Consider the following 57,671-nt stretch of genomic DNA (forward strand, 5'->3'; position numbering starts at 1 on the left):
TTTTCCTAAACTATCGTGACGATCGACATGGCTGGCTAGTTCACTTTTAGCGTCATTAAGATGCATACCTCGTAAGTATTTAAAACCAACTATTTTATCAAATTCAGCAAACGTATCGGCGCAAGCTTCTTTAGTGCGTAAATCATACCCGGCAGCAAAAGCATGGCAAGTATCAATACATACTCCGACTCGGGTTTTATCTTCCACTTGTTCGATGATTTGCGCTAAATGTTCAAATTTATAACCCAAGTTTGATCCTTGACCAGCAGTATTTTCTATAACTGCCACCACATTTTGGGTTTTTTCCAAGGTAATGTTTATTGATTGTGCTATGCGCGCTAAACATTCATCCACCGAAATTTTACGCAAGTCACTACCTGGATGGAAATTTAATAAGGTTAAACCTAATTGTTCACAACGCTGCATTTCATCTAAAAAAGCTGCACGAGATTTATCTAACTGATCCTGTTCGGGGTGCCCTAAATTTATTAAATAACTATCATGTGGCAAAATCTGTTTACTCTGATAACCATATTTTTTACAATTTTCATGAAATTGATCAATGGTTTTTGATTCTAATGGTTTCGCATGCCATTGACGTTGATTTTTGGTAAACAACGCAAATGCTGTTGCATTAATTTGATGAGCATTAATTGGCGCATTATCTACGCCTCCAGAAGCACTTACATGAGCACCAATATATTTCATGCTGAAACAACTCCCTTAAATGATATTTATAAAGTTCGTTAATTTTAAACAAAATGGTTTAATTAAAATTATTTTAGCAAAAGTCTTTGCGTCAAATGTCTATTACAGTAATTGCTTGATGAATAATTAGGTTATTTATTCAACCTAATTATTATGATGATTGTTGTATGGATTATTCTTAATTAGAATTAACAAATTCAATCACTAATCAGGATTCATGATTTCTTTGTAATTGATCACGTAGATTAGGTGGTAGCCCTTTAATCACTAATGTATCTGTTTGCGGATCCCATTTTATACGTTCACCAAGTAAATCAGCATCAAAATTGATTGTTATGCCTCCCCCACTACCGGAAAACTTTTTTAATTGCCGTAGAGTAGAGCGATCAACCGGAAACTCATCATCTAAGTCATAATCTTGACTAGCAATAAACGTACTAAAATTATTATCAACAGATGCAGGTAACTCTTTAGCTAAATTTGACAATTTAATCTCTTCGCCGGCTTCAAGTTGGCCTTTACAATAACCATAAACCTGTTCACGTACAGCTTTCTTCTCTTGTTTGTCAAGTTCTATCACTTGACAATAATCATCAACTGCTTTAACAAGTGTCTTGTTTTGATTCTTAGTATTTAACCCCTCACTAGCCCCTAAATAATCCATAAAGAAATCTGACACTTTTCGACCAACTCGCCCTTTAAGAAAAGTTAAATATCGTTTTGAATCAGGTTCTGTTTGCCATTCGGTAATATCAATTCGGGCAATGATGTCAGCATGATCAATATCTAGATATTGGGTTTGATTGATCTCAAGTTGTTCATTGACTAACATACTATGACAACTATTTAATACCGCAATCAATAAATACTCAACCGCTAAATAACGATAGAGGCAAAACACTACCGTACCCCCTTCAGCAAATGGATATTTTGCCAATTCATTGCGCAATTGTTTCACTGAATGTTGACTAAAATTGAGGAAATCTTGATTACCACATTGCAACTCTTTCACTGAAGTTTCAAATAAACTATTTTCATTAAATAGCCCGTAGGCTTTAGATTTATTGTTATAAACTCGATTAATGTCGGCGATCAAATCATTCACAACTTGATGATTTTCAAGCATTGAATCACGTAATACCACATCAATTTCGCTTTCGCTTTTACGAATCAATTGATGTAAAACAATTTTTTCAATCTGTAAGCTCATTTACTCACCTTTATGCTTTAGCAGAAAATTGCTCGATATTGTAACAGAATTTATTAAAAAATAAGTATTATCAAAAATAATGTCTGATAAAATATTACTAAATAAAAAGATAATAAATTAATTTTTCTATTTTTTATAACTATTAATGGAAACTTTATCCATGTTTGAAGATTTTTATTATCGCTAAATCTTCATTAAATCGCAAAAAGACATTTTTATGACCACTAACTATCGTGACTTTACTGACAAAAAAATCAGTGCCCTTTTTTGGCAATATGCTCTTCCTGCCATTGTCGGCACCAGTGTGAATACCTTATATAATATTATTGATGGTATATTTATTGGCCACTTCATTGGTCGAGAGGCCTTAAGTGCTGCTGGTTTAATCCTACCCATTATGAATATTGCTACTGGAATCGGATTGTTAGTTGGTGTCGGTTCGGTTAGTCGTATTTCTATTCTTTTGGGAAAAAAAGAACATGACAAAGCAGAACAATTAGCGGGGACTTCGTTTGTTTTAACTTTGATATTAAGTGGCATCACTTTGTTTTTGTTACTCTTATTTATTGATCCGATGTTATATTTCGTTGGTGCCAGTGAAATCACTCATTTATATGCTAAACAGTTTTTAACTGTTTTCCTGCCAGGGAGTTTATTTTTAACATTAACATTTAACTTCAATAATATGATGCGAGCATGCGGCTATCCACTTAAAGCGATGGTGACCATGTTCATAAGTGTCATTGCTAATATAATATTAGCGCCTATTTTTATTTTATTGTTTGATTGGGGCATGTATGGTGTGGCTATTGCCACGACATTATCAATGATTATCAGTTTTGTCTTTGTTATGCAACACTTTACTAATAAGTACAGTGATATACGCTTACGTTGGCACAATCTTCGTCTAAACTGGGAGTCAGTAAAAAGTATTTTATCTATTGGAATGTCGCCGTTTGCTATGCAAATTTCCACATCTGCGGTTGTTATATTTATTAATTGGCAACTTAATCATTATGCACCAATAAGCCATATCAATAGTGATGATGCTATTGCTGCTTACGCTAATGCCAATCGTTTAATTACATTGATTATTATGATTGTTATTGGTGTCAACCAAGGCATGCAACCAATTGTAGGCTATAATTTTGGGTGTAAAAATCTCCTGCGCGTTAAACAAACGTTCTTCTATGCCGTTAAAGTTGCTACCATAATAACCAGTATCGGTTTCTTACTTGGCTTTTTTACTCCGCATCTTTTAGTTAGTGCATTTAGCTCTGATGACGATATAATTGAATTGTCTGCCATAGCACTGCGTTTTGTCACACTTGCTTATGCATTTGTAGGTTTTCAAATGGTTACCACTAGTTTCTTTCAATGTATTGGCATGGCTAAAATTTCGATTATATTAAGTTTATCTCGACAAGTTTTAATATTGTTGCCAATTTTATATACGTTACCGCTATTTTTTGGTCTAGATGGTGTTTGGGCTGCCTCGCCGTTATCCGATTTTTTATCTACTGCACTAGCTTATATTGCTATTTATTGGTTCTTCAAATCAATCAATAAGCGACATGGGTTGAATATCAATAAAACTTAGTATTTAATGATTAAATTGTACCCGATTAAGTTGTTCAATCAGCAAATAAAGCGATTGCTGTAATTCAGCCATAAATTGATGATAATTAAATTGTTTATGGCTAATTGCATCTAATTGCGACTCCCAATGCGCGGTCATATCTGGAACTGTCATTTTAGTCGGTAACATATCTATTAGTCGACGCCCAATTTCAGTTGCACGAATCGTTTTACCTTGACGTATTAAAAATTGGCGTTTAAACAGCAATTCAATGATTCCGGCACGAGTAGCTTCAGTTCCTAAACCATCGGTTTCACGGAGAATTTTTTTGATATTTGGATCACTAACATAACGTGAAATACCCGTCATGGCAGATAATAACGTTGCATCATTGAACGGCTTAGGTGGCGTAGTTTCTTTATTGATTAATTCCGCATCATGACACCAAGCCTGATCGCCTTTTTTCACCAATTTAGTTAATAATGGTTCTGAATCCTGAATATTTTGATTATTAGCACTACGAAACAGCTGTTTCCAGCCCTCAGCTAACATTTGATTAGCTTTAGCAACAAACTTTCCTTTAGCTATTTCAACATCAATTTGTAGTTCAGCATAACGATAATTTGAATAAAATTGAGCTAAATACTGTGTTGCAATCGTAATGTAAACAGCTTGTTCATTAGCGGTTAATTTTGTGAAATCAACGGTTCTTAAAGTTGGAATAATTGCATGATGTGCTTCAACTTTTTTATCGTTCCATGCTTTGGTTCGTATAGTTACATCAACATGCTCAATAGCATCAACTAAGGTTTGGCAATTATGGCCAATAGCTGCGATGACGCCACTAATTTGATTGATATGTTCTTCCGGTAAAAATCGGCAATCAGAACGGGGATAGGTAATTAATTTATGTTTTTCATATAATGATTGGCAAATATCTAGAACCTCTTGCGCACTCAAATTATTTTTCTTAGCCATTTCAATTTGTAAAGCCGATAAATTAAATGGCAATGGTGGGGCAAGTTCCTTTTTCTTGTTACTGACATTCAAAATATTAGCCGACTGATTTTTAATTCGTTGGCAAACATTTTCTGCCAAAGCTTTTACTAATACTCTGCCCTCATCATCTTGATATGGTGCACACGATTCACTAGGTTGCCATTTAGCTTTAAACGTTTCTTTATGTGTCGTTTCAATGATGGCATAAACTTCATAAAATGGTTTACTGACAAAATTCTCAATTTCTAAGTCGCGTTTGACCACCAAACCTAATACGGGTGTTTGTACCCGTCCAATTGATAAAACACCTTTATACCCTCGATTTTGCCCTTTAATCGTGCATAATCGACTCATATTGATCCCATATAACCAATCAGCCCGGGCTCTAGCTAAAGCTGAAGTGGATAACGGTACAAAATCCTGATTATTACGTAAATTTTTTAGCGATTTTTCAACGGCAGAAGCATTAAGATCACTTATTAAACATCGCTTAATCGAACGGCGTTTTTCTACGGCAATTTGACAATAATTTAATACTTCATCAATTAATAGCTGCCCTTCACGATCAGGGTCTCCCGCGTGGACAATTTCGGTGGCATTAGTAATTAATTGAGTTAAAACAGTAAATTGTTTATGGGTGCTCGATTTCGGTAATAATAACCAATTATCAGGAATAATAGGTAAATCACTAATTTGCCATTTTTTATAGCGTGGATCATAATTATCGGGTGCTGCTTGCTCAAGTAAATGACCAATACACCAACTCACAATATCGCCATTTGCGGCGCGAATGAAACCATCTCCCCTTTGGTGAGGCTTGGGCAAAACATCTGCAATAGCTCTAGCTAAACTAGGTTTTTCGGCGATAAATAAACGATAAGATTCATTAGATTGCATCATAATTAGTATTAGTTACAAATTCCAAACGATATATGCACTATAGGGTTGATTTAAAAGAAACCCTAACTCGATAGCAAGCTTTAAAGACGGTTTATTGTGTGCATCCCAGTTAGGTGATATTTGACGATTCAGGCAGGCCAAAATTAACTTTGCCGAACTAATCAAAGCAAGTCCTTTTCGCCTTTCTTCAACTATAGTATCGACTTCAATGTCGATACTATTATTATAAGCTAAATAAGATGATGCACCAGAAACAATAACATTATCTTTTAAAATAATAAATCCCAATCCAGATTTTTCAAAATCTAAATATGAACTGAAGTTTTTACACAAGTCTTTAGCCCATTCGAGATTGATAATTTGCTGATAATCCTTTTCTTCAATAGCTTTTAATTGATAGTTTTTAGGTAATTTTGAAATAATTAATTGTAGTTTGTGAATATCAAAAACTTTAGGAGTATAGAAACTATAACGTGTAATTTTCTCATAATTGTTACGATATACATTTTCAATCAAATTTTGCCAGATATCATCAATAGGGACCAGAATTGCATAATTATCACTATATACTTTGGGAATATAGTAAAGCATATCCGGATTCGGCTTACCGGCTAAAAAAAAGAAGCAACCTGTATTAATTACTACTGTTGCCGGTCGCAATAAATTATCAGCATAAGCAAAACCAATATTTCCTTCAAAATAAGCTTGAATAATTGTTTGAGTTGTACTTTGAAATAACGGTTCAATATCTTTCTTATTAATTATTTTATCAAAATACATCAATATATTACCTTTTACATATTAAAGCTTAATTTTTTACCACCACTTTTTTAGCTTAAGCCATATAGCTGAAACTATACAAATCACAATCAATAGAATTATTAAACCAATAAACGACCATTCTTTTTCACTGAAAGGAATACCGGCCAAATTAACACCAAGCAAGCTAGTGATAAAAGTAATTGGAGTAAAAATAATGGTAAATAACGACATTAAATAAATACGTTTATTGGTTGATTCCGCCAAAAAACTATTAATTTGTTCCATGATGGATGCTAAACGCAATAAACAGCTATCAATGTCCGATACGTAATGACTTTGCTGATTAGAAATATCGTGTAATCGTTGACGATCATTATCATCAATCCAGGATATTCTTTCAGTGGCGATTTTAACAAATATATCGCGTTGTGGCGAGAGAAGTCGACGTAATACAATTAATTGTTTGCGTACTCGCCCTATTTCTTTGTGAGAAAATACGCGCTGATTCAAAACCAAATCTTCAAGTTTAATAATTTTATTATGCACTCCATCAAATGACAAATTTACCTGATCACTGATCAGTTCTGATACCTGGATTAACCAGTCTGCAACATCAACGGGTCCAATACCTTGTTCTAAATTTTCTTTTAATTTTGATATTGCATCTATCTGCTGATGGCGAGTAGAAATAATCAAATTATCGGTGATATAGAATCGAAATGTGACAATTGGATCAGGTAATTCATTAGGTGTATAGTTGACTCCTCGCATAACAACTAGAATTCCTGTATCAAACCGCGTTTCTTTGGATATTTGATTGGGTTTGATTAATTCGTCTTTGACTAAATCAGGTATTAAATTGGTTGTTTTAATCCAATCAATAGTTTCGGGTTTAGCAAAGTCTAAATGAATCCAGCAAGGTTGTTGTATGGTTGCTTCACCTTGATGATCTAATGGAAAAGCTTTGCCTTTACCATCCAATTGGCAACTATAAACTGGATTAGCTGATAACAAAAGCGAATTTTGAATAGGTAAAACTTTCACTTTTTTATCAATATAATGACTAAAATCCCCATTTTGATTAACATCTTGTGTCATATCATTACCCTACTAAATTTTGTCGTTTTAACGCAGCCTTTTCACTGTATTAAAACGCTTTGCCACATTTTACTTACGTAAAAACTCACTTTTGACGAATATTATTAAGATAGCAAACAAAAATCAGTTCGCCAATCACAATCTAAATAAACATATCTTATTGATATAATTATTGTTTTATTAAATTCCATAACCAAACTCTTAATTATAATCGTTTTGCTTGAGCTTGAGATATTAAAACAGGATAGAATTGGAAAAAGTGTGTTTCGAGTTGGGAATAATTTTGGTGAATATCAACGACAGTATCACGAATTAAAAAAAGTTTTGGCCGGCGATTTGCCATACCATTAAGTACTTTGCTAATAAAATCTAAATTAGCATAATTCATTAGCCATTCACCTTGCCATACATGTTGCATAAACTGCTGGCAATCTTGACTGAATAATTGAATTTGATGGTTAATTTCATTTTTCATTCGTTGATTAAAAATAACTAAATCACAATCGGGATTAAAGTGATGCCAATGCTTTGCTAAAAAATGATCCCATACGATGTCTAATGTTATGGGAGCAACACGTTGATGAGTAGGCTGGAATAAATTTCTGGCTTGTTTAACCTCCGTCATTTGATCAACTAACTTATCTAAACGACGATGTAACATTATGCCATCAGCAATCACTTGAGGAAATTGTTGATAAGGATCGCCTTTCACAAAATCGGCAGCAACGTTACCAATAATTGAGCTATTAGCTAAAGTTGCAAGATGAAGATGTGCCAATATATTCATATTTTAAATCAAGCTTCCTTAATTTTTAAACGTTATCAATTTCGATGTTTAAATTGGCCTTCAGCAAAACCGATTCGCCAATAGCTGATAAGATGAATTGCATCTTTTGATAAATGTGTAAAACAATCACATAGATTATGACGTAATTGTTGTGCCAATGCTGCTTCCATCCCCCCCCAAATAATTATATCCTCATCATGATGAATAGCTAATTGAGTGATCGCTTGTGATAACTTGCTTTCCGCACCTTGCTTAACTAACCATGTCACCTGTTTTGATGATGATAACTGCATTGGCTGTATATCTGACTCATTTTTCACTTCAATTATAGCTAACATACGTTGGCTGGATGGTGCTTGTTCTAAGCTATAACAGATCGCAGGCATAGCAGCGATATCACCGAGCAAAATAAATACCTTCCGCTCATCAAAATTCGTTTTCGCTCCTAGCCCAATCAGACCAATTACATCGCCTTCCTTAGCAGATTGAGCCCAAGTTGTCGCTAAACCTTGCTCATGTACTACAAAATTGACAGTAATCAGCTGATTAATCGGATCATAATGACGAATGCTATACGTTCTTGCTTTTTCCAGTATCCCAGCTTGTAAAATCACCTTATTTTCATCGTTTACACTCGGAAAACATAAATCACCATTAGAATCTGGAAATAATAACTTAAGATGCGGACCAAGCCATAAAGGATCGAGGGTAAAGGCTTTTGCTGATTTAAAGATTATCTCAATAATATTTGATGAAAGGCGTTTTGTGTTTATCACGGTTAATAAACCATTCAAAATAACTCGTTTATGCGTTGATTCTTTATTTTTCATATGACAACACTCCTTTAATTAACATGAATGTTTACTAGTTTTGAGCTAATAATTATTTACCTGATAGTAAACGCGTCCATAATCTAACCATTACCTTATCAATTTTTATTGATTGTTCTTTAACAATAAATAACCGATTAATTACCTCATCCGTGGGATATACAGAAGGGTTATTTTTCACCTCTGGATCTAAATAATCCATGGCATCAATGTTAGCACTAGGATAATAGATGGTATTAGTAATATTTGCCATAACTTGAGGTTCTAATAAGTAATTCAGAAAAGTATAAGCAGCTTCTACATTTTTGGCGTCTTTGGGGATTGCCCACACATCAAATGAAATAATCGCACCTTCTTTAGGCACTGTATATCCAATTTCTATACCATTTTTAGCTAATTTAGCCGCATTTGCCGCTTGCATCATATCCCCCGACCAACCGATAGCAACACAAATATCACCACCTGATAAATCACTAATATATCTTGAATTATGAAAGTAGGTTACATCGTTACGTAAGGTAGCTAAGAATTTTGTTGCTTGCTCGTAGTCTTGGGGATTTTGGCTATTGGGATCTTTACCTAAATAGTTAAGCACAGTTGGAAATATTTCACTTGGGGTGTCTAAAAAAGCAACACCACATTGCTTTAATTTAGCTAAATTATCTGTTTTAAATACCAAGTCCCAGCTATCTAAGGGCGCATCATCACCTAATATCTGCTTAATTTTTGCAATATTGTATCCGATCCCAGTTGATTGCCAAATGTAGGGAATTGAATATTCGTTACCTGGATCATGAATAGCCATCATTTGTAAAAATTTTTTATCCAAATGCTGATAATTAGGTAGTTTTTGTTTATCTAATTTTAAATAAAGTCCAATATGCCGTTGCCGAGCAAGAAAGTTATCTGACGGTACAACTAAATCAAAACCCGTCTTGCCTGCCATCAATTTACCATCCAATACTTCGTTGGAATCATAAACATCATAAGTAACGTTAATACCAAATTGCTGCTCAAAATTCGCTATAGTGTCAGGGGCAATAAAATCAGACCAATTGTAGATATGTAAATCTTTTGCGCTAGCAGAAGTGGAAAACAAGAAAAAAAAGAGAAAAACTACGCTATATTGAATTAGCAAATTCAAACAGTGAAAAAATTTGCTTAACATTTTTTACTTCTATCCTCCGTGAACAACCATGCAAAGAAATAAGGTTAAGTATTTAAAAATTTTTAATGATCAATAGCATAGCGATTAATTAATTCAATTACTACAACTATGTTGCTAATTTAAAAAATAGTTAAAAAAACAACTTTTTTAAGATGTTTTAACCAAAAAATAAAATTTCAGCACTGCCAAAATAACAGGTATTTTTACATCATATAATCAAATATGCAAAATCGTGATTAATATCTTTTATATATTGCTGAATATATATTCAGCAAATAATCATCTATTATTGACTAAAATATGACTAAGATCACACATTCAAATCTTCACCTTTTAACTGGTAAAATTATAACATTATGATATATGATAAATAGATAATTGAAATATAACTATAAATTATAATGAAAATTCATAAAATTTTAAATAATAATGTGATTGTAACGCTTGGTAACAAAGGTCAGGAAAGGATTATCACTGGTAGAGGTATTGGTTTCAAAAAAAAAGAAGGTGATTTAGTTGATCAAGCATTAATCGAAAAGCAGTTTTCATTAATCAATAAAGAAATCATTCCCCGCTTTACCGAATTATTGTCGGAAATTCCGCTTGAAGTCATTACCGTCAGCGAAATTATAATTAATCGCGCCAAAACTGAATTAAATCAAAAATTACAAGAAAGTATCTATATAACATTAACCGATCATATCCATTTTGCAATTGAAAGACATAAACAAGGCTTTAACATACCCAATGGATTTTTGTGGGAAATTAAAAAACTTTATGCAAACGAATTTAAAATTGGTGAATTTGCATTAGATGTAATTAAACAACGGCTTAATATTCAACTTCCTGAAGATGAGGCTGGTTTTATTACGTTTCACATCATTAATGCTCAACTCAATGATACCATGTCAAACATCGTTGCCATGACAAAAATCATCCGCGAAATATTAAATATCGTTAAATACTATTTTAAATTTGAATATGATGAAGAAAGTTTAACTTATCAAAGATTTATTACCCACTTGAAGTTTTTTTCACACCGCATTTTAAATGATAATTTCACCACTACCCATGATCCGGCATTATGGGATATGATTAAACAAAACTATCAACAAGCGTATTTATGTACTAAACGCATCGACCTACATTTGATCAATCAATACGGTCATGCGTTAACCGAAGATGAAAGCTTATATCTAACAATTCATATTGAGCGTTTACGTAACGAATTACAGAACATTGCGCAAACAGCTTAAAATGAGAAGCTGATCACAAAAGTTATTTTAAATAAAAGATCTACTTTTCAGTAAAGTAAAAAAAATGCTAGTCTAACCACAAAATATTGGATTGTTACTGTTTATTAAAACGGGCAAAACCTAAATCTCGCCATTTCAGGTGAGGTTTAGGTTTTTTTTTGCTTAGAAAATAGGATTAATTATGAAAAATCAAGCGCTCGCTGAATTAATTATTCAGCATGTAGGTGGGAAAGACAATGTCATTAGTTTGGTGCATTGTGCAACTCGCTTAAGATTTGTTTTGAAAGATGACGCTAAGGCCGATGAAGACAATTTGAAAAAACAAATTGGCATTATTACCGTGGTTAAAAGTGGCGGACAATTTCAAGTGGTCATCGGTAATCATGTTGCCGATGTCTATAGTGATATCATGCAACTGGCAAATTTTAATGACAAAAACACGCCAGATACCCCATCGGGGAAAAAAATTGGTATTTTTTCCAGACTGATTGATTTGGTTTCTGGCATTTTTATCCCTACATTAGCCATCATCGTAGCTGGTGGGATTCTTAAAGGGATAATTGAATTTTTAGTAGTCATTAGTGTGATTCAACCGAACACGCCAACTTTCAATTTCTTATTTGCAATTGCTGATGCACCATTTTATTATCTACCAATAATTTTAGGTTTCTCCGCAGTGAAAAAATTCGGCGGTAATCCCTATGTTGGTTTGGCTTTAGGTGGCGCACTGGTTCATCCTGTTATTGGTGGTATGATGAAGGGTGCATTATCATTTAACACTGAATTTTTCTCTATTCCGATCAATCTGATTCCTTATGCTTCATCAGTGTTCCCTATTATTTTAGCCAGTTGGTTTTATTGTTTATTAGAGAGAAATTTTAATAAAGTTCTACATGATTCCTTTAAAAAATTCATATCTCCTCTTTTGGGTATTTTAATCACCGTCCCTTTAACATTTGCGGTTATCGGACCAGTTGTCTCGTTTATCTGCGATCACGTCGCTACAGGTATTATCTATGTATATCATCTCAATCCTATTGTCGCATCGATGATTTTAGCCGCCGCATGGCAAGTAATGGTTATATTTGGTATTCATTGGGGATTAGTGCCTTTTATCATGAATAATATTACACTTTATCAACAAGATTTTATGTTACCGATCTTGTTTCCTGCGGTATTTGCCCAAGTTGGGGCGGTATTGGCTGTTATGCTACGCAGTAAAGACAAGCAATTTAAGGCATTAGCGAATTCTTCGGTACTATCTGGGATCTTTGGTGTAACTGAACCAGCCATTTATGGTGTCAACTTACCGCTAAAACGACCATTTATCATTGGCTGTTTATCAGCAACAATTGGTGGAGCCATTGTCGGTTATTATCATTCCGTCATTTATTCATTTAGTTTCATCAGTATATTTGCATTCTTACAATTAATTCCACGAGAAGGAATTGATCAAAGATTCTATGCCGTGGTTATTGGTTCAATTGCCTCATTCAGTTTATCGGCAATTGTCACTTATTGCTTTGGTATTGCAAAAGATAAAGTGCAAATGATTAGTGGTGAAAAAGATGTTTCACAAAAATCAGCAAATGATATCACCCTTTTTAGTCCAATGACCGGTAAACTTATCCCGTTGAATCAAGTGAGTGATCAAACCTTTGCCAGCGAATTAATGGGCAAAGGAGCAGCAATCATACCAGCGATTGGACAAGCTGTCGCACCTGCAGATGGTGAAATTGTATCGCTATTTAGAACCAAACATGCCATTGGTATTCTAACTGATTCAGGTGTGGAAATATTGATCCACATTGGTATAGATACCGTAAAATTAGATGGTCAATTTTTTGAAGCACATGTGCAGATGGGGAGTAAAGTTAAACAAGGTGATTTGTTAGTCAGTTTTGATATTGATGCAATTGAACAAGCCGGTTTTGAAATAACGACCCCTGTGATTGTGACAAATAGCGATAATTATCAAGCAGTCCAATGTATTTTTAACCAAGACGATATTAAAAGTGGTGATGCATTGTTAGCATTAACAAAAAATAAGGAGTAAAACATGTCAATCAAATTCCCACAAAATTTCCTTTGGGGAGGAGCTATTGCCGCCAATCAAGTTGAAGGGGCTTATCGTGAAGATGGTAAGGGTTTATCTACATCTGACTGTACACCAAATGGATTATTTGGTGAAATCATTAACCGTAATGAAACCGAAATCACTAGCATCAAAGATCGCGCAATCGATTTTTATCACCGATACCCTGAAGATATTGCTCTCTTTGCTGAAATGGGATTCACCTGTTTACGGATTTCCATTGCTTGGACACGAATTTTTCCCAATGGTGATGAAGAACAACCTAATGAAAAAGGGTTAGCATTTTATGACAAGTTATTTGATGAAATGGCGAAGTACAACATCAGCCCGTTAGTGACACTGTCACATTATGAAATGCCTTATCATCTCGTTACCCAATACGGCGGTTGGGGCAATCGTAAAGTTATTGATTTTTTTACCCGTTACGCCAAAACGGTATTTGAACGTTACAAAGATAAAGTCAAATATTGGTTAACATTTAATGAAATTAATATGTCATTACACGAACCCTTTACCGGCGTTGGTTTGGCTAGAAACAGTACTAAAGAACAAATTTATCAAGCAATCCATCATCAATTAGTTGCCAGTGGACGAGCGGTTAAATTATGTCATCAAATTATTCCTGATGCAAAAATTGGTAATATGCTACTTGGTGCGGTGGCTTACCCATTATCACCAAAACCAGCTGATGTTTGGGCAACACATCAAGAAAATCATGGCTGGTTATTCTTTGGCGATGTGCAGACACGAGGCTATTATCCAACGTATATGCGTCGCTATTTCAAAGAAAATCATATTAATCTTCATATTACCGATCAAGACCGCGAGGATCTTAAAGCTACCATCGACTTTGTTTCCTTTAGCTACTATATGAGTTGTTGTGGGACATCCGATAATTCGTTACGTAAAAAAGGTAATATTTTAGATATGGTACCTAATCCACACTTAAAAGCATCTGAATGGGGATGGCAAATAGACCCAACAGGTATCCGTTATCTACTGAATCTTCTTTATGAGCGTTTCCAAAAACCTCTTTTTATTGTCGAAAATGGTCTAGGTGCTAAAGATAAAGTCGAGGCTGATGGAACGATTAATGATGACTATCGTATTGATTATATGAACGATCATCTAGTACAGGTTTATGAAGCTATCGAAGATGGCGTTGAAGTGATCGGATATACCAGTTGGGGACCGATTGATCTGATCAGTGCTTCTAAAGCTGAAATCACTAAACGGTACGGTTTTATCTATGTTGATCTCAACCAAGATGGTAGCGGTAGCTTGCAACGTAGCCGTAAAAAAAGTTTTTACTGGTATCAATCGGTCATCAAATCTAATGGTGAAACATTAAAATACAAACCATCTATCTAGAATAAAAGAGGATGCACGATGAAATTGAAAGCGTTATTCATTATTGTATTACTTTCTATTTTATCAATAATCGCCGGCTGTCATTCACAGCCGGTAACTACTAATGATAAAACGGTCACAATCTATTTTGCTCGTCACGGTAAAACGCTGTTTAATACTTTTGATTTGGTTCAAGGCTGGGCTGATTCGCCATTAACGGATCAAGGGATTGAAGTTGCCCAATATTTGGGAGAAGGTTTGAAAGGGATTAAATTTGATGCTTTTTACACCAGTGATGCAGGTCGACAACGCGAAACCATGCAGGTAATTTTAAAACAAATGCAAATTAACAATGCTCCAATCCATGAATTAAAAGGATTACGTGAAGTTTTTTATGGCGGCTTTGAAGGTCAACCGAATAGTAACATGGTCATAGCAAGCATGAAACGACTTGGTTTTCATTCTAAAACCGTGTTTTATCAAGCTTATCTAGCGGGCAAAATTTCAGTTAAAAACCTGACGAACAGCATTGCCGAGGCAGATAGTAAAAATATGGCTGAAAATTTTCAACAAGTTAAAACTAGAACTACCGAAGCATTACATACTATTATACAAAATGCGTTAGATAATAAACAAAAAAATGTATTGGCTATATCTTCCGGTATGTCGATGCAAATTATGATTGATGATTTAACGAATGATCTAACGAAAAATAAACCATTGAGTAATGCCACAATAATAAAAATAACTTACCAAAATGGTCAATATGAAGTCAACGAAATTGGTAACATGGCGTACGTTAACCGTGGTCGACTGGCTTTAACTAACTGATTGATAAGCATAAAAGAACAAATTGAATTTATGTTAATCATAGCATAAGTGAATTATAGCTAAATTAAGTATTGAGATTATAGCGCTGTATTCAATTTTATATGGAGAATAATATATGAAAAATATAGTTATAATAGGAATAATCTCTACCATAACCATAAGCAGTGCCTTCGCTAGTAATAATCACGATAATACATTTGTTAACACAATTACTGACAACGACTTTTTCAAACAAAGCCACTTCGATTTTTCGACACGTAATCATTGGAAATATTTAAAAGAAAATGCAGCACAATCCAAAGAAGTTCATAGTGCTTGGGGACAAGCTTTCAAATTTGATTATCAATCAGGTTATCTATTCAATGTAATAGGTTTGGATGTGACTTATGATAATGTCATTAAATTAGGCGCTAGTGATTATTTCGCTACCCGTAATCTTCTATATAATCATGGAAAAGGATTTGATAAGCATAATGCGAAAGGATTTAATAAATTTACTCAACGTTATGCAAAAATTAAATTAACTAACGACAATTTAAGTTTTAACGCTAAACTTGGTTGGCATCATTTAAAAGATTTTGGCGTCATCAGTTCTTCGCATCATCTAACACGAAATAGTTATCTAGGGTACAGCGGTATTTTAAAATACAACAATATTGCTTTTTCCTTAGGTTATATTGACAGCACGCTACCGCGAGAATCAGCTAAAAAGGTTCACTTTTTGAGTAATGATCGAAAAAATGTGATTGATCATATTTTTACTACAGAATTAGCCTACCAAAATGACAATCTCACGTTAGATTATTCCTACGGTGAAGCGAAAGATTATTTAAGACGCCATGCCCTAGAACTATCCTATAAACCGATACCAAAAATGATACTTCGCTCTCAATTTTATGGTAGTTATGCTTTAAATAATTATGACACTATGAAAATTGATAAAAAAGAGTTCGAAAACCATGCTTGGCACTATGCATCTGATATTGAATGGAAAGAAACTGATTGGAGTATCAGAATTGGTTTAGCATATACTGATGCCAATAAACATAATGCTATAGGGTATTATGGCCGACATTTAGGTAAAAACACACGCGGTCGCTTTAATGGTCTAGCCGCTGCTGGAGCTGATTATATGCGTGATGGCGAAATCGTATTGACATCGGTACTCACTTACGATTTCTTTAAAGATAATAGTACTGGACTGTACATGAATTATGGTGAATTTAACTATAAGCATGATAGGTTAAAAAATGGTGAGATCAATGTCTTTAATATCTGGAAGCCTAAAAGTGGAACATTTAAAAATTTATCAATTTTATCCAAATTTGGCTACGGATGGTCTTACAAAACAATGAGTACTTCGGATATCACGCCAAAATTAAGACATGGCCGAGCTCAGCGATCGCCAACCTTATCAGCAGAGACAGTCATCGATTATCGATTTAATTTGTTATAATGAGGAAGAAACCATGAAAAAATTTATCCAATTAATAAGTCTCGTATTCATTTTTACTATCCAAGTATCACAATCTTTTGCAGCTGAAGTTAACCTCTATTTTACACGCCATGGTAAAACGATGTTCAATACAACTCATCGAGCTCAAGGTTGGTCGGATACCCCCTTAACTAAAGCCGGTGTTGAAGTTGCGCAACAATTAGGTCTAGGTTTAAAACATGTTGATTTTATAGCTGTTTATTCCAGTGATTCAGGAAGAGCTCGTGAAACAGCGCGTTTAATATTAGAAGCCAAAGGGGATGAAAAAAACATTATTACCGAATTAAAAACGTTACGCGAAACGTGCTTTGGCTTATTTGAAGGTGATTTAGACCCAAATATGTGGGGACCGGCTGCACAATATCTTGGTTATCCCTCTGATCAAGAATTAATGGCTGATTTCAATGCCGGTAAAATTACTATTGATAAAATGATGAATGCTATTGCAGCTGTTGAAAAGTCGGGTGAAGCTGAAAATTATGAAACGGTAAAAAATCGTATGCTAGAATCAATGTATGATATTGCGAAATCTGCTCAGAAACAAGGTGGTGGAAATGTATTAATTGTTTCTCATGGTATGGCAATACTAGCTATGATTAATGAAATGACCGAAACACCTGTTCACCAAGCATTAGGTAATGCAAGTGTAACTAAAATCCGTTATACAGATGATGGCATCTTTATTGTCGAAAGTGTGGGTGATATGAGCTATGTCGAAAATGCTAAATTGATTAAATAATTTTATAAAAATTCAATCATAACCACTCGGAAAAGAGTGGTTTTAAAACATCTTAATATCGCTAAATGATTACACGATAGTTAACCTACATAAACTAACCACATATTTAAAAAAAACAGTGTGCTAAAATTCTAAATTTTTCCAAAGTGTTTTGTAATAGATCAATTTTATTAAAACGCATAAAAACAGATCGGTATTGTTGAATAAAGAAAAGTTTAGATTGAATTTAAGCAACGATACCCAATTTCAAAAATATTTAGAGTTTAGTGTTAATTGAATTAAAATTAATTTACTTGTTTGAAATACTTTAGTGATAATTACTTAGTCTAGTCTTTTATAAGTAAATTTTACTGTTTTTAATTGATAATTTTGGAAAAATTGTTACTAATAAATAAACAAATAATTTTAAATTTAATTATTCAATTTAAATATCTATTATCTCTGCTATATCATGATATTTCTCTGTAATCGCATTTATAGAAACAATTCGATAACTAATTTAGCTTTTTTTGTAAACAGTAAAAAAATCACTTGTCAGTAATAAATTTATCAGCTATTTTACCTAGTATCTTTATTTTGAATATTAAATGTTATGAATTTACTTTGCGCTTTTGTTTTAAACTGTAATACCCATCATCATCACCATCCCTGATTAGTCTTCGGGCGTTTGGTGCTGGAAGACAAGGTCTTCCGGTTAAGCGCAAAAGATTCACAGAGCCCTCGGAAGATCCTCTTCCGAGGGTTTTTTATTGGCTTTACAAGTAATAAGTATAATTTTTCAACTTACCATTTGGAGAGGAAAATGTTAGATAATTCACGGTTACGTATTGCAATGCAAAAATCTGGTCGGTTAAGCGACGATTCAAAAAAACTATTAACCCAATGTGGTATTAAAATCAATTTACATGAACAACGCCTTATTGCTTTTGCCGAAAATATGCCAATTGATATTTTACGTGTGCGCGATGACGATATTCCTGGTTTAGTCATTGATGGTGTAGTAGACATTGGCATTATTGGTGAAAATGTACTAGAAGAAGAAGTACTTTCGCGTCAAGCAGAGGGTCAACAACCACAATTTAAAATGTTACGTCGTTTAGATTTTGGTGGTTGTCGATTATCGCTAGCTGCGCCACGAGATTTTGATTACCAAGGACCGCAATGTCTGGATAATTTACGTGTTGCCACCACCTATCCTCACCTACTGAAGCGTTATTTAAATCAATATAATGTTAATTTCAAAACTTGTTTATTAAATGGATCAGTTGAAGTTGCACCACGTGCAGGATTAGCTGATGTTATCTGTGATTTAGTGTCAAGCGGAGCCACTTTAGAAGCAAACGGTTTAAAGGAAATTGAAGTAATATATCGTTCAAAAGCCTGTTTAATTCAACGTGATGGAACGTTATCATCTGATAAACAAGCACTTATTGATAAATTAATGACCCGTATTCAAGGTGTCATTCAAGCTCGTGAATCAAAATATATTATGTTACATGCACCAACCAATGCTTTAGAACAAGTGATTGCATTATTACCCGGAGCGGAAGATCCAACCATTTTACCATTAGCTAATGAAGAAAATCGGGTAGCACTTCATATGGTCAGTAGTGAATCCTTATTCTGGGAAACAATGGAAAAACTAAAACTGTTAGGCGCTAGTTCAATACTTGTATTACCTATTGAGAAAATGATGGAGTAAAAAAGATGATAATCACTCATTGGCAGAATTGTAATCAACAGGAACAAAAAACGTTATTAACCCGCCCTGCGGTAAATGCATCGCAGTCTATCAGTGAAGCTGTCAATGCCATATTGCAGCAAGTTAAAGAAAAGGGCGATACCGCGTTAAAAACCCTGTGTCAGAAGTTTGATAAAGTTATCTTAGAGGAAATAAAACTCAATAGCCATCAAATCAGTCAAGCTAGCAACCGAGTCAATCCAGAACTCAAGCAAGCCATGCAACAAGCAGCAAAAAATATTGAGTTATTTCATCAGGCACAACGCCATCCGCCAATCATGGTTGAAACAATGCCCGGCATTCAATGCCAACAGGTCACTCGACCGCTTCAATCGGTGGGATTATATATTCCTGGCGGCTCTGCTCCTTTGCTTTCAACTGTTTTAATGTTGGCTATTCCAGCTAAAATTGCAGGTTGTAAACAAGTGATTTTATGTTCCCCACCGCCAATTGCCGATGAAATTTTATACGCGGCCGAATTATGTGGTGTTTGCGACGTTTATCAACTTGGCGGTGCTCAAGCTATTGCTGCCATGGCATTTGGCACCGAAACAATCACACGTGTCGACAAAATTTTTGGTCCTGGTAATGCATATGTTACAGAAGCAAAACGTCAAATAAGTCAACGTATTGATGGTGCAGCAATTGATATGCCAGCCGGTCCTTCTGAGGTACTAGTCATCGCCGATCATCAAGCTAATCCAGTATTCATTGCTGCCGATCTATTATCACAAGCTGAACACGGTCCCGACTCACAAGTTATTTTACTCACGCCTGATGAAGATCTTGCTAAAGCTGTATCTGTAGAGGTAGATAAGCAATTGGCATCATTATCAAGAAAAGCGATTGCACAACAGGCTTTAAGTCAAAGTCGCATAATCATTACCTCCGACATTAATCAATGTATTGAAATAAGCAATCGTTATGGTCCAGAACATTTGATTATTCAAGCCCAAAATGCGCCAGCATTGGTAGAAAAGATTAGCAGTGCCGGATCAGTATTTCTAGGCGCTTGGTCACCGGAGTCAGTAGGTGATTATGCTTCCGGTACCAATCACGTATTACCAACATATGGTTATACAGCCACCTACTCAAGCTTAGGTCTAGCGGACTTTCAAAAAAGAATGACGATTCAACAATTATCTCCACAAGGATTATTAGCCATTGGTAAAACGGTTGAACTGATGGCTGAAGCAGAACAACTTACTGCACATAAACAAGCGGTAACGTTACGACTTGCGGCATTAAATAAGGAATCACAATAATGACAAATCCTATAGATATCACAAAATTGGTTAGAAAAAATGTTCGTGAACTTACCCCTTATCAATCAGCACGTCGGATCGGCGGTAAAGGTGATATTTGGTTAAACGCTAATGAGTATCCCATTTCACCTCATTATGAATTGAAACAACAAAATTTTAATCGTTACCCTGAACCACAACCCCAACAGGTTCTAGAACGTTATGCTAATTATGCTGGCGTTAAACCTGAACAGTTAATAGTCAGTCGAGGTGCAGACGAAGCGATTGAATTACTGATGCGTGCCTTTTGTGAACCGCAACATGATAGCATAATTTTTTGCCCTCCCACTTATGGTATGTATCTAGTCAGTGCCCAAACATTAGGTATTAATTATAAAGCAATTCCTCAAACCGTAGATTGGCAATTAGATTTGCCGACGATTGAACAAAACCTTAATCACGTCAAATTAATTTATATTTGTTCACCTAATAATCCCACTGGCAATTTGCTTAATCCTAACGATATTAAGAAACTATTAACAATGGCAGCAAATAGAGCGCTCGTCGTCGTTGATGAAGCCTATATTGAGTTTTCTCATGAAAATTCGATCGTTAGCTGGTTAGCTGATTTTCCACATCTTGTTATATTGCGAACGTTATCTAAAGCTTTCGCCTTAGCTGGATTGCGCTGTGGTTTTACCATTGCCAATCCACCGATTATAACTGCCTTGCAGAAAATAATCGCACCATACCCATTAGCCACACCTGTTGCTGACATTGCAGCCCAAGCTCTGACTAATGAGAATCTTATTGCGATGCAATTACATGTTGTTAACTTAAATAAACAAAAACAAAAATTGATCGAACAACTGGAAACGCTCAATATGGTAGAAAAGATTTACCCAAGCGATAGTAATTATATTTTGGTGAAATTTAAAAATGGTCAATACATTTTTAAAACATTGTGGGAAAAAGGGATCATTTTGCGAGATCAGCATAAGCAACATGGTTTAGCTAATTGCATCCGTATTTCAATCGGAACAACCGCTGAATGCGATGCCCTCGTTCATGCATTAATGACAATTCATAATAAGGATGAATAATATGGCGCAGAAATACCTTTTTATTGATCGCGATGGCACTCTAATTACTGAACCACCGATTGATTTTCAAGTGGATAAATATGAAAAACTGGCATTAGAAACCAATGTCATTCCAGCGCTATTAAAACTACAGGCTGCTGGCTTTAAATTGGTGATGGTGACCAATCAAGATGGATTAGGAACGGAAAGCTTTCCGCTGGCAAGTTTCGAAGGACCACATCAATTAATGATGCAAATTTTTCAATCACAGGGAATTAAATTCGAGAATGTATTAATTTGCCCTCATTTTCCTAAAGATAATTGTGATTGTCGTAAACCGAAAATTCAATTGGTGTTACCATATCTTTTGGATGGTAAATTAGATAAACAAAATAGTTATGTAATTGGTGACAGAGAAACCGATTTACAATTAGCTAAAAACATGGCAATCAATGGATTACGCTATCATCCAGAAATATTAAACTGGGATGAGATTGCGCAACGTTTAACCACTCCGGACCGTTATGCTAAAGTTGAACGTCACACCAAAGAGACCCAGATCTTAGTAGAAGTCTGGCTCGATCGTCAGGGTAACAGCATGATACATACCGGCATCGGCTTTTTTGATCATATGCTTGACCAAATTGCCACACATGGTGGTATTAAATTAAATATCCAGGTTGAAGGTGATTTGAATGTTGATGATCACCATACGATTGAAGACACTGGATTAGCTTTAGGTGAAGCATTAAAAATAGCCTTAGGTGATAAACGTGGCATTACCCGATATGCTTCTGTAATCCCAATGGATGAGTGCTTAGCGAAATGCGCAATCGATATTTCTGGTCGGCCATATTTAGTCTATAAGGCGCAATTTACTCATCAAAAAGTTGGCGATATGAGTACGCAAATGGTAGAACATTTCTTCTATTCTTTATGCTATGCTATGGCTATCACTTTACATATGGAAACAAATGGCGATAACGATCATCATCGTATTGAAAGCCTCTTTAAAGCATTTGCACGTACTTTAAAACAAGCAATAAAAATTGAGGGTAATAATCTACCAAGTTCCAAGGGAGTGCTGTAATGAATATTATTATTATTGATACTGCGTGCGCTAATCTAGCTTCCGTTAAATATGCTATTGAACGCTTAGGATATCAACCGATGATCACCGATGATCCCGATCTTATCTTAAAAGCAGACAAACTACTATTACCCGGTGTAGGTGCTGCAAGTGCAGCAATGGAGCAATTGGCACAACGGCATTTAATAGAAGTAATTAAAGTCTGTACCCAACCAACATTAGGCATTTGTTTAGGTATGCAATTATTTGCTGAACATAGCCAAGAAGGTAATGTGGATACTTTAGGTTTTATTAAGGAAACTATTGCCAAAATACCTGATTGTGGGTTACCTTTACCACATATGGGTTGGAATCAAGTTTACCCGAAAGCAGGCAATCATTTGTTTCGGGAAATTCCAGACGGTTCTTATTTTTATTTTGTTCACGGATACGCATTACCTTTATGTTCAGCAACTATTGCAGAAACCAAATACGGCGAAAACTTTACCGCTGCCGTTCAAAAAGACAATTATTACGGCGTTCAATTTCATCCCGAACGTTCTGGCTTAGCAGGTGCAAAACTGCTGAAAAACTTTCTGGAGATGTAATACTAATGCAAAAACCAATTATTATCCCTGCATTGGATCTCATTGATGGTCAGGTAGTTCGTTTACATCAAGGTGATTATGCGCAAAAACGTCAATATAGCGATGATCCCTTATACCGTTTACAAGATTATCAAGCACAAGGTGCACAACTACTTCATTTGGTTGACCTAACTGGTGCAAAAGATCCTAATGCTCGTCAAATAGCGCTGATCAGTAAATTAATTAATGGGGTAACTATACCCGTACAAATCGGCGGTGGAATTCGTCAACAAGCAGATGTTGAAGCACTATTAACCGCTGGAGCAGAGCGAGTAGTAATTGGCTCAACCGCAATTACATCTCCAGAGATGGTTAAAAACTGGTTTAAAACTTATGGTGCTGACCGCTTCGTATTGGCATTAGATGTTCGTATCTCACCTAATGGGCAAAAATATGTTGCTATTCATGGTTGGCAAGAGCAATCCTGTAAAACTTTGGAACAGATTATCGAAGATTATCTGGCTGTTGGTCTTAAACATGTTTTATGTACTGACATCGCAAAAGACGGCACGCTAACAGGTTCAAACGTCGCTCTTTATCATGAAATCAGCCATAAATATCCGCAAATTGCTTTACAAGCATCGGGGGGAATAGGTGATATTAATGATGTGAAAGCATTAGAAAAAAGTGGTGTTTCAGGCATTATCGTCGGTCGTGCTTTATTAGAAGGAAAATTTACCGTTAGGGAGGCGATTACATGTTGGCAAAACGTATAATTCCTTGTCTGGATGTCCGAAATGGGCAAGTCGTCAAAGGCGTGCAATTTCGTAACCATGAAATTATCGGTGACATCGTGCCATTAGCCAAACGCTATGCAATAGAAGGCGCCGATGAATTGGTATTTTATGATATAACTGCCTCTTCAGACGGACGCGTTGTAGATAAAACTTGGGTAGCTAAAGTCGCAGAAGTCATCGATATTCCATTTTGTGTGGCTGGCGGTATTAAGACCATTGATGATGCTGCTAAAATTTTATCATACGGCGCAGATAAAATTTCAATAAACTCCCCTGCCCTAGCCGATCCAAACTTAATTAGTCGGTTAGCCGATCGCTTTGGTGTACAATGCGTTGTAGTGGGTATTGATACTTGGCATGATGAAAAAACTAACCAATATCATGTTTATCAATATACCGGGGATGAAAAACGCACAGTTGCCACTGTCTGGAATACACTTGATTGGGTACAAGAAGTCCAAAAACATGGAGCTGGTGAAATCGTACTTAATATGATGAATCAGGATGGTGTTAAGCAAGGGTATGATCTAACGCAATTAAAATCAATACGTCAAATATGCAAAGTACCTTTAATCGCATCTGGTGGGGCTGGTAAAATGCATCATTTTCTTGATGCTTTTAAACAAGTTAATGTTGACGGAGCCTTAGCTGCATCAGTTTTTCACAAACAAATTATCAATATTGCTGAATTAAAACAATACCTAGCAAATAATGGAGTGGCAATACGCTTATGTTAACAACTCAACAAATTACGCAATTAGATTGGCAAAAGGTCAATCATTTAATGCCGGTAATTATTCAACATGCTGTGTCCGGTGATGTATTGATGCTTGGGTATATGAATCAAGATGCCCTACAGCAAACCATCGCAACAGGTAAAGTAACTTTCTATTCACGGACTAAAGCACGATTATGGACTAAAGGCGAAAGCTCCGGTCATTTTTTAAATGTAGTTAAAATCGCCCCTGATTGCGATCATGATACCTTACTGATATTAGTTAACCCAATAGGGCCAACCTGTCATAAAGGTACGATGAGTTGTTTTGGTTCCGCAAAATCCGATTGGGGTTTCTTATTCGAATTGGAACAATTACTTGCTTCACGTAAAACAGCAGATCCGAAGTCATCTTATACCGCCAAATTATATCATGACGGAACCAAACGCATTGCACAGAAGGTAGGTGAAGAAGGCGTCGAAACCGCTTTGGCAGCTACCGTACACGACCAAGAAGAGCTAAAAAATGAATCCGCAGATTTGATTTATCATTTATTAGTCTTATTACAAGATCAAAATTTATCCTTACAAGATGTGATTGGTATTTTAAAAGCGAGACATCAGTAAACGAATCGGGCTATATTGAACTATTTTTAACCGAGTTTAATTGATCATAGGTTAAAAATAGTTCATCTCCCATTATTTGATACTGCCTTTCATCCTAGTAACATTATTTTTAATGCTAATTGTTAATTGCCATAAATTGTTGGGTATTATAAACATCACTAAAATTAGCTAATGCACTCATAAAAGCGATTTGTACTTGCTCAGCTTTGACTGTTATTGATTGAAAGGTAAGATCGCGTGTTGCACAAGCATCAGCAATCAAAATTGGTTGATAGCCTAATTCGGCTGCTTGACGTGTGGTTGAATCAACACACATATGACTCATCATACCACAGATGACGACTTGTTCAATATTAGCTCGGCTTAGTTCAGTTTGCAAAGTGGTATCTTTAAAACTATTTGGATAATGTTTACGGATGATAACTTCATTATTTTCAACTTTAATTGGTAATAAACGAGAATGAATGTTAATACCCGGTGTATTTGGTTTAAAAAATGTGGCACCTTGTCGTACATTAACATGTTGAATATAAAAAATAGGTTTGTTTTGTGAACGAAAAAAGGTTTGTAATGCCAATGTATTTTGCAAGGCTATTTTGGTATTTACCAACGTCATATTACCATTATCAAAATAATCATTTTGTACATCAATAATAATTAACCCTTGTTTCATGATTTACTCCTCATTTAAAAAAGTGTTAACTTATTATGTAAGATTAACTAAAATAACGATACAGCTTACTGAAAAGCTTTACTTAAGATTATTTTCAATTTGAAAAAGATACCTTTTATGGATGATAAAGATAAACAAATTCTTTCAATATTAGCTAACAATAGTCGTTTATCGTGGAAAGCAATAGGTGAAAAAGTATTTCTAACCGGTCAAGCAGTTGGTGTACGTGTACAACAATTGCAGGATAAGGGGATTATTAGCAAATTTACCACCCAAATTTATTACGCAAATTATCAATTTATCACTTTTTATATGAACAATCACTCATTTAAAGAATTTGAACAAATGGTTTGTGCTTATCAGCAAGTTTTGACCTTAGATAAAATTACAGGTGATGGATGTTATTTTATTCAATCCTGTTTTGACCATGATGATTTGATAAAATTTATTAATGAAATCACGCCTTATGCGCGTTATAAAATCAGTTATCGCTTAAAATCAGTAAAAACATAACGTTTTTTATTATTTTTATACTTGCATCTTAATAATATAAATAATTTTTAATCAATTTGTTAAAGTCAATTTATTATATTAACACCAATCAAACAATAAACTTTTTCACCAAGATAGTGTATGATTAACTTAAATTTGCATAAAAAATTGGATTTATAGATGTACCGATGGTTCGAAAAAAGAGTCAATCCCTACCCTAAAGATATTCCCTCTAGCATTGCCAAAAATTTGTTTCTATTTTTGTGGCAAGTGACCAAAGGCATGCGGTTTTATATTCTATTATTAATTTTCTTTACCGCTACGACGGGTGCATTTGAAGCGTTTTTATTTGCTATGATGGGGCAAGTGATTGATAAACTTAGTGACGTTATCCCTCATGAACTTTGGCAAAAAGAGGGACGAACTTTAATCATCTTAACTATTATTATTGTCGCCAGTACGCTATTAGTTGCCTTGCAAACCACTATAAAGCATCAAGTTTTAGCGGGTAATTTTCCAATGCGACTTCGTTGGAATTTACATCGTTTAGTATTGAATCAAAGTATGCGATTTTTTCAGGATGAGTTTGCCGGACGCGTTTCAGCAAAAGTGATGCAAACGGCACTTGCCGTTCGTGATACCTGCTTTTTGATCGCTGATATTTTAGTATTTGCCATAATCTATTTCTTCACTATGTCACTTGTCCTCTCTGGTTTCGATATTTGGTTTATTGTTCCATTCACCGGTTGGCTATTGTGTTATGTAGTAGCACTGTTCTATTTTGTTCCGCGATTAGGTAAAGTTGCTAAACAACAAGCCGATGCGCGTTCGCTCATGACCGGACGCATAACTGATGCTTATACAAATATCATGACAGTAAAACTCTTTTCTCATTCGGGAAATGAAGCAAATTATGCAAAGGATTCAATGGATGGTTTTCTCATTACTGTCAATAAACAGATGCGATTAGTTAGCAGTTTTGAAATAGTCAATCATATTCTCAATATTAGCTTAATATTAAGTACAGCAGGACTAGCACTTTATCTTTGGAGTACTTCAATCGTCGGTGTGGGAGCGATTGCCGCGGCAACCGCAATGGCATTACGTTTAAATGGATTATCACACTGGATTATGTGGGAAATGACAGCCTTATTTGAAAATATTGGCGTAGTACAAGATGGCATCAATACTTTTTCTGCGCAACAAGAAATCAAAGATCAAACTAATGCAACTGAACTTAAAGTAACTCGCGGTGATATTCAATTTAATAATGTTTGTTTTCATTATGATAATCGTGCCAATGATCCCATTATTGAGCAATTAAACTTGAATATTAAATCAGGAGAAAAAATAGGTTTAGTGGGTCGTTCTGGCGCCGGTAAATCAACGCTAATTAATCTATTATTACGTTTTTATGATTTACAAAGTGGACAAATATTGATAGACGACAAAGATATCCGTACCGTTACCCAAGACAGTCTACGCTCACAAATTGGTATGGTTACCCAAGATACTTCTTTGTTACATCGATCAGTACGAGAAAACCTTTTATATGGTAATCCTAATGCAAATGAAGAACAAATGCGGCAAGCAGCTCGTCAAGCAGAAGCAGAGAAGTTTATCCTAACCTTACGAGATGCCCAAGGACGTAGTGGTTATGATGCTTATGTGGGGGAACGTGGAATTAAATTATCCGGTGGGCAGCGGCAACGAATCGCGATCGCCCGAGTAATGTTAAAAAATGCCCCGATCCTATTATTAGATGAAGCAACAAGTGCTTTAGATTCAGAAGTTGAAATAGCAATCCAAGAAAGTCTTTATCAGTTAATGGAAGGTAAAACGGTTATTGCTATTGCGCACCGTTTGGCAACTATAGCAGCAATGGATCGCCTAATTGTGTTAGATAACGGTAAAATTATTGAACAAGGCAGTCATCAAGCTTTATTAAAACAAAATGGACTGTATGCCCAGCTCTGGAAACACCAAAGTGGTGGTTTTCTTGGCGAGATCTAGTTTGCGCAATATCAACTGTAGTCATTAAATCGCTACAGTTGATTAGGTAGATAGAATAAATTTCAGATTATTAATTTTACTGTCCAATTATTGCTCAGTATTGGCGACAGTTTTGCCATTACTGCAACTTATAAATTAACGAAAATACATAGCAATTAATTGTCCATCAATTTCACGTATTCTCACAGGTGTATCAAAAATATCCTGTAAAACATCCGCTCTCATTATCTCTTTTGGTCCGCCTTGGTAACACAGTGCGCCCTTTTTCATCGCTAAGATATAATCGGAATAAGTTGAAGCAAAATTAATATCGTGAATTACCAATATGATTGTTTTACCTAAATCATCTGCTGCTAAACGAAGCTGTTTCATCATCGCCACTGCATGTTTCATATCAAGATTATTTAATGGTTCATCGAGTAAGACATAATCTGTATCTTGACACAGAACCATCGCAACATAAGCACGTTGACGTTGTCCACCAGATAACTCATCCAAATAGCGATGACGTAATTCTAATAAATTAAGAAAAGATAAAGATTGGCTAATTTTTTCATCATCTTGAGCGGTTAAGCGCCCTCTTGTATAAGGATAACGGCCAAATCCGACTAACTCTTCAACCGTTAAACGACTATTGAATTGATTTTCTTGACGTAATATTGATAACCGTTTAGCAAGGATATCGCTTTTGGTAGTAACTACATCTAATCCACTAACATTAATTGTACCCGTGTCAGCCTTTAACAAGCGTCCAATAATTGATAATAGTGTCGATTTACCTGCACCATTAGGACCTATGATAGAAGTTATACCACCTCTAGGAATTGTTGTAGTGATATTATCCAATATGACGGTATCATCATAACATTTTTTAATTTTATCAATAACAATCACATTAAAACCTTTTTAATATCAAGTAAATAAAGAAAATACCGCCAAAGAACTCCAACACTACCGATAATGAAGCTGACATATTTAGTCCATATTCTAAGAAAAGCTGACCGGCAATCAAAGCAATCATAGCCAATAAAAAAGCTGTGGGTAACAGGTAGCGATGTTGATGACTACCGGCTAGTAAATAAGCTAGATTTGCCACCATTAAGCCTAAAAATGTTAAGGGTCCAACTAAAGCAGTAGACACGGCAACCAAAATCGACACCAATAATAAAGTCGTCATGACATGACGTTGATAATTTAAACCTAAATTAATCGCGTGAGCACGACCTAAGGCTAACACATCATATACATAACGTTTGCGCCAAATTAATAATCCAATTAAAATAATGACAATTGCCGAAAAAGCAATTAAATCTGGTGTTGCCCGTGTAAAGGTTGCAAATATTCGCCCTTGCAAAATTGCAAATTCATTTGGATCGAGTAATCGTTGCAATAAATTAGAAGAACTACGGAATAGTTCCCCCAAAAGGATACCAATCATTAACACCAAATTTATATTGTAATTTACCGTTTTAAATAGCCATTGATAAAGTAAAAGTGAGAATAAGACTAATAAACTGGTTTCAATCGCAAATTTGATAATATTAAATAACCAGAATGAATTTGTCGTACCGCTATAAAAGAAGATCGCGACGGTTTGAATCAAAACAAACAGATTTTCAATACCCATCAAAGAAGGGGTTAAAATACGATTATTACTCACTGTCTGAAAGATAACCGTTGAAATACCTGCGACAAAGGCAACAATCACCATGGTTAGCAAAATATAGCTTCGACGTAACAAAATATACTGTAGATTATTGCCTAACTTTACTGACATAAAGATAGCCATCAGTGCCAGTGCCACCGCGCCATACAACATAATACGTCGGTTAGGTGTTAAATAACGTTCTGTTAATGTTATAAAATGTTTAATGCTTTGCATAACCAGCTTGCTTAATTAATAAGTAAAGAAAGATGATAGCGCCAATAACTCCCAAAATTGAACTAGCAGGAATTTCATATGGTCGAATGATAACACGGCCAATCATATCGCATAAAAGCACTAATCCAGCACCGGATAAACATACGTAAGGTATTGTTTTACGGATATTATCTCCCATTTTTAGACTGATTAAATTGGGAATGATTAAACCAACAAATGGTAATAATCCAACCACCACAATCACAATACCGGTCGTTAACGCGATTACTGATAATCCCATCGTCATCACTTTACGATGATTAAGTCCAACATTGATGGCAAATTCTCGGCCCATACTCGCCACTGTAAAATTATCAGCAACCCAGTATGAAAATAGAGTTAACAACCCAACCAACCACAATAATTCATAACGCCCTTGCAAAATACCTGAAAAATCACCACCATAAATCCAAGCCCAAAGCGATTGTAATAGATCAAAATACATAGCAAGAAAAACCGTTATGGCACTGATCACGCTGCCCAGCATGATTCCAACTATTGGTACGATGAGCGCGGATTTTAAAATAATTTTTCGTAAAATCAGCATAAATAATGCCGTTCCTAATAACGCAAACAGACTGGCAAAGATCATTTTAACGAAAATAGATACAGTAGCCGGAGCCAATATCATAACTAGTAATAATCCTAAACCGGCCGATTGAGTGGTCCCTGCTATAGAGGGTTCTATAAAACGGTTCTGCGTCAATATTTGCATAATCAACCCTGCGACACTGAGCGCACTACCAGCAAGTAATAGGGCAATGGTCCGAGGAACACGACTAACAATAAAAATATATCGCATTTCTGCATCAGACAAGATACTTGATAGCGTAACATCGGATACACCGATAAACAGACTTGTCACAGACAAGCCTGTAAGAACCAAAATACTGATGAATAGATTAAAAGACTTCATTATTTTTTAATCATTTTCTAAAATAACTTTATCGGATTCCGATAGTGTGCCTTCATCTTCATCAAAAACTGGATTGTTATCATCATCTTCTAACGCATTTTTATCCAAAGCCAGTTCAACTTGATCCAGTAACTTGATATAAGTTTGAATACCCCCGGCGATATAAATTGACGCTGAATCCAGATACACGATGCGATCATGTTGCCAAACTTTGGTTTTATTTACTAAAGGATTATCAAGCAATTGTTGTGCAGATGGTGAATCAGTGTTACCAATAGCATTATCACGATCTATAACAAATAACCAATCCGGATCAGCGGTGAGTAATAGTTCAGCGTTTATCACATTGCCATGTTTACCAGTATTAGCAAATGTTGTTGCTGGTTCAAATCCTAATTCATCGTAAATGAATCCAAAACGTGATCCAGGACCATAACCCGACATTTTGCCGCCAGTAACTAAAATTACCATAGCCGTACCTTGATTAGCAGCTTTTTGTTTTACGGTGGCAAGTTTTTGTTTGAATTGATCAATTAATTGTTGGGCTGCTTGTTGTTTATTAAAGATTTGCCCTAGTTGTCTAACACGTTCATTTAAACTTGGTAAGAAATTTTTGTTATCAATTGCTAAAGAAATGGTTGGAGCAATTTCACTCAGTTTTTGATAAGCATCACTAGCTCGTCCACCAGCAATAATTAAATCAGGTTGTAGATTACTTAAAACTTCATAATTTGGTTCAAATAACCCACCAGCATTAACGTAATCTTGGCTTTCATATTTTTGCAAGAATGGGGGTAACGAAGCATTTGTCTGTGGCACAGCTGTCACCTTAATACCTAGTGCGTCCATACTATCTAGCGTAGCGGGATTAAGTACGACCACTTTTTGTGGTTCAACAGGTACCGATGTGGTTCCTTGTTCATGATTAATTGTAATCATTTTTATTTCTACGGCAGGTACTTGTTTACTGGTATTGGTTAATGACGTGTTTAGTGTGGCATTTTTATCATCGCAACCTGTTAAAGTTACGGTTAATATTAATGTGCATGCGATGCTTATGGTTTGTGCGAACTGGCGAACTAACATTTTATTACCTCATTTTGTAAAAGAGACTTATTATCATTATCAGAGATCGAGGCTCAATATAGCAAAATTTACTGCTGATAAAAATAAGATTATTCAATTAGATATTTAGCTGTCTAAATTATAAGCACATTATGAACTATAACATTCATGAATATTTGTAGCGATAAACGTTGAAATTAAAAGATAACACTTTGATAAAAATAAATTTATTGTTTTTTATTTGTGATTAATTCACTTTGTGAATGATGAAGTTTTGTTAATTTGATCAGCTACATATAAACCACTCGCTGCCGCCTGCGATAAAGAACTTGTAACCCCTGAACAATCACCAATAATATACAATCCTTTTACTTCGCTCATAAAATATTGATCTGTATGAACAACCGGTGCATAAGTTTTGCTATCCATTGCATATAATATGGTATTGCCATCAATAGGTTCACCTAATAAATGGGCTAAGGCATAAAGAAAATCACAAGTATAAATGATATAATCCATTGGCGTGAATGTAGCTAAATTAGCAAATTCTGCTTGAGCTAAAGTAGGTTCAATAACATATTTTTTATCACTAAATCGTCGATCAATATTTGCTAATCGCTGCATAATTATCTTATTCTTACCCTGATTAATCTTAGTAATAGTTTGTTTTAAATAAGCATCAGCAGCTTGACGTTGTTCAAACCATTTAGGAATAAATAGGGTAAAATTGAGATTATGACTTTGATCAACTTCACGAGCATTTTGTCCGTCTGGCATGACTAGCCCGGCTTGGTATTTTGCAATAACATTACCGCGCGGATTCATGCAATAAGTTGAGGCACTATATTGCTTTGTTTGGTAAATTAATTTAGTTTCAAAGCTTTTTTGTAATAGCGATTGCAATTGTTGATTATGCATTTCAATTCGAAAACCTAAATCCAATTGCGTTTTTCCATAGGAAAGTTTTAATTGCTGCGCAATAGGTTCAAACCAATCTAACCCACTACGACCTACAGCAATAATGACTTGTGACGCGATAATTGTATTATGATTGGTTAAATTTATCTTAAAAAGCTTATTCTGCGGAATAATATCCAAAACACTGCAATTAAAAATAAAATCAATTTTTGAGGTTAACTCATTGGCAAAAGCTTGTAATATGCTGATTGACAATGATGTACCTAAGTGACGCGTTTGCGTTGTTAGCGTTTTAAAGCCATATTTGTTAGCACGATGAGCTAAATCTTCATCGTAAGTATCATATAGTGGACATTGAACTGCGCCAAATTGACACAATAGTTTATCAACTTGATGTTGATAAACCATACTTTGTTCGGCACCAATTTTTAACGCCAAATTACCACCAAAATCATTGGTAAAATTATATTTTCCTTCCGATAAACCAAGCCCACCAAAGCCAAAGTATCGTTGCGAAGAACGGTTGCTCGCTATATTACTACCTAATTGGCGCAATCGGTCCGTCAGTGGCGAACCAATATCGATTAATAATATTTTTTTTGCATCTTTTGTTAAGCGGAGAGCCGAAAAAATTCCCGCTATGCCAGCGCCAATAATGATAACATCATAATTTTTCATGTACATCCGTTTTAGTAAAGTACTGAATTTTGATTAACCAATAACGTCCAATTTTGCCTGTAGCTATGCCGGCTAATATGGCTATTGCCAAAAATGCAACAATATTAATTATTAGAGCTGGAACTAAATTAGCATATCTTTCATAATCACCGTAAACAGGTCGGGAAAAAATTTTAACTAATAAAATAATTATCATAGCCGAAAGTGCAAGGCATATTAATTCAGTTACTGCAATCAAACAGACAGATTTGATAATCATTTTTATTTCAAATTCTCGACGCTCAATTTTTTTATGTCTAATAAATTTGATTAGTAATATTAAATTAGTAATGGATGCCAAATAAATTAAAGAGTTAACAATTTTATATAATATAAAAGACCCATCAATAAACCCAATTCCCAAAGCAACAATATCGGGCAGAAGACCGAAACAGATAATTAAATACAAAAGAACAAAAAAAACAAATTGAATATATCCGATTGAGCCAATATTAGCTTCATCAGTTATAATTATCGGAATGCGTCGGTATTGTTTGTTTAGTTTAAATCGAATTACTATATGGATAATTACATAACTAATCACAAAAAAAGTCACACGTTCGGCAAGCAATACAATTCCATATTTTGATACAAAATTAATTGATTTATTGCTAACTAAATCAATTAATTCATAGCTAACTAAAATAACACCCAAACATCCAAGTATTACCGTAGTTAATGTTAATAAAATGACAAATAAGGTATTTCGCAAATTAATGCAATACATTGCAGTTTGTAGTATGCCATAAGCGATCAGTAACATAATATATGAACTACAAAGTAGGCATTCAAATAAATCTAATGAAATGAAAAAGTTTGAATTTTGACTAATTTCATATAATAGTTCGCCAAAAATCATCAAAGTCAAATAAGTAATAATAAAACTCAATAATGGTAAATAAAAAAATTTATTTTTTTTCCAGTAGCTGCTTGAAACCATAATAGCCTTTCCGTGTTGCAAAATTTAAACGTAATAAATACGCTCAGAGTGATATCATATTCATTTTATGATCCATCATGCCAACAAAATTTAACAATTTGGGTTAAGAGCAGCGATCCAGGAATCGATTTTACTAAGTGAATTAATACATTTGATGTTTTAAATTACCAGTTCTCATTATATGAAGCAGCAAAATCAAGGTACCAAAAAATTTAGAACAACTTGTTAATACTATTCATCGGATAAGTTGTCACTCATTGAAACACCGATAAATTAATTATTTTTTTATATAAAACGTATTTAACAAAATGATTAAATGCTGTTTTATTTAGTTAGTCATGACAAAGAGTTAAGATAAAAGTTAATCAGTATGATAGCAAATTTGAACAAAATAAATGGTCAAATGAATAACTTCATTCAACCATTGCCTTAAACAATTTTAATTACTCACCAAATCCAGTAGCAAATAAATCACGGATTTCTGCCATTGCGGCTTGTTCGTCTTCACCATCACAGATGATTTCAACAGTCGAACCGCCTTTAACACCAGCACCTAGTAGACCCATCATACTTTTCATTTTAATGGTTTTATCATTATAGACAAGTTCAATATTACTTTTATATCGTCCAGCTAATTTAACTAAGGTTGTTACAGGACGCGCATGAAGACCAGTACTATTTTTAACTACCATTTGTTCTTTTAACATAATTAAAGTCCTTGTTTATTTCATTAAACTTAAAATTTTTGATATTGTGTCTTATTTATTAGATTTCGTCTAGAAAAAATTTAGCTATCTTTTCTGTCAAACACTGATAATTAAAGGAATCATCAAGAAAATGTAATTCAAAATTTAAATGGGTATAAAAAACATAAACTTTATCAATGTGTAAACTGAATAATTAGCGTTGAATAATAAACTGTGCAATTTCATCAAGGAAATGTTCACCATATTTTTCTAATTTGGCCTTACCTATTCCAGTTACTGCTAATAAATCTTTTTTACATTCAGGTAAAGTTTGCACCATTTCGATTAGTGTTTGATCATTAAAGATGATATAAGGTGCAACATCTTCAGTTTGTGCAATTTGTTTTCTTAATTCTTTCAAACGATTAAATAACAACCGTTCTTCATGAGATAACATTGCTGTTTGCATCGTTGATTTAGCTAGGCGATTTTGACGACCCTTTTTTAAAACTTCTATTCGTGGCTTAACTAAGGGAAGTTCGATTTCACCACGTAATACAGTTCGTGCATTTTCAGTCAAAGTGAGTGACGCAAAAGAAGACATATTTTGCTTTAAATAACCTAGATGTATTAATTGTCGTATGACACTCAACCAATAATGTGATGATTGGTCTTTACCAATGCCAAATACCGATAAACTGTCATGACCATTTTCTTTAACTAAAGCACGATTTGAGCCACGTAATACATCTATAACGTAATGTGCGCCAAAACGTTGTTCTACACGATAAACACAAGATAATACTTTTTGGGCATCGATTAACCCATTAAAACGTTCATTAGGATACAAGCAAATATCACAATTTTGGCAAGGCTCATGACGATATTCACCAAAATAATTAAGAAGTACTAGACGGCGACAAGTTTGTGCCTGCGCAAATGCCTCCATTTCATTGAGTTTATAATATTCAATAGTTTTATGCGCTCCTTCTTCTTTCTGATTAACTAAATTTTTAAACCAATCAAAATCTCGCAAATCATAAAGTAATAGGGCTTCAGCTGGCAAGCCATCTCGCCCTGCTCGTCCTGTTTCTTGATAATATGCTTCAATACTGCGTGGAGCATTAGCATGAATAACAAATCTTACATTGGGTTTATTTATTCCCATACCAAAAGCAATGGTGGCGATAATAATTGATATCTCATCTTTTAGAAAGCGCTCTTGCGCGCTGGCACGTTCCTTAGTGGTTAATCCAGCATGATAAGCAACAGCAGGAAACCCACGTGATGTTAAGCGTGCAGCCATATCTTCAACTTTTGCTCGACTCGTACAATAAATAATACCACTTTGCCCCTTTTGCTGTTCAAGGAAAGCAATAATTTGTTCAAGTGTATTAAAACGTTCTAAAACGGTATAACGAATATTTGGTCGATCAAAACTACTTATTTGTATGTTTGGTTTAAGTAGATTTAAACGTTCAATAATATCTTTACGAGTTATCTCATCAGCAGTCGCAGTCAACGCAATAATAGGGATTTGAGGGTAGCGCAATTTGAACTGACCAATCTGAAGATATTCTGGTCTAAAATCATGCCCCCACTGCGAAATACAATGTGCTTCATCAATCGCAATCATCGTTGGTGGGGTTTGCTGAAGAATCTCAGCAAAATGAGACGCAGATAGACGTTCAGGAGCAATATAGAGTAATTTGATTTGCCGTTGACGATATTGAGCAATGATAGCTTGCTGCTCTTCTTCTGTTAATAATGAATTTAAATATGCCGCCTTAATACCATAAGCGATTAATTGATCGACTTGATCTTTCATTAACGCAATTAGCGGTGAAATCACAATGGTTGGACCTGAAAAAATTAAAGCAGGAATTTGATAACAGAGCGATTTTCCGCCACCTGTTGGCATGATGACTAAATTGTCTTCGCCAGACATAACAGATTCAATTATCTGTAACTGCTGATTTCTAAATGTTTTATAGCCAAAGATATTTTGTAAAATGTCGTGCGCTTGTTCAGCAATGTTCATCTTAATTATTGTTAACCTGATTTAATATAAATATATAAAAATGCTATATAATTTCTGATATTGGATAATGAGAACCATAGCCATAATACAACATACTAATCACTTGATGATAGCGACGCTAAGTATAGCGAAATTCTGCTTAGCAAACTATTAAAAACTAATTTTATGTTAACAAAAATTATAAATTTGGATAATTGTGTTATTATTCACTAAAAGGTCATTAATAATTATATTAAATCGTGTAAAAACACGAAGTAACTCGCAAAATAAAAAAGGGCTTTAATGCCCTTTATAATTAAATTTGAATGAAATAAAAAAATAGACTCTTAATTAATCCATAAGACATTTTAAAATGCTTAATTCATTATTAGCTTTTTAACACAGAAAAATGTTGCATCGAAAAAGCAATACGCTCTGAAACGGTTTCTGTTCGATTAGCTTTTTTAAGTTCAGCAATATGTTGCTCAACAATATAGGCTCGCTGCTGTAACCCGACATCATTGGCAATTTGAATATTTAAACCTGGTCTGGCATTTAATTCTAATATTAATGGACCTTTTTCTTCATCTAAAACTAAATCAACACCAATGTAACCTAAATCAACTAATTCATAACCACGCGCCGCAAGCTCAATGAATTTATCCCAAAGCGGTAATTTAATGTTGCTGACTTCATTATCGGTATCAGGATGTCTGGAAATCTGTTCATTAAACCAAGAACCATTAAGCGTTGTACCTGTAGCTAAATCGACGCCGACACCTATCGCTCCTTGATGTAAATTCGCTTTGCCATTTGATTGACGAGTTGGTAAACGTAACATTCCCATAATCGGATAACCTAATAGTACAATAATTCTAATATCCGGTACGCCTTCATAACTGATGCTTTTAAAAATGGGATCAGGTTTGACGCGATATTCGATAATGGCATTATCACGCATGCCCCCTAAAGAATAAAGCCCAGTAATAATATTAGATAATTGATATTCAAGTTCACTATGTAAAACCAGTTTACCAGAAACCGTTTTATAACGATCTTTGTCATAACGATCAGCGATCACAATAATACCATCCCCCCCTGATCCTTGAGCGGGTTTGATAACGAAATCCCGATGCGTGTCAATAACATTATCAAGTTTGGAAATATCATGCTCAGTTCGAATAATGCCGTACATTTCAGGTACACTAATACCGGCATCGATAGCTCGCATTTTAGTCAAGATTTTATTATCAACGTAAGGATAATTACGACGATCATTATATTTAAGTATATAATCAGCATTACGCTGATTAATACCCATAATGCCTTTTTGTTTCAATTGTTTCCAGGTCTTTGTGAAAGAGATCATTTTTGTTCTCACTATTTCAACATTGCTTTGAAACGAAACAACTCAAGTAAACGATAACCACGATAACGCCCCATGGCTAGCATAAAGCTAATCAAAATCAATAAAATAGATGGGAAAGTGAATACCCAGTAAATGAGTGGTTTAAAGCCCATAATTGCATAAGCTAAAGATGCTGTGACTAAAGTACCGAAGGCGACTTTTAAAGCAAAATTGGCACCGCGCTCTTCCCAAGTAATTGACAGCCTTTCAATAGTCATCGTTAATATTACCATAGGGAATAAGGATACGGATAATCCTTGTTCAAAACCTAATTTATGGCTTAGCATTCCGGTAAATATGATTAACATTACGACAAAGGTCAATACTACCGACAAGCGAGGTAACATCTGCAATTTCAAATGTTCGAGATATGATCGCAATAATAAACCGAAAAACACAATAATTGAGAAAAATACCAAACCAAACTGGAGGCCTGTTTCTCTAAATGCTAGGGCTATTAATACAGGAGTAAACGTACCTAATGTATTTATTCCCACTACATTTCGAAGTAATAAAATCATTAGTACCCCGAAAGGGATCATTAACATCACTTGATAAGCCAATTGTGTCGTGATGGGTAAAGTATAAAATGAAAACTCCGTTAAATTATTACTATCCGGGGTTAATTTAGCTAAGTGAATTGCAGTTAGTTCGCTATTTGCTAAACTAAAATTAACACGAACTTTGCTAGCATTATCAGCTTTGATAATATCATCATTACCAATCCACCATACCATTTGATCATCAGGTAATCCAACGCTACCATCGATAGGATTAAAATAATACCAATTTCCGTTTGAACCATTTAACGTACTATCGCGATTATCAACCCCTTTATTGGGCACAATATAACTACGAATCCATAGTGACGGTGTTTGATTCGTTGTTTTACTTAATTGTAAAGTATGGACTTGTTGAATGGGAATATAAGCATGAGAGAGTACTAGCTCTATCGCATTGACTTTATTTTCTACGGAATTATTATCATTTAAAATTAACTGCGCATCGCTATTATTAACATCATTAATCATATTAATGGTTGTAGTAATAAAAGAAGATATATTGGCCGATTTACTTCTAATTTCTTTTACTAAGCGTTCAACGGCTTCCTTTTTAGCACCAACAGTGGCAATGGGTGATCGCCACATATCACCCTTGGTATTATTTACATTCGAATCCGCATAGCGTTTAGTCAAATTTAACCGATAAAATAATGTTTGCTGGCCTGACACTGAACGCGCTGACCAAGTCACTAAGCGATTATATGGTAGATTGGTAACATTTTGACCATAACCACTTGCTAAAAAGAGTTCATTTGAAACAGTATAATCCCCTGCTTTTGAGGGAATATAAAACTCAATATTGACGGGTTTAGTCCCTTTTACTTCAAAATTTACTCTGGCATCAATAGTCCATAAATTATCTACTTCACTTTCTGTCAAGGGTGTCTTAAGAACAAAAATTTGATAGCAGATAATTGAAATACCTAATACCATTAATATTGTTATTATTACTTTCAAATGCATGGATAATGAACGCATGATAAAAACTCACCTATATTATATTACAGTGAACAGACTGATTTAGCTTTATATCTTAAACTCGGATCTACGATCGCTTTAAATTGTACTAAAGCTGATCGCCCCAGTAAAAGAGGGTAATTAAACCGAGAACGATCTGTTAAATTGACTTCAATCTGATGATTTTCACCATCAAAGCAAATATTCAACATGACGACAGGTCGTTGACTATGCAAAATATCATCATCATCACGTACATCATCATGTCGAGTTTTGATTTTGCTATATCTAACAAGCGGTTTTTCAATAACAGGAAAATTAACACCATCAATGAGTGGTTTAAATTTCACCCATTTTTTACCATCTTTTTTAAAGATACTAATATCTGTGGCACTAAAGGAGGATGTTAGAGCCCCAGTATCAAGCTTAGCTCTAATCGAGGCATTACCTAAACCTTCGATATGAATTTGTTCATATAAACCATAAATATTTTTTGCTTGTACATTCATTATGTTGAAAAAAGAGAGCAAAATTAAACTGATTGCTAAAGTAATTATACGCATACTATTAAATTTCCGTAATTAATTTACTCGAAACGGACGATACCACAAGAAAAGATGATATGTAGTTCAGCTTTTATCGCTAATAATATAATTTTATAAGTATAATTCACTATATGATTATGCTCATTTTACAATATAAAATATGTGATAAAGATCATTTCTTGAGGTATAACTATCAGAATCTAATATAAATTTATGCTATAAGATAAAACGAATTAGCAAAATATCAATAATATTTTTATTTTTTTTACATTAAATGATTTCTAATTATTCAATTCAGGCTAGTGTCAAATTAGCTAATTTAATAACTAACCATTTGATACCTTCATTCACAAACGCAATTTGCACCCGTTTATGTTCGCCTTCACCGTCAAGATTGATTATTGTCCCTTCTCCAAAACGTTTATGAATAACTTTACGTCCTAAGGTATAACCTTCATTTTCAGTCTGGCTTTTTAAAAAGGCACTTCGCCTTTGTTCAAAAAACTGATTATTTTGTTCTTTATTAGAAATATTATCATAATGTTGGTTATTGGCTGATGGTGCGGATAAATTAATTCCGCCACGATAACTTAGATCATGAAGAAAATCTTCTGGTAACTCAGTTAAGAAACGCGAGGGTAAATTACGTTCTTCTTTACCATATAAACGTCGTAACTCGCACATGGTTAAAGTTAATTGTTTACGTGCACGAGTAATTCCAACATATGCCAGACGACGTTCTTCTTCCATTCGTTGATTATCAGTAATAGAACGCTGTGCAGGAAAAATACCCTCCTCCAATCCGACAATAAACACATAATCAAATTCTAAACCTTTAGCAGAATGTAATGTCATTAATTGTACAGAATCGAGATTTTTGCCTTTTTCTTTTCCTTCTAAAGAAGTATAAGCCAAAAATGCTTCTAATACATTAAGCGTTCGACCATCGTGTAAGTTAACAAATTCATTCAATTGATTACTTTTAGTGTATTGTTGATAGAATTGTTCAGCTGCATTAACTAATTCGTCCAGATTTTCAAGACGCGATTGACCTTTAATTCCAGCTTCTTGCTCATACATTTCATTGATGCCTGAACTCTTAATAATTTGCTCTAATTGCTGATAAAACGGTAATTTTTCTACTTGTATATAAATTGACTCAATCAATTCAATAAACCGTGCTAACCCAGAACGTTGTCGAGCAGCTAACACATTCAATCCTAATAGTTCAATTGTTGATTGCCATAATGATTGTTGGCGCTGTTTAGCCAGATTGCGGATTTTATTTAACGTGATATCGCCTAATCCTCTCGTCGGGGTATTAATTACTAACTCGAACGCATTATCATTGTTACGATCATGTAATAAACGTAAATATGCGAGGGCTAATTTTACTTCTTGTCGTTCATAGAAACGGATCGAACCATAAATTTGATAGGGTATTGCCGATTGGAGCAGTGTATCTTCTATCAGCCGGGATTGAGAGTTATTCCGATATAAGATAGCACAATCTTTAAACTTAGCCCCCTCTTCATTTAATTTTTTAATTTGACCGATAACAAAACGTGCTTCATCAATATCATTAAAACCAATATAAACAGCAATTCGTTCGCCATTATCACTTTCAGTCCATAAATTTTTGCCTAATCGATTACGATTATTCGCAATCAAATGATTGGCAACAGCTAAAATATTACCTGTAGAACGATAATTCTGTTCTAGTCGTATAATTTCAGTATCCGGATAATCATTAATAAATAATTGTAAGTTATCTGCATTGGCACCACGCCAACTATAAATTGATTGATCATCATCACCTACAATCATAACATTAGCCGTATGCCCAGCAAGAATTTTAACTAATTGATATTGAATTAAATTAGTATCTTGAAATTCGTCGACTAGGATATTAGTAAAACGATGTTGACAATAGGCTAGTACGTCTGCATCTTTTTTTAATAATTCGTATGTTCTTAAAATCAGTTCTGAAAAATCGACATAGCCTAATCGATCACAAATAGCTTGATAGTCTAAATATACTTTTTGCCACATGGCAGATTTAGGATCATTAATCACTATTTGATGAGCGCGTAAGCCATTTTCTTTTTGTGCCGAAATGAATCCCGCACACTCTTTTGCTGACCACTGTTTTTCATCTATTTTCAATTCTTTGAAAATACGTTTAACAAGTCGATTTTGATCATCAGTATCGATCAATTGAAAATTACTTGGTAAGCCGGCTTGTTTAGCAAAAATACGCAATAAACGATGAGTTAAACCATGAAAGGTCCCGACCCACATACCATTAAAATGCCCTTCTCCGACTAACACTTCAATACGTTCTTGCATTTCAGCAGCAGCTTTATTGGTAAAAGTAACAGCAAAAATTGAATTTGCTGGATAGCGTTTTTCTAAACTTAGCCAAGCAATCCGATGTACTAATACCCGCGTTTTACCACTTCCGGCTCCAGCTAAAACGAGTGAATATTGACTATCGGTGATCACCGCATTTTTTTGTTCTGAATTAAGATCATTTAATAGAGACTGTTTCATAATGCTCGCATTGTGAGTCGAGGCTATCAGCCTAGGCTTCAAATATTCATAAATTGTGGGAAACAACTAACTAACCAATTAACAACTTATGTTGCATTAAATTAAATATTAATACTGGTTATATATCCAATATATTATAACAAACAATTTAACGCTGATAAATGAGTTATTTCCATATGCGGAAGAACACTTGCATCACGACAATGATATATATCTTGTCCCGTCACATTTAGCCAACATGCTAACATACCACTATTTATTGCACCAGCAACATCTGTTTGTAAATTATCTCCAATATGTAAAACATGTTGTGGGTGAATAGCTAAGCGCTTAGCGGCTAACCAAAAAAGATCAGGGTATGGTTTTGATAAACCATCAGCACCGGCGCGCAAAGCAAATTTAAAATACATTTGCAATCCGATTTTACTAATCTCGGCATTACCATTAGTGATCACAACTAAGGGATAATGTTTTGCTAACTGTTTTAATATTTGATGTGAATCATCAGGTACTTCAATCTGATTACGCCAATAAATAAAAGCACTCATTGCGTCATCAGTAATACGTTCAATAATGGCAGAATCACTAATACCTTGTTTACGTAGGAACTGTTTAATCGTACATACACGCCAAACAATTACATCATGATACAGTTCTGGTTGTTCATTCAATATATCGCGTTTAACTTGATCAAATTCCGCCAATTGACAATGTTGCAAACCATCGATGCGTTGAATCTCAGCCATCATCTGGTCTACAGCCTGAACCATATAGGGAGCATTATCATATAGCGTATCATCGAGATCAAACGTGATTGCTTTAATCGAATTTAGTGGTCGATAAAAATGCATTATTTTTTCTCTCTTTTTGCACGTGGATGTGCAGAGTCATAGACTTCAGCCAGATGAGCAAAATCCAAATGTGTGTAGATTTGTGTTGTCGATAAATCGGCATGACCTAATAATTCCTGTACAGCCCTTAAATCACCACTTGACTCTAACATATGGGTTGCAAAGGAATGTCGCAATTTATGTGGGTTAATATGAATATTTAACCCTTGCTTTAGACCCCATTGTTCAAAGCGCTTTTGTACACTACGATGAGAAATCCGCTTACCCAGTTTTGAGATAAAAAGCGCATCATCTTGAGGATTTAGTAAGGGGCGCAATGATAACCAATGTCTAAGCCAAGTTATAGATTGTCGACCTAATGGTAATTTTCTCTCTTTACTTCCTTTCCCCAAAACACGAATCTCACCATCAATTAAATTCAATGTTCGACAATCCAGACTGATTAGTTCAGATAAACGTAATCCCGAACCATACATTAATTCTAGCATAGCACGGTCTCTAACCGATAATGGATCTTTCTGATCAATATTCATCAATTGCGTAATATCATCAATATCGATATTTTTCGGTAGATGACGAGCTTGCTTGGGATTAGATATCCCTTTGGCTGGATTAGCAACTAATTGTTTTTGTGTTACCATCCAACTGAAAAAACTGCGTAATGCAGATAGTCGCAAAGCAATACTACTCGCATTAAGTCCATCACGTTTACTACGTGAGATGAAAAGACGCACCACTGAAGTATCAACATCTTGCCAAGACGTTATTTCAAACTCGTTTGCCAACTTAACAATCACTTCAAGTTGCCGACGATAATTGATTTGGGTATTGGAGCTTAGTTGTCGTTCAGCTTTTAGATAAAGTAAAAATTGCTCAACCGATTTGGTTAACATTTTACTATACTGGCTGTAATGGGTAGCATGATCTGTCAAAATATTACCTAATTTATATTCTCTATAGATTAATTGAATGTGATATATAGTTAAACTCAATTATCGTCGTGCAATCCAACGTTTAATAATTAGTGGCAGTAAAATACTTATTTTTTCTAATAAGATAGTACCTTGACCTTCTTGATAATGACTACTACTACGACTAGCAAAAATTAAAACGCCAAGATCGCCATATTCACCTAGCAATGTCATGGCTATCGAGCCAATGAAATGTTTATCCTGAATCAGGAGAGCTAACTCAGTTGGATTAAGTTGACCTAAATATTGAAAATTAAACTGCAAATGGCGAACACGTATATAATCAAACTTTTCTGGAGAAATTGCCAAATAATTATAATTGGAAGGAGGAGCAATTTGCCATTTATCATCAAAGAGATAAAGATATGCATCAATAAGCCCCAGCGATTTTGCCCATTGCGTTAGACGAGTTTGCAAATCTGACATGTCGTTAGCTTGCAACAATTGATTAAACAATGTCATTATAGATTCAAATAGTTTTTCATTTAAACTAGCATTTTCCATTAACAGCGTAATTTCTGCTTCAAGCTGTTGGATTTTATTGCGCTGTCGAGCTAGTTGCCATTCTGGTAAAGAAATAACACCACGCACTGGATGAGGAATAGTCATTGATTCAATCTGTCTAGCATTACGAATAAAAAAATCTGGATTTTGTGATAAATACTGACTAACTTGGTCATCATCCAGCAAATAGTTTGCGTGCGCATTTTTTTTATTCGTTTTCTTACGTAAGAATAGTACACGCTGTTTGGCCAAAAAGTTGCTTTGATTTCGTTTGGGCTTAAAACTCATAATCTTACTCTTATTCAGGACATTATAAGGTAATAAAACCGTCATAAACATGGGTCGCGGTTCCGGTCATAAAAAGTGGAGCATTCCCCCCTTTCCATTCAATAAATAACTCACCACCCGGTAAATTTACTTTAACTTTATTATTTAATAATCCCTGATTAATGCCAATTGCCACTGCGGCACAAGCTCCAGTACCACAAGCTTGCGTTTCGCCTACCCCTCTTTCAAAAACTCGTAACTTAATATTTTGCCGATTTACAATTTGCATAAAACCAATATTTGCTCGTTCTGGAAACCGTTCGTGATTTTCTAAAACCGGGCCTAAGGTAGCTACCTGAGCATGATTTACATCAGTAACTTGTATCACACAGTGAGGATTTCCCATTGAAGCTACCCCACAAAGAATGGTTTGTTCTTGAGTTCGCATGATATAAGTTTTTTCTTCTTTAATCGCTTTGAAAGGTATTTTAGATGGTTCAAAAATTGGTGTCCCCATGTTTACCCGAACCGTTTCATCAGGATTAACCGTAAGAATAAGGATGCCTTTTTGTGTGCTAACTTTTAATACATTTTTTTTAATTAGGCTCTTTAAACGAACAAACCGAGCGAAACAACGCGCACCATTACCACATTGTTCAACTTCACTACCGTCAGCATTAAAAATACGATAATGAAAATCAGTGTCTGGTGTATAAGGTGGCTCTACCAATAACAGTTGATCAAACCCTACCCCCGTATGTCGATTAGCTAAACGCTTAATAGTCTCTGGTGAAAGATGAACATTTTGCGTAATCCCATCCACTACCATAAAATCATTGCCCAAACCATGCATTTTAGAAAAATTCATACTAAACCTGTTTTACATACTTATATACGTATTTATTGCTACTAGATGTAGCACATTATAACAGCGACTCAATCAACTAGCTATTATTGTATGACTTAAACAGATTGTAACATTCGGATGAGTTTATTTTAGAATAATACTTTGAAAATAAAGAATAAATTATAAAAAAAAAGAATGATAACTGCTTTTATTAAGCAACTAACATTCCCTAAAAGACAACAGGAAACTAATTTATAAAAGAATTTTATAACTAAATAATTTCACCTTGCCACAACATATCATAAGATTCTCGCTGTCTAATTAAGCGATGTCCAAATTGATTAACCATGATTTCAGCGGGTTTAGGATGACTGTTATAATTGGATGCCATACTAAAACCATATGCTCCTGCACTACAAATAACTAATAAATCATGCTGCTCTACTGCCAGTTGACGATTTCGACCTAACACATCGCTGGATTCACAAATCGGCCCTACAATCTGATAGTCATACATCTGGTCATCAGGGTTTGGTTGCTGAACTGGCATAATTTTCATCCATGCTTTATATAATGAAGGTCGAATTAAATCATTCATACCGGCATCAACAATTGCGAAATGATTATTATCCTGATGTTTTGTATATTCTACTTTAGTCACTAATAAACCTGCATTAGCGACAATCGAACGACCTGGTTCAAATAACAACTCCACTTCAGGATAATCAGCGAATTTATTTTTTAAAGCATTGATCAGATCAACAATTTGAGGTGGTATTTCGTCATCATAACAAACACCTAATCCACCACCAAAATCAATATGTTTAATGGTTATACCAATAGAAATCAATTGATCAAATAATACCCGTATACGTTCCGCACTATCCAGAAAAGGTAGTATTTCAGTTAACTGCGAACCAATATGACAATCGATACCCTCAATGGCAATATGTGACATTTTTTGCGCTTTTTGATAAATACCAATTGCCAAGCTATAACTAACCCCAAATTTATTATCTCGCAAACCGGTTGAAATGTAAGGATGGGTTTTAGCATCGACATCAGGATTAATTCTAAGCGATACAGGCGCTATGATGTTTAATCGTTGAGCTATTGATTGAATACGTTCAAGTTCAGCTTCTGATTCAACATTAAAACACTTAATACCGACAGTTAAAGCGCGTTCAATTTCACTAACCGACTTAGCTACCCCTGAAAAGACTACTTTTTTAGGATCCGCACCGGCTCGTAACACTCGCTCCAATTCGCCTTGTGAGACAATATCAAATCCTGAACCTAATTTAACCAAACAATTCAAAATAGCTAAATTGCTATTAGCTTTGATCGCATAACATATTAAATGTTTACGATCAGCTAATGCATTGTCATATTCAAGCCATCGTTCCTTTATATATTCTTCATCATAGACATATAAGGGTGTGCCATATAATTTAGCTAAATCTGCTATAGCATTATTTTGCAAAAATAATTGCCCATTTTGATAAGATAAAAAGTCCATTAGACCACCCGATTAGAATTAGAATTAGCGTTAATATGTGTAGTATGACTATCGGGGGAATGCAATGGACCTTTAAAACCACAAGCAGTTAGTAAACAACTTATGAACAAAACGGTAGCAAAAATTCTCATAATAATTTCTTCTTATAAATATGGTAACTTTTTAATAAACGTTATATTAATAAGTGACTAATCAGTCAAAAATATGCTGGCTATTCTATAAAATTCATGCTGAATAAGCTACGGCAATATTATATTTTGATAAAAAATTAATAACGAAGAATTAATAATTAATTTATATTATAGTTGTATATATTCTATTGATTTATAAAATTTTAATCTAATTGTTAAATCTAACTAACTTTTGATTTATCAATATTTAGCTTAATCTAAGCAAAAACAGCTCATCTTGCTTCCCTTAATTTGCAGAGCAACGAGTATATTGTGATTTTAAAAAGGAAAGATTAACTACAAACTTCTATTGATACGTTGTATAAGATAAACTATATGATACTCAAATTTTAATCACCATATAAGAATTATTGGATAATTGAAACCACCCTTTTATTATGCCTATAATTTGCAAAAATTCAGAATAATAACGAATAGAGGAACAAATTTTTAGCACAATTGTAATAAACAATTAATCACTTTGTGTAGCCAATAATGATATTGACTACATCAAAACCTCGGTAATAACATGATGCAAGTATTTATTATAACTGCTCAAGTTTAACATTTTGCCATTTTAGGTTTTTATTATTTATAAAAGTTAATCTTTTACCCTGACATAATTTAATTGCTGTTAAATTTTAAGCCCTATTACTTTCGTTATTCAACTGTATTCATAACATATCAGTAGGTCCAATTAAAATTAAAACCAAAATTAATATCATCCGTTTCAAACTTTTTAGGCTTATGAATAGGCGCAGCAGCAAAAATATCGTAATCTATACCAAATTTTTCACCACGTAAACCGATAGTGCTACCGATTAAACGTTTACCTAGTAAATATTGAGAACTTGCGCCTGACACTTCTCCAGCATCTAAACCGAAATACAACATTTGATTATACGGTGTATACCACGACAATTCGTTACGTACAAACCATCCATTATCTGCACTTAAGATCTGTTCACCATCAAATCCGCGCACAGTCCAGCGGCTACCAATTGAGAATCGATCCTGTGGCGTTAATTTATTACCGCGAGTCATCTGTCCTTGATATTGCAAGAGGTAAAAATAATGTTGCTCAGCATAACTAAATGGTACCTGTAAAGATAGGTTTAATTGAATTATGTCTGTTAAGGCACTTCCTGTATTTGAATATTCTTCGGGTGCTACATCAGCACCAAACCAACGTACACCTTTTTGATAAGTGGCGCCAATGTCTAATACAGTACGATCAAAATAGTGGCGGTGCTGCACCCCTAATCGCCAGTTGGTGGTATTACGGCGTTGAACTTCTATTTCGGTATCATCCACATAATTGTGCGAATTTCTTAAATTAATACCATAACTAATGGTTGTTTTTTGCGTTTCATTACGGTGAATGACTCGACTGAGTTGTGCATTGAAATATTTACTGCGCCCACGGTATTCATATTTGACAATGTCGGCAATAGTCTGATGATAGGTATTACCGCTCCATGATGCACTAAGTTGCCAGTAACCAAACGGAACGGTATACGAAAACAGATAGTTTTTTGATCCGTATGCACTTTTGCCATTAATATCATGGCCACCACTGATGTAAAACGTATCACTTAGTGCTAGTGGATTATCTAAATATAACGTCAGACTTCCTTGATAACGTCCCGTTTCTTTACTACCTGAATCATCTAATGAAACCCCAATCCGCCAATATTTGCTCTGATTACGTGTGATAATAATATCACTCTCGCCAGGCTTATTTCCAGGTACTAGCTGCATTTTTGCACTGCTTGTCGGCACCCGTTGTAGATTTTCTAACCCTTGCTCAATATCCCGCAGATTAAGTAGTTTGCCTTCCTTTATTGGCATAGCACTATTCAAATTTGCATAAGTATCACTCTCAGGTCTATACAAAAATCGGCGTACTGTTCCTTTGACCAATAATAACGATAATGTACCACGGGTTAAATCTTGCTCTGGCGCCACCACTCGAGTAGTAATATAACCATAACTGATCAAGCGATTTTGCAGAGCCGTCATTAGCAAATTAATTCCTTGACCACCTAAACATCGTCCTTCAGCCTGATGTGATAAGCCACTAAGTGGTATGGTAAACGGCAAATCTTCGCGCCCTAACAGTTCTACCTGCTGTATATTAAAACAAATGGATTCTTGTGGAAAATTTAGCAAATCACCTGAAGCTACCGGTGCCATTAAACGTACTGATGGTGATTGCGGTGTTAAGATATTTTCTAATGCTTTTTGTCGTTCTTGTTGATAAATCAACTGCTGATTACTAATTTCACTTTCTTTAGATGACGGCTCAACAATAGCTAACACATTATCAGTTATTGCGCAACATACCAACACCGCCAACCATTTATATCGACTCATCCTGATTTTCATAATATACACTGTAAGATAATGATTAAATGAAGAAAACGTAATGTCGCCCAAGTCTACCTGAAAAAAATATTTTAAAAAGAGAAATTATCGTTGATTATTTTTAACTTTTTTATTTATATTATTAAGTTATTGTTTTTATATAAATTTGATAATCTGTTCTGGATATGATATAAAAATAATAAATATCAATGAGATAATTATAATGATAACTAATTATGGCAAACAATACCTAATTTCATAGATTTAATACAGGTTAATTATACAGTCACTAAATATCCCGCCTCTTAATCATTATATCAAATTGATCTATATCATGACTGAAATGAATTTAATAGAATTATTATGTATCATTAATTTGTTTGAATATCAGAAAAAGCGATGAACTTAGCATATTGAAAATTAAGTGTTAAATAAATATCTTTAGCTTTGCTCTAAGCATAAGATTGAATGATCTATTTATAAGTGTTGATCATGTTTATTGACATATTTCATACCAATATAGTTAGATTAAGCCTCTGCTATGTTTTCCATCAATTATAATATATTAACATTGTCGGTTGATTATCTTCTATTAAATATACTTTATTTATATAACCAATAATAATATGGGTTTAATATTACAAAATTTCTATTATTTGATTTGGCTGTAACATTATTCATAAATGGCAATTTTTTATAAAATTTTTATTAATCTTGAATGGTCAATTTTTGTGATCAGTATTTTTGAAAAAAAACACTTTATAGTAATTATTTTTTATCCTCAAAAATAATGCCAAAATGTCGATAAGCATGTTGAGTAGCCATCCGCCCTCGAGGTGTACGTTGTATATAACCTTGTTGAATCAAAAAAGGTTCTAAAACATCTTCAATAGTTTCGCGCTCCTCACCGATTGCTGCAGCTAAATTATCTAAACCTACTGGACCTCCCATAAATTTTTCAATAATCGTCAGCAATAGTTTACGATCCATAAAGTCAAAACCTTCGATATCAACGTCCAACATATCTAAAGCTCGCGTGGCAATTTCTGAATCGACAATACCATTTGATTTTACATCGGCAAAATCACGGACACGCCTTAATAATCGATTAGCGATACGCGGCGTACCTCTGGAACGTTTAGCGATATGATGTGCTCCTTCAGCAGACAAATCCATACCTAGAAATTTGGCACTGCGGCTAACGATATACTCTAAATCGGCAACTTGATAGAATTCCAATCGTTGTACAATACCAAAGCGATCACGCAATGGTGATGTTAATGATCCAGCTCGCGTTGTAGCACCAATTAAGGTAAAAGGTGGTAAATCGATTTTTATAGAGCGTGCGGCAGGACCTTCTCCAATCATAATGTCAAGCTGATAATCTTCCATTGCAGGGTATAGAATCTCCTCCACTACTGGCGATAAACGATGAATTTCGTCAATAAATAGCACATCATGAGGTTCTAGATTGGTTAACATGGCGGCTAAATCCCCCGCTTTTTCCAGTACCGGGCCCGATGTCGTACGTAAATTAACATTGAGTTCATTTGCGACAATGTTGGCTAGTGTCGTTTTACCTAATCCTGGTGGTCCGAAAATCAATAAATGATCCAAAGCATCACCACGATGCTTAGCTGCTTGTATAAAGATTTTCATTTGTTCACGAACATGAGGTTGACCAATGTACTCATCTAAATATTTTGGGCGAATAGCACGATCTAACGTATCGTCTTCTTTTTGACCTGTGGGTGATATTAAGCGATCTGCCTCAATCATAACTTATACTCTTATCCCTTATTGGCTATGCTAAATTTAGCGATCTATTATAACGCTGATTTAAGTGCTTCTTTAATTAAAGTTTCACAATTCATATCTGGCTTTAACACTCTGTTGATAATTTTGCTCGCTTCCTGTGGTTTATAACCCAGTGTTATTAATGCTGAGATTGCTTCGTTTTCTACTTGATTTTGCAGAGTGCTATCTGAAATCGTATGATTAACAGTATTATGTTCCTGAACATAATTGAGCAATTCTGAGTCGAATCGTTTTAATCGATCTTTCATTTCAACAATTAAGCGCTCGGCTGTTTTAGTACCTACGCCAGGCAATTTAACTAATGTTTTAATTTCACCTTGTTCCACTGCTGCAACAAACTGCGAAGCTGACATACCCGATAAAATAGCCAATGCTAATTTTGGACCAACGCCATTGACTTTAATGAGTTCACGAAACAGTGCACGTTCTCGTTGATTATTAAAACCATATAGTAACTGAGCATCTTCGCGCACAACAAAATGAGTTAATATAATCGCTTCTTGCCCATTATCAGGTAACTCATAAAAACACGTCATTGGCATCGAGACTTCATAACCTACACCATTAACTTCAATCAAAACTTCCGGCGGTTGTTTATCAATAATAATCCCACGCAAGCGACCAATCATTTCAATCCCTATCATTCAGTAAAATTTTTTAGCAGTTTAACCTATGTCATAGAAAGAATAAAGTAGAAACTGTATAAATAAACAGCCTTAGTTAAATATCTAAAATTATTGATTCTAACTGACAGGCAATTAGCTAAGCAATTTAGCCAGCAAGAGTAGATTGATTGTTATTTTTTAATTAAAGTATAGATCATATGAGCATGCGTAATTGCAATAGCAAGCGCATCAGCAGCATCAGCTTGTGGAGAGGCAGGCAATTTTAACAACATTTTCACCATATGCTGTACTTGCTTTTTATCAGCAGCTCCCGTACCGACAACAGATTGTTTGACTAATCTTGCCGCATACTCGTATACGGGTAATTCATGATTAACAGCGGCGACAATAGCCGAACCACGTGCTTGACCAAGTTTCAACGCTGAATCAGCATTTTTAGCCATAAAGACTTGTTCTATGGCAAAATAATCAGGTTGAAATTGTAAAATAATTTCACTCACGCCAGCATAAATACGTTTTAAGCGAGTGGGTAGATCATCAACAGCAGTTTTGATACAACCGCTGCCGAGATAATTAATTTGACGTCCAACCTGACGAATTACCCCGTAACCCGTCAATCTGGAACCAGGATCTATGCCTAAGATGATAGACATTATAACGTCGCTGCAACCTCATCAGAAACTTCACCATTATGGTAAACTTCTTGTACATCGTCACAGTCTTCGAGCATATCTATCAAACGTAATAGCTTAGGTGCTGATTCAACATCTAAATCAACTTTTGTTGCTGGAATCATTGATACTTCTGCCGCTTCAGATACTAAACCAGCGGCATCTAGAGCATCTTTAACTTCACCAAAAGATTCTGGCGAGGTAAAAACATCAATTGCACCATCATCATAAGTTACCACATCGTCAGCTCCAGCTTCTAATGCAGCATCCATGACTTTATCTTCATCTGTACCGGTAGGATAAGAAATAACACCTTTTTTAGTGAACAAATAAGATACTGAACCATCAGTACCTAAGTTACCACCAGTTTTCGTAAAAGCATGACGAACTTCAGAAACAGTACGATTACGATTATCGCTTAAGCATTCAACCATAACTGCTGTGCCAGCTGGACCGTATCCTTCATAAATGATAGTTTCCATATTGCTATCATCTTCTCCACCAACACCTCGAGCAATAGCTCGATTCATCGTATCACGCGTCATATTATTAGACAATGCTTTATCCATTGCTGCGCGTAAACGCGGGTTTGCTGCTGGATCACCACCACCAATTTTTGCAGCGGTAACCAGTTCACGAATAATTTTAGTAAAAATTTTACCACGTTTGGCATCCTGTGCCGCTTTACGGTGTTTGGTATTAGCCCACTTACTGTGACCTGCCATAAAAATTCTCCAAAAGTAATTTGCTCTTTCAAAAATTGCCGCATTTTAGCATATTTTTTCGATAAATTCATATCTGTTTCTTACAATTAGTATCTGAAGAATCTGCTTTTGAAAAGCTTAGTATTAATTGTGATATCAACCAATAAAGCGAAATATAAACATTGTCTAACTGAATTTGTTATTAAATTTGGCATCAAAAATATGTTTAAAATTAATTCAATTTAAACGCTGTTAAACTTAGTCCATTAAATCAACAGCATGAATATCATTATTGTATTAAACGTTCGAGTTGAGTCTTAAAGGTTTCATAATCACAAAATCCTTGTTGATCGGTAGGGCAATTAGTTAATTGTAGTGTGACGACTTGCGGCGGATTGTGTCGATTTAATATTTCCAGATTGATAATTTGTTCGGTAGATTGATAGATATATTCAATTTTCATTAGTTGTTTACCGGTCTGATTATCTTTCCAACGTTCAAAAAAGAGCTTACCGCCTATTGGCGTAGTTTCAAATTGATTAGGTAAGTGATACGGTTTTACCTGCAATGCGGATAATAGTGAAGCAATATTAGAGTCATGACCAACTAATACCGTTACTTTTGGTCTCACGGATGACTCTGCAAAGCTATCATAAATATATGAAAGCAGATTTTTTGTAACATAATTTGCAATAACTGGCGCTCCAAAAACAATGCTATTGTAATATTCTTTAATCGAAACAAGTTGCTTGAGTTCGTCAACTGAATCAATATTACCCCAAGCAATTTTTTTGAGTGGCATGCCTTCATAATATTGTAGTATAAAAGCATCTGCTAGAGATGTACCTATGCGTAAAGGACCCGTTATTCCTGGTTCTTCACCAGCAACTAACCTAATATTTGTATCGAGGTTAGTTAAATGGCATTGCTCAATCCCTTCACAAGACACCGAACCTTGGTAATCAATGATTTGCTCCATTTTTTGATAGATAGATTGTAAACGTTGATTTAACCCGTTAATACCATTTTCACCTGCATTTTGGTTGATTGATGCAATTGCTTGTTGTTTAAATTGCTCACTGTCATCGCGAATATTTAAGCTAAATAAGGCATCCATAGTATTCATTTTTTCTTTATGATAAACAAAAACGTTACATCCAGGATAAGCACCTAATGCTAGATATTGCGCTGTAGCAATAGTTCGTTGCATGCTATTTGCATAAAAGAAAATGTCTTTTTCTGTAGGACATTTTTTATCATCTAATAATTGATTATCGACTAACCATTCTTGAATATAATGACCAAAATAACTTTCTAATACGCCACCTTTAGTCGTTAAATAACTTGCTTTTGTATCCAATAGAGGCCATTGATGAGAGGTTAATTGACCCAATGTACTACTTGGAGTAGCTAATGGTGCTCTTAAGCCATGACGGCTAAAGATAACTACTTGTTCTAAAGTATAGTCGGGTACTTCTACGGCTTCAGCGGTTAAAATTGGTAAAAGTAATGATATTGTAATAAAAAGGTTCTGACTTCTAAATTTCCAACTACCTATTTTCATCTTATCCTCATGCCCTTATTTTAATTAATTTGCTTTATCAATATAAAGCTATTTTATTCTCATTCTGATCAATAAAATTAATACGTATTTAACGTGATTAATAGTTTAAATTTATAACATAGGATTAATTTAATTTTTGATATATTTATCACATTTAAGAAATTTCAATTCAATTAACATTAGAATTGATTAGCAATGGATTGCTCAATAACTTGTAAAGCCTGGCGGTTATTCCATGATGGTGTCAAACGTTGTGCCTCGGCAAATGGTAACCATCGATAAGCTAAATGTTCAGTAAGCATGGGAACGATTTCCTGTGGAAGATCTAAACTAAACCAATGCTCCTTATTAATATTAACATTTGGAGCGTATCGATACTTAAATTGGGGAAAAATCTCAAATTCAATGGCATATTGTAAATCTTTTAACACTAACCCCGCAAGAATAATATCAATCCCTGTTTCTTCTTTAACTTCTCGTAATGCGGTTTGAAATGGTATTTCTCCCTCTTCCAAACTCCCAGTTACTGATTGCCAAAAACTAGGATCATCTTGACGTTGTAACATTAAGTAACGTTGCGTTTTAGAACAATAAATTACAACAAGAATTGATTCAGGATTTTTATATTTCATTTAAAAATAGCCATAAAGCGTTAAATTTATTTTAACGCTTTAATTAAAAGATTATTAACAATTTTTGGCAACTTCGATACCTAGTTCCGCTAACGCAGTTGGAT

51 protein-coding genes, 1 pseudogene and 1 other annotated feature (2 of these 53 cut by a window edge) are annotated in these 57,671 nt (G+C 34.7%); of the genes and pseudogenes, 17 read left to right on the forward strand and 35 right to left on the reverse strand.

All coding sequences use genetic code 11. The features are described from left to right. Both nfo and yejK read right to left on the reverse strand, forming a co-directional pair. Positions 1-708 carry the 5' portion of a deoxyribonuclease IV gene (nfo, locus tag JMI89_RS08920; protein ID WP_220679879.1) on the reverse strand. It extends 135 nt beyond the left edge of the window, so only the first 708 of its 843 coding nucleotides appear in the window; its start codon is at positions 706-708; its stop codon lies off the left edge, out of view. Between the two features lie 208 nt (positions 709-916). Further along, positions 917-1,918: a nucleoid-associated protein YejK gene (yejK, locus tag JMI89_RS08925; RefSeq protein ID WP_220679880.1), complete on the reverse strand. Its 1,002-nt coding sequence runs from the start codon at positions 1,916-1,918 to the stop codon at positions 917-919. A 217-nt stretch (positions 1,919-2,135) separates the two neighbouring features. Here yejK and JMI89_RS08930 point away from each other — a divergent pair, with 217 nt between their 5' ends. Then, the gene (locus JMI89_RS08930; protein ID WP_187755378.1) at positions 2,136-3,518 is read left to right on the forward strand and encodes an MATE family efflux transporter; all 1,383 of its coding nucleotides are present in this window, start codon (positions 2,136-2,138) and stop codon (positions 3,516-3,518) included. Positions 3,519-3,521: 3 nt separating this feature from the next. Here JMI89_RS08930 and JMI89_RS08935 read toward each other — a convergent pair whose 3' ends face one another. From JMI89_RS08935 to JMI89_RS08960, 6 genes are all read right to left on the reverse strand, one after another. Further along, the gene (locus JMI89_RS08935) at positions 3,522-5,396 is read right to left on the reverse strand and encodes a DNA topoisomerase III (RefSeq protein ID WP_220679881.1); all 1,875 of its coding nucleotides are present in this window, start codon (positions 5,394-5,396) and stop codon (positions 3,522-3,524) included. Between the two features lie 12 nt (positions 5,397-5,408). Next, complete coding sequence (locus JMI89_RS08940) at positions 5,409-6,176, reverse strand: GNAT family N-acetyltransferase (protein ID WP_220679882.1); 768 nt, start codon at positions 6,174-6,176, stop codon at positions 5,409-5,411. Between the two features lie 36 nt (positions 6,177-6,212). Further along, a complete protein-coding gene (zntB, locus tag JMI89_RS08945) occupies positions 6,213-7,256 on the reverse strand; it encodes a zinc transporter ZntB (protein WP_187755380.1) in 1,044 nt (347 codons plus the stop codon). Between the two features lie 205 nt (positions 7,257-7,461). Further along, positions 7,462-8,043 carry an ACP phosphodiesterase gene (locus JMI89_RS08950; RefSeq protein ID WP_187755381.1) on the reverse strand — a complete coding sequence of 194 codons (582 nt, stop codon included), beginning with the start codon at positions 8,041-8,043 and terminating at the stop codon, positions 7,462-7,464. A 35-nt stretch (positions 8,044-8,078) separates the two neighbouring features. Continuing rightward, positions 8,079-8,873, reverse strand: coding sequence for a siderophore-interacting protein (locus JMI89_RS08955; RefSeq protein WP_220679883.1), 795 nt, complete (start codon positions 8,871-8,873; stop codon positions 8,079-8,081). A 52-nt stretch (positions 8,874-8,925) separates the two neighbouring features. Next, positions 8,926-10,041 (reverse strand): extracellular solute-binding protein, encoded by a 1,116-nt coding sequence (locus JMI89_RS08960; protein WP_187755383.1) that lies wholly within the window; start codon positions 10,039-10,041, stop codon positions 8,926-8,928. Between the two features lie 401 nt (positions 10,042-10,442). Here JMI89_RS08960 and licT point away from each other — a divergent pair, with 401 nt between their 5' ends. The 14 genes from licT to hisIE all read left to right on the forward strand — a co-directional run bounded on the left by licT (position 10,443) and on the right by hisIE (position 25,669). Next, a complete protein-coding gene (gene licT, locus JMI89_RS08965; RefSeq protein WP_187755384.1) occupies positions 10,443-11,297 on the forward strand; it encodes a BglG family transcription antiterminator LicT in 855 nt (284 codons plus the stop codon). Positions 11,298-11,478: 181 nt separating this feature from the next. Next, positions 11,479-13,353 (forward strand): beta-glucoside-specific PTS transporter subunit IIABC, encoded by a 1,875-nt coding sequence (locus tag JMI89_RS08970; RefSeq protein ID WP_187755385.1) that lies wholly within the window; start codon positions 11,479-11,481, stop codon positions 13,351-13,353. A gap of 3 nt (positions 13,354-13,356) precedes the next feature. Further along, on the forward strand, positions 13,357-14,763 hold the full coding sequence (locus tag JMI89_RS08975) for a glycoside hydrolase family 1 protein (RefSeq protein WP_220679884.1): 1,407 nt from the start codon (positions 13,357-13,359) through the stop codon (positions 14,761-14,763). Positions 14,764-14,781: 18 nt separating this feature from the next. Then, positions 14,782-15,573 (forward strand): histidine phosphatase family protein, encoded by a 792-nt coding sequence (locus tag JMI89_RS08980; protein WP_187755387.1) that lies wholly within the window; start codon positions 14,782-14,784, stop codon positions 15,571-15,573. A gap of 115 nt (positions 15,574-15,688) precedes the next feature. Next, the gene (locus JMI89_RS08985) at positions 15,689-17,029 is read left to right on the forward strand and encodes an OprD family outer membrane porin (protein ID WP_187755388.1); all 1,341 of its coding nucleotides are present in this window, start codon (positions 15,689-15,691) and stop codon (positions 17,027-17,029) included. A gap of 13 nt (positions 17,030-17,042) precedes the next feature. After that, positions 17,043-17,807, forward strand: a complete 765-nt coding sequence (locus tag JMI89_RS08990; protein WP_187755389.1) for a histidine phosphatase family protein — start codon at positions 17,043-17,045, stop codon at positions 17,805-17,807. A 633-nt stretch (positions 17,808-18,440) separates the two neighbouring features. Beyond that, positions 18,441-18,558 (forward strand) — a sequence feature (His leader region). Positions 18,559-18,609: 51 nt separating this feature from the next. After that, positions 18,610-19,509 carry an ATP phosphoribosyltransferase gene (gene hisG, locus JMI89_RS08995; RefSeq protein WP_220679885.1) on the forward strand — a complete coding sequence of 300 codons (900 nt, stop codon included), beginning with the start codon at positions 18,610-18,612 and terminating at the stop codon, positions 19,507-19,509. Positions 19,510-19,514: 5 nt separating this feature from the next. Next, positions 19,515-20,813: a histidinol dehydrogenase gene (gene hisD, locus JMI89_RS09000; protein WP_220679886.1), complete on the forward strand. Its 1,299-nt coding sequence runs from the start codon at positions 19,515-19,517 to the stop codon at positions 20,811-20,813. Further along, entirely contained in the window at positions 20,813-21,895 is a 1,083-nt protein-coding gene (gene hisC / locus JMI89_RS09005) for a histidinol-phosphate transaminase (RefSeq protein WP_187755392.1), read from the forward strand. The genes hisD and hisC overlap by 1 nt, the downstream gene beginning before the upstream one ends. 1 nt (position 21,896) lies before the next feature. Further along, positions 21,897-22,964 (forward strand): bifunctional histidinol-phosphatase/imidazoleglycerol-phosphate dehydratase HisB, encoded by a 1,068-nt coding sequence (gene hisB / locus JMI89_RS09010; RefSeq protein WP_220679887.1) that lies wholly within the window; start codon positions 21,897-21,899, stop codon positions 22,962-22,964. After that, complete coding sequence (gene hisH / locus JMI89_RS09015) at positions 22,964-23,551, forward strand: imidazole glycerol phosphate synthase subunit HisH (RefSeq protein ID WP_187755394.1); 588 nt, start codon at positions 22,964-22,966, stop codon at positions 23,549-23,551. The genes hisB and hisH overlap by 1 nt, the downstream gene beginning before the upstream one ends. 17 nt (positions 23,552-23,568) lie before the next feature. Continuing rightward, the gene (gene hisA, locus JMI89_RS09020; RefSeq protein WP_187755500.1) at positions 23,569-24,306 is read left to right on the forward strand and encodes a 1-(5-phosphoribosyl)-5-[(5-phosphoribosylamino)methylideneamino]imidazole-4-carboxamide isomerase; all 738 of its coding nucleotides are present in this window, start codon (positions 23,569-23,571) and stop codon (positions 24,304-24,306) included. Beyond that, on the forward strand, positions 24,288-25,064 hold the full coding sequence (gene hisF / locus JMI89_RS09025) for an imidazole glycerol phosphate synthase subunit HisF (protein ID WP_187755395.1): 777 nt from the start codon (positions 24,288-24,290) through the stop codon (positions 25,062-25,064). The genes hisA and hisF overlap by 19 nt, the downstream gene beginning before the upstream one ends. Next, a complete protein-coding gene (gene hisIE, locus JMI89_RS09030) occupies positions 25,058-25,669 on the forward strand; it encodes a bifunctional phosphoribosyl-AMP cyclohydrolase/phosphoribosyl-ATP diphosphatase HisIE (RefSeq protein WP_187755396.1) in 612 nt (203 codons plus the stop codon). Before hisF ends, hisIE begins: the two co-directional genes overlap by 7 nt. A 115-nt stretch (positions 25,670-25,784) precedes the next feature. Here hisIE and JMI89_RS09035 read toward each other — a convergent pair whose 3' ends face one another. Beyond that, entirely contained in the window at positions 25,785-26,342 is a 558-nt protein-coding gene (locus JMI89_RS09035; RefSeq protein WP_220679889.1) for a cysteine hydrolase family protein, read from the reverse strand. Between the two features lie 117 nt (positions 26,343-26,459). Between JMI89_RS09035 and JMI89_RS09040 the strand changes: the two genes are divergently transcribed. Further along, entirely contained in the window at positions 26,460-26,855 is a 396-nt protein-coding gene (locus JMI89_RS09040; RefSeq protein WP_220679890.1) for an Lrp/AsnC family transcriptional regulator, read from the forward strand. Between the two features lie 159 nt (positions 26,856-27,014). Continuing rightward, a complete protein-coding gene (locus JMI89_RS09045) occupies positions 27,015-28,847 on the forward strand; it encodes an ABC transporter ATP-binding protein (protein ID WP_220679891.1) in 1,833 nt (610 codons plus the stop codon). A gap of 135 nt (positions 28,848-28,982) precedes the next feature. Here JMI89_RS09045 and JMI89_RS09050 read toward each other — a convergent pair whose 3' ends face one another. The 26 genes and pseudogenes from JMI89_RS09050 to aspS all read right to left on the reverse strand — a co-directional run. Beyond that, positions 28,983-29,741 carry an ATP-binding cassette domain-containing protein gene (locus JMI89_RS09050; RefSeq protein WP_220679892.1) on the reverse strand — a complete coding sequence of 253 codons (759 nt, stop codon included), beginning with the start codon at positions 29,739-29,741 and terminating at the stop codon, positions 28,983-28,985. A 1-nt stretch (position 29,742) separates the two neighbouring features. Then, a complete protein-coding gene (locus tag JMI89_RS09055; RefSeq protein WP_187755401.1) occupies positions 29,743-30,729 on the reverse strand; it encodes an iron chelate uptake ABC transporter family permease subunit in 987 nt (328 codons plus the stop codon). Beyond that, the gene (locus JMI89_RS09060; RefSeq protein WP_220679893.1) at positions 30,716-31,684 is read right to left on the reverse strand and encodes an ABC transporter permease; all 969 of its coding nucleotides are present in this window, start codon (positions 31,682-31,684) and stop codon (positions 30,716-30,718) included. Before JMI89_RS09060 ends, JMI89_RS09055 begins: the two co-directional genes overlap by 14 nt. An 87-nt stretch (positions 31,685-31,771) precedes the next feature. Then, positions 31,772-32,770, reverse strand: a pseudogene (locus JMI89_RS09065) (siderophore ABC transporter substrate-binding protein); the annotation flags it as partial. Positions 32,771-33,001: 231 nt separating this feature from the next. Continuing rightward, complete coding sequence (locus JMI89_RS09070; RefSeq protein WP_187755404.1) at positions 33,002-34,345, reverse strand: NAD(FAD)-utilizing dehydrogenase; 1,344 nt, start codon at positions 34,343-34,345, stop codon at positions 33,002-33,004. Beyond that, a complete protein-coding gene (locus tag JMI89_RS09075) occupies positions 34,332-35,324 on the reverse strand; it encodes a hypothetical protein (protein ID WP_220679895.1) in 993 nt (330 codons plus the stop codon). Before JMI89_RS09075 ends, JMI89_RS09070 begins: the two co-directional genes overlap by 14 nt. Before the next feature lie 443 nt (positions 35,325-35,767). Next, positions 35,768-36,031, reverse strand: a complete 264-nt coding sequence (locus JMI89_RS09080) for an HPr family phosphocarrier protein (protein ID WP_187755406.1) — start codon at positions 36,029-36,031, stop codon at positions 35,768-35,770. Between the two features lie 193 nt (positions 36,032-36,224). Continuing rightward, a complete protein-coding gene (gene recQ, locus JMI89_RS09085; RefSeq protein WP_220679896.1) occupies positions 36,225-38,051 on the reverse strand; it encodes a DNA helicase RecQ in 1,827 nt (608 codons plus the stop codon). 367 nt (positions 38,052-38,418) lie between these two features. Then, positions 38,419-39,399: an alpha-L-glutamate ligase-like protein gene (locus JMI89_RS09090; protein WP_220679897.1), complete on the reverse strand. Its 981-nt coding sequence runs from the start codon at positions 39,397-39,399 to the stop codon at positions 38,419-38,421. A gap of 11 nt (positions 39,400-39,410) precedes the next feature. After that, the gene (locus JMI89_RS09095) at positions 39,411-40,979 is read right to left on the reverse strand and encodes a UUP1 family membrane protein (RefSeq protein WP_187755409.1); all 1,569 of its coding nucleotides are present in this window, start codon (positions 40,977-40,979) and stop codon (positions 39,411-39,413) included. 23 nt (positions 40,980-41,002) lie between these two features. Beyond that, entirely contained in the window at positions 41,003-41,521 is a 519-nt protein-coding gene (locus JMI89_RS09100) for an ATP-dependent zinc protease (RefSeq protein ID WP_187755410.1), read from the reverse strand. A gap of 276 nt (positions 41,522-41,797) precedes the next feature. Next, the gene (gene uvrD, locus JMI89_RS09105) at positions 41,798-44,056 is read right to left on the reverse strand and encodes a DNA helicase II (protein ID WP_220679898.1); all 2,259 of its coding nucleotides are present in this window, start codon (positions 44,054-44,056) and stop codon (positions 41,798-41,800) included. A 134-nt stretch (positions 44,057-44,190) separates the two neighbouring features. Continuing rightward, the gene (gene yigB, locus JMI89_RS09110) at positions 44,191-44,907 is read right to left on the reverse strand and encodes a 5-amino-6-(5-phospho-D-ribitylamino)uracil phosphatase YigB (RefSeq protein ID WP_187755412.1); all 717 of its coding nucleotides are present in this window, start codon (positions 44,905-44,907) and stop codon (positions 44,191-44,193) included. Next, positions 44,907-45,800, reverse strand: a complete 894-nt coding sequence (xerC, locus tag JMI89_RS09115) for a tyrosine recombinase XerC (RefSeq protein WP_220679954.1) — start codon at positions 45,798-45,800, stop codon at positions 44,907-44,909. Before xerC ends, yigB begins: the two co-directional genes overlap by 1 nt. Positions 45,801-45,899: 99 nt before the next feature. Next, positions 45,900-46,670, reverse strand: a complete 771-nt coding sequence (locus tag JMI89_RS09120; protein ID WP_187755413.1) for a DUF484 family protein — start codon at positions 46,668-46,670, stop codon at positions 45,900-45,902. A gap of 22 nt (positions 46,671-46,692) precedes the next feature. Beyond that, entirely contained in the window at positions 46,693-47,517 is an 825-nt protein-coding gene (gene dapF / locus JMI89_RS09125; protein WP_187755414.1) for a diaminopimelate epimerase, read from the reverse strand. A gap of 250 nt (positions 47,518-47,767) precedes the next feature. After that, positions 47,768-49,015 (reverse strand): diaminopimelate decarboxylase, encoded by a 1,248-nt coding sequence (gene lysA, locus JMI89_RS09130; protein ID WP_187755415.1) that lies wholly within the window; start codon positions 49,013-49,015, stop codon positions 47,768-47,770. Continuing rightward, on the reverse strand, positions 49,015-49,146 hold the full coding sequence (locus JMI89_RS12105) for a lipoprotein (protein ID WP_220679899.1): 132 nt from the start codon (positions 49,144-49,146) through the stop codon (positions 49,015-49,017). The genes lysA and JMI89_RS12105 overlap by 1 nt, the downstream gene beginning before the upstream one ends. A gap of 723 nt (positions 49,147-49,869) precedes the next feature. Next, a complete protein-coding gene (locus tag JMI89_RS09140; RefSeq protein ID WP_187755417.1) occupies positions 49,870-51,561 on the reverse strand; it encodes a ShlB/FhaC/HecB family hemolysin secretion/activation protein in 1,692 nt (563 codons plus the stop codon). 759 nt (positions 51,562-52,320) lie between these two features. After that, positions 52,321-53,331, reverse strand: a complete 1,011-nt coding sequence (gene ruvB, locus JMI89_RS09145; RefSeq protein ID WP_187755418.1) for a Holliday junction branch migration DNA helicase RuvB — start codon at positions 53,329-53,331, stop codon at positions 52,321-52,323. Positions 53,332-53,378: 47 nt separating this feature from the next. After that, on the reverse strand, positions 53,379-53,999 hold the full coding sequence (gene ruvA, locus JMI89_RS09150) for a Holliday junction branch migration protein RuvA (RefSeq protein ID WP_187755419.1): 621 nt from the start codon (positions 53,997-53,999) through the stop codon (positions 53,379-53,381). A 167-nt stretch (positions 54,000-54,166) separates the two neighbouring features. Further along, positions 54,167-54,649: a crossover junction endodeoxyribonuclease RuvC gene (gene ruvC / locus JMI89_RS09155; protein ID WP_187755420.1), complete on the reverse strand. Its 483-nt coding sequence runs from the start codon at positions 54,647-54,649 to the stop codon at positions 54,167-54,169. Next, a complete protein-coding gene (locus tag JMI89_RS09160; protein ID WP_187755421.1) occupies positions 54,649-55,392 on the reverse strand; it encodes a YebC/PmpR family DNA-binding transcriptional regulator in 744 nt (247 codons plus the stop codon). Before JMI89_RS09160 ends, ruvC begins: the two co-directional genes overlap by 1 nt. 268 nt (positions 55,393-55,660) lie before the next feature. Continuing rightward, positions 55,661-56,935, reverse strand: a complete 1,275-nt coding sequence (gene agp, locus JMI89_RS09165) for a bifunctional glucose-1-phosphatase/inositol phosphatase (protein WP_220679900.1) — start codon at positions 56,933-56,935, stop codon at positions 55,661-55,663. Positions 56,936-57,114: 179 nt separating this feature from the next. After that, positions 57,115-57,567: a dihydroneopterin triphosphate diphosphatase gene (nudB, locus tag JMI89_RS09170; protein ID WP_220679901.1), complete on the reverse strand. Its 453-nt coding sequence runs from the start codon at positions 57,565-57,567 to the stop codon at positions 57,115-57,117. A 54-nt stretch (positions 57,568-57,621) separates the two neighbouring features. Then, a protein-coding gene (aspS, locus tag JMI89_RS09175) for an aspartate--tRNA ligase (protein WP_220679902.1) crosses the window boundary here: on the reverse strand, positions 57,622-57,671 show its final stretch. Its footprint extends 1,711 nt past the window's final position; only the last 50 of its 1,761 coding nucleotides appear in the window; its start codon lies off the right edge, out of view; the stop codon is at positions 57,622-57,624.

The organism is Frischella sp. Ac48, assembly GCF_019641635.1.
Lineage (GTDB): Bacteria > Pseudomonadota > Gammaproteobacteria > Enterobacterales > Orbaceae > Frischella > Frischella japonica.

Excerpts from the sequence above, each read along its gene's own strand:
- yejK (WP_220679880.1), bottom strand. The coding sequence starts at position 1,918 with ATGAGCTTACAGATTGAAAAAATTGTTTTACATCAATTGATTCGTAAA.
- JMI89_RS08930 (WP_187755378.1), top strand. The coding sequence starts at position 2,136 with ATGACCACTAACTATCGTGACTTTACTGACAAAAAAATCAGTGCCCTT.
- JMI89_RS08935 (WP_220679881.1), bottom strand. The coding sequence starts at position 5,396 with ATGATGCAATCTAATGAATCTTATCGTTTATTTATCGCCGAAAAACCT.
- JMI89_RS08940 (WP_220679882.1), bottom strand. The coding sequence starts at position 6,176 with ATGTATTTTGATAAAATAATTAATAAGAAAGATATTGAACCGTTATTT.
- zntB (WP_187755380.1), bottom strand. The coding sequence starts at position 7,256 with ATGACACAAGATGTTAATCAAAATGGGGATTTTAGTCATTATATTGAT.
- JMI89_RS08950 (WP_187755381.1), bottom strand. The coding sequence starts at position 8,043 with ATGAATATATTGGCACATCTTCATCTTGCAACTTTAGCTAATAGCTCA.
- JMI89_RS08955 (WP_220679883.1), bottom strand. The coding sequence starts at position 8,873 with ATGAAAAATAAAGAATCAACGCATAAACGAGTTATTTTGAATGGTTTA.
- JMI89_RS08960 (WP_187755383.1), bottom strand. The coding sequence starts at position 10,041 with ATGTTAAGCAAATTTTTTCACTGTTTGAATTTGCTAATTCAATATAGC.
- licT (WP_187755384.1), top strand. The coding sequence starts at position 10,443 with ATGAAAATTCATAAAATTTTAAATAATAATGTGATTGTAACGCTTGGT.
- JMI89_RS08970 (WP_187755385.1), top strand. The coding sequence starts at position 11,479 with ATGAAAAATCAAGCGCTCGCTGAATTAATTATTCAGCATGTAGGTGGG.
- JMI89_RS08975 (WP_220679884.1), top strand. The coding sequence starts at position 13,357 with ATGTCAATCAAATTCCCACAAAATTTCCTTTGGGGAGGAGCTATTGCC.
- JMI89_RS08980 (WP_187755387.1), top strand. The coding sequence starts at position 14,782 with ATGAAATTGAAAGCGTTATTCATTATTGTATTACTTTCTATTTTATCA.
- JMI89_RS08985 (WP_187755388.1), top strand. The coding sequence starts at position 15,689 with ATGAAAAATATAGTTATAATAGGAATAATCTCTACCATAACCATAAGC.
- JMI89_RS08990 (WP_187755389.1), top strand. The coding sequence starts at position 17,043 with ATGAAAAAATTTATCCAATTAATAAGTCTCGTATTCATTTTTACTATC.
- hisG (WP_220679885.1), top strand. The coding sequence starts at position 18,610 with ATGTTAGATAATTCACGGTTACGTATTGCAATGCAAAAATCTGGTCGG.
- hisD (WP_220679886.1), top strand. The coding sequence starts at position 19,515 with ATGATAATCACTCATTGGCAGAATTGTAATCAACAGGAACAAAAAACG.
- hisC (WP_187755392.1), top strand. The coding sequence starts at position 20,813 with ATGACAAATCCTATAGATATCACAAAATTGGTTAGAAAAAATGTTCGT.
- hisB (WP_220679887.1), top strand. The coding sequence starts at position 21,897 with ATGGCGCAGAAATACCTTTTTATTGATCGCGATGGCACTCTAATTACT.
- hisH (WP_187755394.1), top strand. The coding sequence starts at position 22,964 with ATGAATATTATTATTATTGATACTGCGTGCGCTAATCTAGCTTCCGTT.
- hisF (WP_187755395.1), top strand. The coding sequence starts at position 24,288 with ATGTTGGCAAAACGTATAATTCCTTGTCTGGATGTCCGAAATGGGCAA.
- hisIE (WP_187755396.1), top strand. The coding sequence starts at position 25,058 with ATGTTAACAACTCAACAAATTACGCAATTAGATTGGCAAAAGGTCAAT.
- JMI89_RS09035 (WP_220679889.1), bottom strand. The coding sequence starts at position 26,342 with ATGAAACAAGGGTTAATTATTATTGATGTACAAAATGATTATTTTGAT.
- JMI89_RS09040 (WP_220679890.1), top strand. The coding sequence starts at position 26,460 with ATGGATGATAAAGATAAACAAATTCTTTCAATATTAGCTAACAATAGT.
- JMI89_RS09045 (WP_220679891.1), top strand. The coding sequence starts at position 27,015 with ATGTACCGATGGTTCGAAAAAAGAGTCAATCCCTACCCTAAAGATATT.
- JMI89_RS09055 (WP_187755401.1), bottom strand. The coding sequence starts at position 30,729 with ATGCAAAGCATTAAACATTTTATAACATTAACAGAACGTTATTTAACA.
- JMI89_RS09060 (WP_220679893.1), bottom strand. The coding sequence starts at position 31,684 with ATGAAGTCTTTTAATCTATTCATCAGTATTTTGGTTCTTACAGGCTTG.
- JMI89_RS09070 (WP_187755404.1), bottom strand. The coding sequence starts at position 34,345 with ATGAAAAATTATGATGTTATCATTATTGGCGCTGGCATAGCGGGAATT.
- JMI89_RS09075 (WP_220679895.1), bottom strand. The coding sequence starts at position 35,324 with ATGGTTTCAAGCAGCTACTGGAAAAAAAATAAATTTTTTTATTTACCA.
- JMI89_RS09080 (WP_187755406.1), bottom strand. The coding sequence starts at position 36,031 with ATGTTAAAAGAACAAATGGTAGTTAAAAATAGTACTGGTCTTCATGCG.
- recQ (WP_220679896.1), bottom strand. The coding sequence starts at position 38,051 with ATGAACATTGCTGAACAAGCGCACGACATTTTACAAAATATCTTTGGC.
- JMI89_RS09090 (WP_220679897.1), bottom strand. The coding sequence starts at position 39,399 with ATGATCTCTTTCACAAAGACCTGGAAACAATTGAAACAAAAAGGCATT.
- JMI89_RS09095 (WP_187755409.1), bottom strand. The coding sequence starts at position 40,979 with ATGCGTTCATTATCCATGCATTTGAAAGTAATAATAACAATATTAATG.
- JMI89_RS09100 (WP_187755410.1), bottom strand. The coding sequence starts at position 41,521 with ATGCGTATAATTACTTTAGCAATCAGTTTAATTTTGCTCTCTTTTTTC.
- uvrD (WP_220679898.1), bottom strand. The coding sequence starts at position 44,056 with ATGAAACAGTCTCTATTAAATGATCTTAATTCAGAACAAAAAAATGCG.
- yigB (WP_187755412.1), bottom strand. The coding sequence starts at position 44,907 with ATGCATTTTTATCGACCACTAAATTCGATTAAAGCAATCACGTTTGAT.
- xerC (WP_220679954.1), bottom strand. The coding sequence starts at position 45,800 with ATGTTAACCAAATCGGTTGAGCAATTTTTACTTTATCTAAAAGCTGAA.
- JMI89_RS09120 (WP_187755413.1), bottom strand. The coding sequence starts at position 46,670 with ATGAGTTTTAAGCCCAAACGAAATCAAAGCAACTTTTTGGCCAAACAG.
- dapF (WP_187755414.1), bottom strand. The coding sequence starts at position 47,517 with ATGAATTTTTCTAAAATGCATGGTTTGGGCAATGATTTTATGGTAGTG.
- lysA (WP_187755415.1), bottom strand. The coding sequence starts at position 49,015 with ATGGACTTTTTATCTTATCAAAATGGGCAATTATTTTTGCAAAATAAT.
- JMI89_RS12105 (WP_220679899.1), bottom strand. The coding sequence starts at position 49,146 with ATGAGAATTTTTGCTACCGTTTTGTTCATAAGTTGTTTACTAACTGCT.
- JMI89_RS09140 (WP_187755417.1), bottom strand. The coding sequence starts at position 51,561 with ATGAGTCGATATAAATGGTTGGCGGTGTTGGTATGTTGCGCAATAACT.
- ruvB (WP_187755418.1), bottom strand. The coding sequence starts at position 53,331 with ATGATTGAGGCAGATCGCTTAATATCACCCACAGGTCAAAAAGAAGAC.
- ruvA (WP_187755419.1), bottom strand. The coding sequence starts at position 53,999 with ATGATTGGTCGCTTGCGTGGGATTATTATTGATAAACAACCGCCGGAA.
- ruvC (WP_187755420.1), bottom strand. The coding sequence starts at position 54,649 with ATGTCTATCATCTTAGGCATAGATCCTGGTTCCAGATTGACGGGTTAC.
- JMI89_RS09160 (WP_187755421.1), bottom strand. The coding sequence starts at position 55,392 with ATGGCAGGTCACAGTAAGTGGGCTAATACCAAACACCGTAAAGCGGCA.
- agp (WP_220679900.1), bottom strand. The coding sequence starts at position 56,935 with ATGAAAATAGGTAGTTGGAAATTTAGAAGTCAGAACCTTTTTATTACA.
- nudB (WP_220679901.1), bottom strand. The coding sequence starts at position 57,567 with ATGAAATATAAAAATCCTGAATCAATTCTTGTTGTAATTTATTGTTCT.